This window comes from Nonomuraea sp. NPDC050153 (assembly GCF_044460125.1).
Lineage (GTDB): Bacteria > Actinomycetota > Actinomycetes > Streptosporangiales > Streptosporangiaceae > Nonomuraea.
The window spans coordinates 110577-166714 of sequence record NZ_JBITJQ010000026.1 but is presented as its reverse complement, the minus strand read 5'-3'; the positions used below and the strand labels follow the sequence as shown (position 1 = coordinate 166714).

Here is a 56138-nt window from a genome sequence, read left to right as displayed (position 1 = left end):
CGTTCCGGAGGGAGAGAGCTCTCCCGGCGACTCATCGAACGCATGCCCAGTGCCACGACGACGAGCACGAGGAGCACGACGGCGACCAAGCTCACTACGACCGCGATCATTGCACCACCCTCAAAGCCATGGCCTCCCTTCGGCGCCGGTGAGATCGCGCGGCCATCGACGCGACCTGCCCCCTTTGATCACCAGTGCCTAACGATTGGATCTGATTGTGTCGGACCACTATGAGCGTTGTCACACCCTACGTGAAGAATTGGTACACCCAACTACCTGCTGTGTTCGCTCTCTCACTGGATGTCGACTGCTGTGAGCCGACCCCGGGCGATGGTCTTGTCCGCGATCTCTTTCAGGATGTCGGGGAGCTCGTCACCCTGCTGGACGTCGACCTTGCCGTTCAACGTGTAGACGGTGAATCGGTAGCTGCCCGGGCTTTTGCAAGGGGGCTCGTAGCCCTCCTTGCCGCCGGTCACCTTCGCCTGGCTGGACCCGTCAGGAGGGCTCGCTGCGGCGTTGGGCCCCAGCTCGGTCGTGGTCGCCGGGATGTTGAAGAGCACCCAGTTCACGGCCGAATCGGACGATGTATGGGAGTCGACCACGATCGCGATCGACTTCGCCTCGGACAGTGGCTGGCTCGACCAGCGCAGCGGGGGACTGCCCTCGCCGCCCCGGCAGGAATATTCGGCGGGGAGCGGCTTGCCCTCCCCCAACTCCGGGCTGGAGACGTTGATCTCCGCGATGTCCTTGGCCTGAGATCTGCCGATGAAGCTGCCGCAACCGGCCAACGCGAACGCCACGGTCACCGCCGTCACACTGACGGCGATGCGTCGCAAACGTGTTGCCGCGTTACACAGCCCCATGCCGGATGATGCTACGCGGCTCTCGGCGGTGCGCAGACCGTTTCTCGATGGTCGGTGCTCGGTAAAGGATCCGAAACGGGGGAGAATCGCGGGATCCGCGTAGTGACGTTGGCCACAGGAGTGGCCCGCGTGTCTCCTGGGAGAGCGCAATCGGGCCGGGCCTCGGGACCTGTCCTGGCCTGCTGGTTCGACGCGGCGGGAGAGCGAGCTGGGTCTCGCGCGGGACCCGACAAAACGGACACCGATTTCGGTCACGACAGCGTCGCAAAAACCAGGTGCGCCAGATCGGTCCATAGATGTAGGCATCGGCGGTGATTTGGGGGGTTTCCGCGCCCCGGCCAGGCCGGTGATCCTCACGCTCGGCGGGACGCCGGTTCCGGGGAGTGACCGTCAGCGCGGGGTGGACGGCGGCTGCCACGTCGCGTGAGGCGCTCGCGCGGTGGTGCGGTCATGCGCTGGCCGGGCCTGGCTGGCACGTACGTGGCGCCGCCGATGTGGCCAAGCTCGACAGCCTGCGGCCGGCCGCCACCGAGCATGGCACCGGGGCGAAGGCGCGCGTCGGCAGACACGCCGAGGATCGCGGTCGATCTTTACCGGCTCGCGGGCTGATCGCCTTCCCGTCGCGCGCCCTAAGCTGGGCTTGTGACGTCAACTGGCCCCCTGCGCGATCCGGCGAACCGCGTCTCGCCGAAGGCCGTCCGCCTGTGGCTGCTCGAATCGCTGGTCGCCTTCGTGTTCTTCCTGGGCGGCTCGCTGCTGGTGGCGCGGTGGGTCGGCGGGAGCGGCTGGTCGTGGGTGCCCGGCTGGTTCGCCGACAACTCCTGGTCGCTGCCCGCCGCGGTCGTGCTGCTGACGGCGCCGTTCCTGGTGGCCGAGCCGTTCGTGCGGTACGCCGTGCATCGCTGGGAGCTCTCAGGGGACGTCGTCTATGCGCGGTCGGGGTTCTTGACCAGGGAGTGGGTGTTCGTGCCCGTGAGCCGCATCCAGACGGTGGACAAGGGGCAAGGGTGGATGGAGCGGCTGCTGGGGCTGGCCACGCTCGAGATCCGTACCGCGTCCCACGCCGGGTCCTCGACGATCAAGGGCCTTGACTTCGAGGTGGCGGCCGGGCTGGCCGAGCAGCTCGCGCACCGGGCCGAGGCGCTCAGGGACGACGCGACATGACCGACCCCAGCCATCCGCAGGGCGACCCGCCTCCTCCCGCCGGCCTTCCCTCCCAAGGGGATCCTTCCCCTCAGCCCGGCCCTTCCCCTCAGGGCGGTCCGTCTCCTCAGCCCGGCCTTTCCTCTCAGGGGGATCCGTCCCCTCAGCTCGGCCCTCGCTCTCAGGGCGAACCGCAGCCCCGGGACGGGGCTCCGGGCTGGGGCGCGCACGGGGCGCCGCTCTCGCCCGGGGGCGTGCCGGGCGGTGACGGGAGCGGGCAGGCGCCCGGGCCGTGGAGCGGTCCTCCGGGTCCTCCGGTACGGGTGCCGCTGCGGTTGAGCCCCAAGGTGCTGCTCATCGATCCCGTACGCATGCTGCCCTCCCTTCTCCTGCCCCTGGTCGGCGTGCTGTTCGTGGGCGGGTTCTCGGCCCACTCCTACGGCTGGGCGGCCATGGGCGTGGTGGGCACCGTGGTGTTCGCGATCATCAGGTGGGCCACCTTCTCGTACGAGATCTTCGGCGACCGGCTGGAGACCAAGCGGTCGCTGATCAGCCGGTCCATCCGCACCATCCCGCTGGAGCGGATCCGCGGCGTCGACGTGTCCACGCCGCCCCTGCACCGCCTGCTCGGCCTGGCCGTGCTCAAGATCGACACCGGGGCCAGCGGCGACGACGAGGAGGCCGGGCTCGACGGGGTCACGCTGGAGGAGGCCGAACGGCTCAAGTCCGTGCTGCTGCGCCGCGCGCCCCGGCCGGAGGCGCGGGTGTCCGACGTGGCGGCGCCCCGGGAGCGGGTGATCATCGGGGTGCCGCGGAAGTGGCTGCTGTACGGGCCGCTGTCGGGCGCGTACCTGCTGACCCCCTTCGCCCTCGCGGGCGGCGCCGTGGGCCTGGCGTTCCAGTGGGGCGACGAACTGGGCCTCGACCAGGACACCGCCTGGAGCGCGGGGGAGTGGATCTGGGACCACCCCTACCTGCTGGTGGCCGTGGCGCTGCTGCTCGTGGTGGCGATGCCGTTCGTGGGCGGGCTGATGTACGCGGTCTTCAACTGGGACTTCAAGCTCAAGCACCGCGACGGCTACCTGGTCGCGGAGCGGGGGCTGATCAACCGGCGCAGCGTGTCGCTGGAGTCCGCCCGGGTGCGCGGCTACGAGATCGTGGACGGGCTCGCCGAACGCTGGGCCGGAGTCGTACGGGCCTGGGCCATCGTCACGGGGCTGGGCGACTCCGAGACGCGCGGGCAATTGCTGCCCGACGTGCCCCGGGGCGTGGCGTACCAGGTGACCGCGGAGGCCATCGGCCCCTACCTCGCCGAACTCCGCCGCCACCCGCCCGTGGCGCGCAACCGCCGCCTGTTCCGCGCCGTCTTCCCGTGGGCCGTGCCGGCGGTGGCGGGCGCCGTGGGTATCTGGGCTACGGGGATGATCCTGTGGTGGATCCTGCTGGTGCTGGCGTTGCTGCTGGCCGGGGCCGGGATTCCGCTGGGGCTCGACCGGTACGCGTCACTGGGGCACGGCTATGACGGGGTGCGCGTGGCGGTGCGGTCGGGGTCGCTGCGGCGCTCCCAGGCCGTGATCGAACGCCGGGCCGTGGTGGGGTGGCGGCTGCGGCAGACGTGGTTCCAGCGGCGGGCCGGGGTGCTCACGCTGATCGCCGGGGTCGGGGCGGGCAAGGGAGGCTACTCGGCGATCGACGTGTCGGTGGCCCAGGGGGCGGAGTTCCCCACCGAGGTGACGCCGGAGTGGCTCGCGCCCTTCATCGAGCCCCGCACACCGCCCGCAGCCTGACCACCGCCGCCGGACCGCTGGGACCGGCGGCCGCGCTGAGTCACCGGTCCCTTTCCTCCCGACGGCGGGCGGTCGTGGTTCTTCGCACTGCCCAGGCCGGTCTCCCGGCCTGGGCGGTCAGTCCTGGCGGCGGGCGCCGAACATGATCTCGTCCCAGGTCGGGACCGAGGCCCGGCGGCCCCGCGAACTCTTGCGCGTCTGGCGGGCCGCCGGAGCGGGCGGCGGAGACGGCACCGGGACGGGCGGCTCCTCCTTGGGCGCGTCCTTGCCGGAACGCGCCGCCGGGACCGCGGGGGCGGTCTTGGGCTCCGTGGGCTTGGGCTTGGGAGTGGGCGCCGGCGGCTTGGCCTCCTGAGCCGGCTGCTCAGGCTGTTCAGGCTGCTCGGGCGCGGCCGGCTCGGGCTCCGGCGTCGCGGACTGGGCGTCCTTGGGCTCCGGTGCCGCGGGCTGCGCGGCCTTGGGCTCCGGTGTGGCCGGCTGAGCGGCCTTGGGCTCGGGAGCCGCAGGCTGGGCGGCCTTGGGCTCGGGGGTCGCGAGTTGGGCGCTGCTCGCCGGGCTGGGCGTCGCCTGCTCGGACGCGCGCTGGGGCTTCGACGCCATGATGGCAGGCGTCGGTGCGGCAGCACGGGCGGGCGTCGGTGCGGTGGCGCTCGCGGCCGTCGGCGCGGCGGCCTCGGGGACCTCCTCGGGCTGCGGCTTGGCGTCCGGTACGACCTGGGCCGCCTTCTCCTTGGGCGCGGTCGCCGTCGGCTCGGGCACGGTCGTAGTCGGCGCAGTCGTAGTGGGCGCGGTCGCGGTTGGCGCGTCGGCCACGGCGTCCGCTGCCTTGGATGACGTCTCGGCCTGCGCGGTGTCGGCGGCCTGGGTGCCCGTGGGAGCGGTCGGCGTGGCGTCCCCGTCGGCGGGCGTGTCGCTGGGCGCTCCGGCAGGTGCGGAGGCGGTCCCAGAGACCGGCCCGGTGACCGGCCCGGTGACCGGCGCAGTCGCGGGTGCGGGCGAGGACGCGGGTGCGGGCTCGGCGTCGGTGACCGACGCTGCGACCGCCTCGGTGACCGTGGCCGGCTCCGAGGTGGACGCCGGCTCCGCGACCGCCGTCGGCTCCGCGGAGGCCATGGGCTCTGCGAGTGTCGTCGACTCGCTGGCTGCCGTCGACTCGGTGACCGTGGTCGGCTCCGAGGTGGACGCCGGCTCGGCGATCACCGTCGGCTCCGCGGGTGCCACTGGCTGGGTGGCTGCCGCCGACTCCGAAGCCGCTGTGGGCTCGGTGACGACGGTCGGCTGCGTGGTCGCAGTCGGCTCGGTGGCTGCGACCGGCTTGGTGACCGGCGTTTGCTCGGTGGCCGCGACCGCCTCGGTGGTCGGCGTTTGCTCGGTGGCTGCCACGGGAGCCGCGGGCGTCACGGGTTGCGTGGTCGCCGTCGGCTCCGAGGCCACGACCGGCTCGGGGGCCGTGGTCGGTGCGGAGGCCGGGATCGGGTCGCCGCTCGGCCGGCCAGCCGCTTCGGTGTGGACAGGGGTGCCCTGAGCGGGCTCCGTGGTCGCCTCCGGCGCGGCAGGCGGCTGCGGCGCGACGGGCGTCGCGGCCTCGGGCTGCGCGGGCGACTCCACGGCGGCGGTCGCCGGGGCCTGGGCGACAAGCGAGGCCTCGGCGGCCAACTGGTCCTGGGCAGCGAGCCGGTCGTGGGCGGCAGGCTGGCTCTCGACGGGAGGCCGGTCGTGGACGACGGGCCGGCCCTGAGCAGCTGGCTGGTCGTGGGCGACGGCCTGGTCGTGAGCAGCCGGCTGGTCGTGGGCGACGGGCTGGCCCTGGACAGCGGGCCGGTCCTGGGCGAGCGGCTGGTCCTGGGGGACCGGCTGGCTCTGGGCGGGCGGCTGGTGGTCCTGGGAGGCAGGCCGATCCGGAGCCGCGAGCTGCTCCCCGGGAACGGGCTGACCCGGGGTGGTGGGCTGGCCCTGGGCGACGGGCTGGGCCGGGGCGGTGGGTCGGTCATAGGCGGCGGGCTGGGCCGGGGTGGTGAAGTGGTCCTGCGTGACCTGCTGGGGCTCCGCGATGGGCCGGGGCTGGGTGGAGGGTGTCGCGGACGCGGCCGTCTGGGACGGGGGCGTCTGATACGGGGACGTCTGGGACGGGGCCGGAGTCTGCTCGCGGACGGCCGTGGGGCGCTCCTGGACGGGCGGTTCCTCGGCGGCGAGCGGCGGAGACGTGCGGGAGTCCGCCGGGGTGGCGGGGGCGTAGATGGAGTCCGCGTCGCGCCCGGCAGGACGGCCGGAGCCGAAGTCGGGCAGCCACGGCGAAGACCCGCCGCGGCGGGACGAGGTGTCGCCGGGGCGGGCATAGCCGGTCTCGCGAGCGGGCGGCTCCGAGTGGTAGCGCTCGCCGGGGTCGGGCGCGTCGAAGGACGCCTCTCTGGCGGCGTCAGCCTCACGTGGAGGCGCGCCGCGCTCGAACGGGGGCGCCGCTTCCGGGGCGCGGCCGTACGCCGTCTCCGACGACCTGGGAGGCGGGTTGTAGCCGACGGCGGGCTCCTCGGGCTCGCGCCGGACCACCGAAGGGACGGGGGTCAGCGGCGGCACCGGCTGCAGCTTGGCCACCCGCGGCGTGAACGGGGTCACCGTCGTGTCCTCCACCACGACGGGATCCGGGTCGAAGTCGGCGGACGACAGCCGCATGGCCTCGTCGTCGTGGGGCGTCACGTGCCGCTTGCGCGGGTCGAACAGCCACTCGGCGTGGCGCGTGTGGCCGTTCCACACGTAGCCGAGCTTGACGCGCCACAGCCCGTCGTCGCGCTTGGCGGAGTCCCAGTCGATCTCGTCGGTGGGCACGCCGCGCCTGGTCAGCCGCTCCGCGACGAGGTCACCCAGGGTGGGGCCTGGCGCCGACTCACCGGGCATGCGGACCGCCACCCGTTGCGCCTGCTGGGCGACGTACTCCCGCTCCTGCAGCACCGGACCCTCGAACCAGCGGACACGCTCGACCGGGATCCCGGCGGTCGCCGCGATCTCCTCCGCCGTCTCTCCGGCGCGGATGCGTGCCTGGATCTCCTTGGGGCGCAACGGACTCTCCACTTCGATCTCGTACTGGCCGAGACGGGAGAAGTTGCCGCGGACGGCAGCACGGAGCCGGTCGTCCACGGGAAGCGTGAAGCGCGTACCTCGCCCGGCAGTAGCCAGCACGAGATAGGTGCCGTCCTCACTCACCGCGACGAGTCGGAGCTCCTGCATGCGAGTCCCTTCGTCAGCGTCGCCATTCTTCCCCCGGACCCTTGAGTCTCTCGCGTGTGCCGGTTGCCTGCCAGCACCGTACCCGGCATGTCCGAACATCGCCTTCCTGGGATACTCCCGGGACGGTGTGACGCCGGTCACATTCGTCGAATCCATCCCTCTAGAGCCCGCCGTTATGCATGTGGAGGTTAGAGGCCCCTGACGGATTCTGGCGAATCGAGCCCCGTGCTGTCGTGCACTTCAGCCAAGAGGCCAGAACGGAAGGCGCGGCGCCAGGATGGCGCTCCAGGTATCGGGCGGCCACCCCGGCCAGATACGGGGCGTGATCGGAGAACGCCTGACCGCCGGGCGTGGTCCGGCACGCGCCGGAGGAGGCCGCCCCGACCACGAAGACGCCGGACCGCACCAGCGACCGCGTCGCGATGTCGAGCGCGGGGGAGTCGGACCCGTCGACGGCCAGGTTCGCGACGGACGGGCCGTGGGCGTGCCTGCCGACCCAGTCCAGCCCGGCGAGCAGGTCGGCCAGGGTGCCCGAGCCGCAGCCGAGCACCCGTACCGAGGCGATGCCGGCCTTGGGCGCCACGGCGTGGACGCGCCGGGCGGCCTCGGTGCCGTGGCCGGCGCAGTCGTGCCCGGTGCCGCCGGTGGCGTCGAAGGCGCGCCAGGCCCGGTCGCCGAACTCGGCCCGGCCCGTGTCCAGGCCGCTGTCCACGACGTACACGGTGGCGCCCGCGCCGGTGGCCCAGCGGGAGAGCGGGCGGGGTTTCCCGAGGGCCATGGGACGGATCTCGCGGTCGGGCTCGATCGCGAGCACCCGCGGGTCGGACCGGAGCTCGGCCAGCTCGGCGGCGGTGAGGAAGGTGGCGAACCCGGGCAGCGCGGCGGTGTAGTAGCGCCGCACCCGCCAGCGCACCTCGCCGACGAGATCGCGCGCCGCACCGCGGCTGCGTGCGGTGACGATGAAGGGCCGGGTGGGTTCGGTGGGAGCGGGGCGCAGGGCGAACCCGGAGGCGGGCGTCATGGCGAGAGGAACGGCGGTCGTGGCGGCGGTGGCCACGGCCGCGGCGAGGTAAACGGAGGGCAGGCCGAGTCGTCGGGGCACGAGTTACGAGAATGCCCGCCACGCGGCCCTCGCGGATCCCAGGACACGTTTTCGAGCAAGCTCTTTACCTAACGATGCGTTAGCCGAGCACTCGATCCAGGTACTCGTTGCCGAACAGGCGTCCTGGGTCGAGCCGGTCGCGCAGGGCGGTGAAGTCCGCGAAGCGGGGATAGACCTTGTTCAGGTAGGAAGCGTCCCTGGTGTGTAGCTTGCCCCAGTGCGGCCGCCCGTCCAGCCGCGTCATGATCTCCTCCACGCCCTCGAAGTACGCGGGGTTGGGCGTCGGCCGGTAGATGTGGCAGGCGATGTACGCCGACGACCGCCCGTACGCCGTGGACAGCCACGCGTCGCTGGGCGGCGTGACCCGCACCTCCACCGGGAACGTGATCTTCCAGTCCATCCGCTCGATCAGGTCCCTGGTCTCGCGCAGCGCCTGGCCGAGGCGTTCGCGCGGCACCGCGTACTCCATCTCGAGGAAGCGCACGTCCCGCCGCGCCGTGAAGATCTTGTACGACGTGTCCACCGACTCCGAGTCGCCGAGCGCCGCGGCGCTGACGGCGTTGATCCGCGGGATCAGGTCGGGGAAGCGGCCTCCCAGCGCGCAGGCCGCGCCGAAGACGGTGTTCTCCAGGAAGACGTTGTCCAGCCAGTGCCGGAACGCGCTCGGCGGCCGGGCCGGGCCCGCGCTGCGGTTGTTGGTCTTGACCAGGCAGGCGTCGGTGTGCGGCAGCCAGAAGAAGTCGAGGTGCTCGTTCGCCGAGGTCAGCTCGTCCAGCGAGTCGAGCACCTCGCTGAGTGGCAGCTTGCGCCGCCGGTTGTGCAGCAGGAACGCGGGCTCCACCCGGAACGTCACGGCCGTCAGCACCCCGAGCGCCCCCAGCCCGACCCTGGCCGCGTCGAACAGGTCCTCGCCGGGCCCGGCGGTCGTCACCGAGCCGTCGGCCCGCACCAGCTCCAGCTCGGCGACCTGGTCGGCGAGGCCGCCGCTGTCGCGGCCGGTGCCGTGCGTGCCGGTCTGGATCGCGCCCGCGACGGTCTGCTCGGTGATGTCACCCATGTTCGCCAGGGCCAGGCCGCGCTCGTCGAGCAGCTCGTTCAGCACGCGCAGAGGGGTGCCGGCCAGTACGGTCACGCGGTCGTCGCCCCATGACCTGATCCCGGTGAGCGCGCCGGGGCGCAGCATGATGCCGTCGGTGAGGGCCACCCCGGTGAAGGAGTGGCCCGTGCCGACCATGCGGACCCGCCGCCCCGAGGCGGCGGCGTCCAGCACGGCGCGTACGACGTCATCGACCGAGGCCGGCGTGCGGACCTCGGCAGGGGTGCCGGACTGGTTACGCGCCCAGTTCGCGAACGCCATGAGCACCCCTCCAGAGCGTCATTCGGTTAGACGCGAACGATACTCACTTCTCCCAACCGGCGGGAACCGGGAAGATGTCGCCGGGCTGCAGGTTCTGCCCCTTGACGATGTCGGACACCGTCACGAGGTGGTAGCCCTTCTTCTGGAGCGACTTGACGAGGGCCGGCATCGCGTCCACGGTCTGCTTCACCCAGTCGTGCATCAGGATGATGCCGTTGGGCTGCGCGACCTCCATGGTCTTCTTCTTGATGGCGTCGACGTTCTTGCTGGCCCAGTCCTCGGAGCCGGCGGTCCACAGGATCATCGGCATGCCGAACTCGGTGGCGACGTCGGCGACCTGGAGGTCGGCCAGCCCGTACGGCGGGCGCAGCAGCTTGGGCTCGACGCCCGCCGCCTTCTTGACCGCGTCCTGGGTCTTCTGGATCTCGTTCCTGATGGTGCCGGGCTCGGACTTGGTGAAGTCGGGGTGGCTGTAGCTGTGGTTGCCGACCTCGTGGCCCTCGGCGACCATGCGCTTGACGAAGGCGGGGCGGCTCTTGACGTACTGGCCCTCGAGGAAGAACGTCGCCTTCGCGTCGTACTTCTTCAGCGTGTCGAGCAGCGTTCCCGCGTACTTGCCGGGCCCGTCGTCGAACGTCAGCGCGATGCACTTGACCTGCTCGCAGTCGACGGGCGCCGCCTTCTTGGGTGCCTGAGCGAAGGCGGGTGCCGGTGCCAGAGTGACGCAAACGGCCGCAATAGCTAGAAGTGAATTGATTTGTCGGGACATAGGTAATGCTTCCAATGAGAGGGGTGTTGCGAGGGATGTCCCGACCGTAGCGGATCAACTCTTGGCGGGTGAAGGAGCCTCGGGAAGTCTCAGCAAACCCGAACCTCCGATGCCCACGACCGCGGCGAGGATCGCCGAGCCCCAGGAGAAGACGTACGCGTTGGACGCGCCGAACATCTCGGTGAGCCGCCCGCCGGCCCACGCGCCGACCGCCACGCCGAACCCGATCGAGGTCGAGATCCACGCCATGCCCTCGGTGAGCAGGGACGGCGGCACCAGCCGCTCGGTGAGCGAGAAGCCCGTGATGAGCGTCGGCGAGATGGCGAATCCGGCCAGGAACAGCGCCGCCGCCATGACCCGGGCGTCACCGATGAACATGATCGGTATGAGCCCCACCACGAACAGCGCCAGCGTCCGCACGAACCGCCCGCGCAGCGTGATCCTCCAGTTCTTCGACCCGAACCAGAGCCCCGACACCATCGACCCGCCCGCGAACGCCGCCAGCAGGAACCCGGCGGCGCCCTTCACGCCGTGCTCCTCGGCGAAGGCCACCGTGATCAGGTCGACGGAGCCGAACACGGCGCCCAGCGCCAGGTAGACGCACGCCAGCAGGGCGATGCCGGGGATCAGGATGGGCGTGCCCGTCGCCGACCTGGCCGGCTGCACGGGCGGCTGGGTGCGCCGCTGGGCCGCCAGCGCGAGGCCGCCGAGGAGCATGCAGACCAGGGCCACGACCAGCCCCGCGTACGGGTTCACGGCGGTGGCCAGCACCGTGACCAGCGCGGGCCCGGTGACGAAGATGACCTCGTCCACCACCGACTCGAAGGCGAACGCGGTGTGCAGCTTGGCCGACCCGCCGTGGATGAGCGACCAGCGGGCCCGCACCATCGAGCCCAGTGACAGCGAGGTGCCGCCCACGAGCAGGCCCGAGGCGTACAACGTCCAGTCGGGCAGGCCGAACCCGGCGCACAGCATCAGCGAGACCAGCGCGAGCGCGTTGACGACGGTGAACGGCGGAATCACCCGGCTCTGCCCGAACCTGTCCACGAGGCGGCCCGACATGGGGGCGGCCACGGCGAAGGCCAGGTTGGTCATGGCGGCGACGCCGCCCGCGGTGGCGTACGAGGAGGTGAGCGCGGAGACCAGCAGCACGACCCCGATGCCGAGCATGGACATCGGCATCCGCCCGACGAACCCGGCCAGGACGAACCACTTGACGCCGGGCCCGTCGAACAATCCCCGGTAAGGCCCGACCACGCCGTTTCCCCCTTACTTGAGCCAGCTAACCATGACGCACCGTATGTCCGGATGGCAAGTGATTTAGCGGGCGAGTGGGTTAACGTGTCCCGAGTGTCCGGTCTTCCCTCGTTCCGTGCGGTCATACTCATGGTCGCCGCCGTCCTCGTGGTCACGGCCATGGCCGGCGGCGTCGTCGTGATCCTGGGCGATGACCTGGTCAAAACGGCGAATGAGCCCGTGCGTAGAAAGCCCACGCAGCGGCCGCAGCAACCCTCGCCGCGTCTCGACCGGCTCGTGCCCACGGCCGAGCCGGTCAAGGACTTCGGCCAGGGCGGCCCCGGGGTCACCGCGACGCCGCCGCGCGTGCTGGCCATCGCCGCGGGGTCGGTGCCGAAGAAGACGAGGTTCGCGCTCAGCGGGCTGAAGCACGTGCAGAAGGTGACCGTGGTGGACGCGGGCGCGGTCAAGGTGGCCGGCACCGCCCTGAACCTGCTGGCCGTCGACCCGGCCGGCTTCCGCTCCTGGACGCCGCAGCCCGTCGCCGACCAGCCCGCCGTGTGGAGCGCGCTGGCCAGGGGCGAGCTGGTGGCCGACGCGGGCGCGATGCGCAAGTTCGGGATGATCCTGGGCGCCATGTACCAGGTGGACGGCGGTCCCAGGCTGCGCGTGGCGGCCTCGGCCACGCTCGGGCTCATGGGCGTGGACGGGCTGGTCAGCGCCGACCTGGGCAGGTCGCTGGGGTTCGCGCCGGGGGTCGCGGTGCTGCTGCACGGCAAGGCCGGCAAGATCAGCGAGGCCGGGGTGCGCAAGGTGCTCGGCAAGGGCTCGCAGGTCGTCATGCTGGACGCGGCGCACCGTACGCCGAAGCAGGAGAAGCCGCAGAAGCCGCAGACGACGGTGAACGTGGGCCGCCCGGGCAGCTACCTGGACCTGTACAAGGCCGCGGCCACCCGCTGCCCGGGGCTGTCGTGGACGGTGCTGGCGGCGATCGGGCAGGTGGAGAGCAGCCACGGGCGCAACAACGGCCCGTCCAGCGCGGGCGCGCTCGGGCCGATGCAGTTCATGCCCGCCACCTGGAAGCACTACGGCGTGGACGGCGACGGCGACGGCAAGTCCGACATCTGGAGCCCGTACGACGCGGTGCCCGGCGCCGCCAACTACCTGTGTGCCAACGGCGCGGGCCGGGGCGGCGAGAAGCTGCGCAAGTCGATCTGGTTCTACAACCACTCGTGGGACTACGTGAACAAGGTCATGGGGATCGCCGCGGCGTACGCCCGCACTTACGCCTGAGGACGCCTGCGGGGAGCGGGGCAGCAGGTGAGCGCGCAGGGGACGGGCTCGGGCTCGTCCATGAGCTCGCGCACCATCTGGACGAAGCGCGGATGCGTGCCGGCGGTCGCCGCCCGCTCCAAGGGCAGCCCCAGCTCGGCGGCCACCTGCCGGGCCTCGGTGTCGAGGTCGTAGACGACCTCCATGTGGTCGGAGACGAACCCGATCGGCACCAGCACGACCGAACGGGCGTCCGTCTTGCGCAGGAAGTCGCAGACGTCCGGCTCCAGCCACGGCACCTGCGGCGGGCCGCTGCGCGACTGCCACACCAGGTCCCACGGCTCGGTGCGGCCGAGCGCCTGGTTGACCAGCTCGGCGCTCCTGCGCAGCTGCGCCTCGTACAGGCCGCCCGAGGGGCCCGCGGTCTCGGCCATGGAGACCGGGATGCTGTGGGCGGTGAACACCAGCCTGGCGTCGTCGCGGCCGAGCCGTTCGAGCGCCGCCCGCGTGTGGTCGGCCATCGCGGCCACGAATCCCGGGTGGTCGCCGAAGTGGCGCATCTTGACCAGCTCGGGGCCGTCCTCGACGGAGATCCTGGCGATGTCCTCGTAGTACTGGCGGCAGCTGGAGTAGCCCGCGAACGCCGAGGTCGCGAACACGGCCGCCTTCCTGATCCCGTCGGCCTTCATCCGGCGGACGGTGTCCTCGCCGAACGGGTGCCAGTTGCGGTTGCCCCAGTAGACGGGCCCGCCGGCGATCGGGCGCAGCGCCTCGACCAGGTCGCGGTTCTGCCGGTTGATCGGGCTGACCCCGCCGAAGCCCTGGTAGTGCTCGGCCACCTCCAGCAGCCGCTCGCGCGGCACGCCCCGGCCGCGCACGACGTTCTCCAGGAACGGCAGCACGTCGTCGGGCCCCTCGGGACCGCCGAACGACAGAACCAGCAACGCGTCGTAAGTTCCCACGTGACCACAGTATTGGGGAATGCGGGCGGTCTCTTCTGCGAGGTAGGTTCGGTGGAGTGAGCGCATTCAATGACATACGCGACTACGTGGCCATCCCCCGGGTTCTCTCGCTGAAGCTCTCGCCAGACGGCTCCAGGTTGATCTCCACAGTCCAGTCACTCAACCCCGACGGCAAGTCCTACGGCACCGCGCTCTGGGCGATCCCGGTCGACGGCGAGCCCTACCGGCTGACCCGCTCGGCCAAGGGTGAGTCGGCCGCGGTCTTCACCGCCGCCGGCGACGTGCTGTTCACCTCCGCCCGCCCCGACCCCACCGTCAAGGACTCCTCCGACGAGGTGCCCGCGCTCTGGTTGCTGCCCCGCGCGGGAGGTGAGGCCCGCCAGGTGGCCACCCGCCCCGGCGGCATCGGCGGGATGCGTACGGCCGCCGACGTCGTGGTGTTCGCCGCCGACGTGCTCGACGGCGAGGAGGCCGCGGAGGAGGCCAGGCGCAAGGCCCGCAAGGACGCCGGGATCAGCGCCATCCTGCACGAGGGCTACCCGATCCGCTTCTGGGACCACGACCTCGGTCCGGGCCGCACCAGGTTGTTCGCCGCCAGGCTCGGTGACGACCGCCTGGAGGACGTGCGCGACCTGACCCCCGACGCGGGCGAGGGGCTGCGGGACGCCGCGTTCGAGCTGAGCCCGGACGGCGCCACGGTGATCACGACCTGGCGCACGTACCTGCCGAAGGGCGAGAGCCGCACCGACCTGGTGGCCATCGACGTGGCCTCGGGCGAGCGGCGCACCGTGCTCACCGAGGACGGTTTCGACTTCTCGGGCCCCCTCGCGATCTCGCCCGACGGCTCCAAGGTGGCCTGCGCCCGCGAGCGGTTCACCGGGCTGGAGGTCTCTGCGCGCAGCGAGCTGTGGATCGCCGACGTGGCTACCGGCGAGGGCCGCGCGTACGCGCCCGACCTGTTCCCCGCGGACGCCGAGTGGGCGCCGGACTCCTCGGCCGTCTACATCGTGGCCGACCGCCAGGGCCGCCGCCCGGTCTTCCGCGTCCCCCTGGACGGGGAGAGCACGCGCCTCACCACGGACGACGCCGCGTACGTCGGGCTCAACGCCTCCTCCGACGGCGGCTTCGTCTACGCGCTGCGCAGCGGCATCGGCCTGGCCCCCGGCCCGGCCAGGATCGACGTGGCCACCGGCGAGATCACCGACCTGCCCTCGCCCGGGCCGCGCCCCGAGACGCCCGGCACGCTGACCGAGATCTCCGCCACCGCCGACGACGGCGCCACTGTCCGCGGCTGGCTCGCGCTGCCCGAGGGCGCCTCCGCCGACCAGCCGGCGCCGTTCGTGCTGTGGATCCACGGCGGTCCGGTCGCCTCGTGGAACGACTGGCAGTGGCGCTGGCAGGTGTGGCTCATGACCCAGCGCGGCTACGCCGTGCTCATGCCGGACCCGTGCCTGTCCACCGGCTACGGGCAGGAGATGATCGACCGCGGCTGGGGCAACTGGGGCCCGCGCACCCAGGCCGACCTCGACGCGATCGTCGACGTGGCCCTGGCCAGGGACGACATCGACGGCGAGCGCGTCGGCGCGATGGGCGGCTCGTACGGCGGCTACATGGCCAACTGGCTCGCCGGCCACAGCGACCGCTACAAGGCCATCGTCACCCACGCGTCACTGTGGAACCTCGACCAGTTCGCCGGCACCACCGACGCCTCCATGTACTGGCAGCGCGAGTTCGGCGAGCCCGGCTCCGAGCGCTACCAGCTCCTGTCCCCGCACAACTCCCTGGACAAGATCACCACACCGCTGCTCGTCATCCACGGCGACAAGGACTACCGCGTGCCGATCGGCGAGGGCCTGCGGCTCTGGTGGGACCTGCGGCGCAGCGAGGTCGAGTCGAAGTTCCTGTACTTCCCCGACGAGAACCACTGGATCCTCAAGCCGGGCAACATCGTCGCCTGGTACGAGACCGTGTTCGCGTTCCTCGCCCAGCACGTGCTCGGCGAGGAGTGGAAGCGCCCGGACTCGGTGGCCTGATGAGCGACTTTCTGAGGCTGGCCGAGGACATCGCGCGCGAGGCGGGCGACATGCTGCTCGCCAAGCGGCCCACGATGTCGGAGGAGGTCGAGACCAAGTCCAGCCCCACCGACGTGGTGACCGCGCTGGACAAGGCGTCGGAGGAGCTCATCCGCGAGCGCATCCTCGCCGCCAGGCCCGGCGACAGGATCCTCGGCGAGGAGGGCGGCGAGAAGCCCGGCGAGTCGGACGTGCGCTGGGTCGTCGACCCGATCGACGGCACCGTCAACTTCCTGTACGGCCTGCCGGACTGGGCGGTGTCGATCGCCGTCGAGGTGAACGGGCAGGTCGTGGCCGGGGTCGTCAACCTGCCGGCCCGCGGCGAGCTCTACACCGCCGCGCTCGGCGAGGGCGCCTGGCTCGGCGCGGAGCGGCTGCGCTGCAACGCGGGCGTGCCGCTGGCGCAGGCGCTGGTGGCGACCGGGTTCGGCTACGCGGTGGCCAGGCGCGCGGTCCAGGGCCGGGTGGTCGCGGAGGTGCTGCCCCGGGTGCGGGACATCAGGCGCGGCGGCTCGTGCGCGATCGACCTGTGCTCGCTGGCGGCGGGCCGCGTGGACGCCTACTACGAGCGCGGCATCAACCCGTGGGACTACGGCGCGGCCGGTCTGGTCGCGACCGAGGCGGGAGCCCGGCTCGAAGGGCTGCACGGCAGGCCGGTGAGCCCGGAGTTCGCGCTCTGCGCGGCGCCGGGGCTCTTCGAGGAACTGCACGACCTGCTCGCCGCGCTGGACCCCGAGCGGGACGCCTGAGGCGAGCGGGACGCGCGACGCTGACGGGACGCCTGACGCGAACAGGACGCACGACGCGAACGGCCGGAGCTCCCGCGGGCTCCGGCCGTTCGCGCGTGGTCAGCGGGGCAGTGGGATGCCGTGATCGTCGGCCAGCCTGCGCAGGTCCTCGATCTCGGCGGTGAGCGTGTCAGCGAGGTATTCGTCGCCGACGCTACGGGCCTCCCGAAGGCCCTTATAAGCCTGGTCGAGGCGGTGTTCGATCGTGGTCGTGAACTCGCCCATCTCACCTACTCTCTGGGGTCCATCCATGCTCTTGGGGCGAAGCACGTCCATTGCCGGGTGATGTCCGGGCAATGGGTGTCCCGCAGGCATACCCCGGCTGCTCACACCCCGAAACATGAATTTTGTGCTCCTCCCCCTGACCGGGGGGTCACCCACCCCTGAACATGCCTTACCGTGCGCTTATCGAGGCTGTGGACAGAATGAGTGACCAGAATCGGAGAGAGGTGCATCAGGCGTGCGGGTGCTGGTGGTTGAGGATGAGCGGGTGCTCGCCGACGCGATCGCGACCGGGCTGCGGCGCGAGGCCATGGCGGTCGACGTCGCCTATGACGGGGGCGGCGCCCTTGAGCGGACCTCCTACATCGACTACGACGTGATCGTGCTGGACCGCGACCTGCCGGTCGTCCACGGCGACGAGGTGTGCCGGCGGCTGGTGGAGCAGCGCAGCGCCTCGCGGATCCTGATGCTGACCGCGTCGGGCGACGTGGACGACAAGGTGGAGGGTCTGGGCCTGGGGGCCGACGACTACCTGGCCAAGCCGTTCGTGTTCATCGAGCTGGTGGCCAGGGTGCGCGCGCTGGGCCGCCGCTCCGCGCCGGCCCTGCCGCCCGTCCTGGAGCGCGCCGGCGTCCGGCTGGACCCGGGCAAGCGGCTGGTGGAGCGCGACGGCAAGGAGGTCGTGCTGACCAAGAAGGAGTTCGCGGTCCTGGAGGAGCTGATGCGCGCCGAGGGCGCCGTGGTCAGCCAGGAGGACCTGCTGGACAAGGCGTGGGACGAGAACATCGATCCCTTCACGAACGTGGTCCGCGTGACCATGATGACGCTGCGGAAGAAGCTGGGCGAGCCTCAGGTGATCGAGACTGTGCCCGGGGTTGGGTACAAACTGTGAGTGAACGGCGAGCCATCGAACGCCGCACGTCCGTCAAGGCGGAGGCCCCGTGACGGAGAGGTCCGAGGAGCTCCAGTCGGGGCCGACGCATCCGATGATCAGCCCGCATTCGGCGAGGAAGGCGACGCGTGTGCAGCAGGCGCCACCGCCCAGCGGGCCGCCTGCCTGGGACGGCCCGCCGCCGCCCGCGCAGCCGCAGGTCGCGCGCACGCGGATGGAGCGGATGAGGGAGCTGCCCGCCAAGGTCAGCATCCGGTGGCGGCTGACGCTCACGTACGGCGCGTTCGTCTTCGCGGCGGGCGCCGTGCTGCTGGGGTCGGTCTACGTGATCGTCGGCACGGCGCTCAGCTCGGCGTGGCCCGACGTCGACCTGGGGCTGCCTCCCGCCGCGGATGAGCAGTTCCAGATCGTCTGGGACAAGTTGCAGACGCAGGCGGTCAGGGACGCGCGGGACGCGCTGTTCAGCAACTCCCTCCTTGCCCTGATGGGCGTCGCCATCCTGGCGCTGATGATCGGATACTTCGTGGCCGACCGGGCGCTGCGGCCGGTGGCGCAGATGACGGCGACGGCGCGCAAGCTGTCCGAGAGCACCCTGGCCCACCAGCGCATCGACCTGAAGGGCCCCAACGACGAGCTGAGGGAGCTGGCCGACACGTTCGACGCCATGCTCACCCGGCTCAACGTCGCCTTCGACACCCAGCGCAGATTCGTGGCCAACGCCTCCCACGAATTGCGCACGCCTCTCACGATTAACCGGACCGTCCTGGAGATCGCCCTGTCCGATCCCGAGGCGTCCGAGGATCTCAAAGCGCTCGGCCGTACCCTCCTCGAAGTCAACGCGCGTAACGAGAAGCTCATCGAGGGGCTGCTGTTGCTGGCGAGGAGCGAGCGCGAACTCGCCGTGCGGAAACCGCTCGATGTCCAGGAAGTCGCCCGGACGGCCGTGGAACAGGTGACGGCCTTCGCCGAGGAGCACGGGGTAACCGTGACGGCCGAACTGGTCAGCGCGCCTACCACAGGCGATCCGGTGCTCCTGGAGCGGTCGATCAGCAACCTCCTGGAGAACGCGGTCAAGTACAACATTCCCGAAAACGGAAAAGTCTGGATCCAGACGGGAATGACGGGCGGTGGCTTGGTTGTTCAGGTGGCCAACACAGGGCAGCATGTGCCGGCGTACGAGGTGAACAGCCTGTTCGAGCCCTTCAGGAGACTCAACGCGGACCGCGTGGATTCGGCGAAGGGATCGGGGCTCGGGCTGTCCATCGTTCGTGCGGTGGTTCAGGCGCACGGTGGAAATGTGGCAGCGGTGCCACGAGACGGTGGAGGGCTGGTCGTGACCATTCGGCTTCCAGGACGCTGAGATCGTGTCGCTCCGGCACGTTCATCCGCGCGTTGGTGCCCGTGTTGAGGCGTGGGGGGCGTCTCATTCACGCCGCACATGTGGTTGGATGTGCCGTCGAACACGGTGGTGCATGGCGCCAAGGCTGTGGGTTTCGCCATATTTGGCTAACCATTGCCGACGGCAGCAGGCCCTGACGTGTTGGGAGGTTCGTTGTCCGTTCCCGCGGGGTACCGATGGGAAATCTCCGCGGCGGAACGGGCACAAGATGGGCTTCCTGGACGTTAGAAGACGCGCGATGAGCGCGAGGACATATAGATGAGGGGGATGGAGTAAGCACAATGGCTACCGACTACGACAGCCCACGCAAGACAGACGACGACCTGGGGGAGGACAGCCTCCAGGAGTTGCAGGCGCGGCGTACCGACAAGTCGTCTGGCAGCATCGACATCGACGAGACCGACCTGGCCGAGTCGCTGGAGCTGCCCGGTGCGGACCTGTCGAACGAAGAGCTCTCCCTGCGGGTGATCCCCCGTCAGGCCGACGAGTTCACCTGCTCGCGCTGCTTCCTGGTGCACCACCGTAGCCAGCTGGCCTCCGAGAAGAACGGCCAGCAGGTCTGCCGGGAGTGCGCCGCCTAATCGACTGGAGCGAACGGCTCGGGGTAGGGGAGACCAGACCTTGGGCGATCGCGACCATGAGGACGGAGGCAACGCGTGGCCGTACCTGAGCAGGACAAGCAACCGGACAACGAGGTCGCCGGCCCCGAACGCGAGGTCGGCGAGCTCGTAGGCAAGCTCACAGCGCCGGGCGAGCTGGAGCCGGCCGAGCGGCGCAGGCTGCTCGGCCGACTAGCCCGCGCCCTGTCAGAAGGAGCGAAGAAGCCACGCGTCAAAGGCGCGGGCCGGGGCCGCTGGCTGGCGGACGTCTTTCTCAACATCGCGCCCCGCATCCCGATCAGAGATCTGCACACCCTTTCCGAGCACCATCACGGCCTGACCGGCGAGCAACTCGCCGACGACCTGGTGCGCACCGCCCAGAAGGCCACGATGACGGTCGGCGCCATCGGCGGAGCGCTCGCCGCGGCGGAGTTCGCCGCGCCGCCCCTTCTGCTCTCCGCCCCCGCGCAGCTCGTGGCCGAGACCATCGTCGTCGCCGCCATCGAGGTCAAGCTCCTGGCCGAGCTGCACGAGGTCTACGGCGTACGCGTCGAGGGCTCGGGCACCCAGCGCGCGGTCGCGTTCACGGCCGCATGGGCCAAGCAACGCGGCATCGACCCGCTCACGCCCACGTCCGTCTCGCTGGCGCTCGGCGCGGCCACCAAGACCGCCCTGCGCAACCGCCTCCTCCGGACGCTCGGCCGCCACCTGACCACGCTCGGCCCGTTCCTCACGGGAGCCATCGCGGGCGGCGCGCTCAACCGCATAGCCACGAAGAAGCTCGGCGAGGCCGTACGCAACGACCTGCGCGTCAAGCTGCCCCGCGGGCCCGAGACGCCCCAGGTCGATCCCCAGCGGCGGGAGTCGTTAGACCCGTAGGCCGCTGAAGGTCATCTTGAGCAGCGCGTCGGCCAGGTCGTCCGCCGAGGCCCCGCGCGCCGGTTTGTACCACTCGGTGATCGAGTTCACCGTCCCGAACAGCAGCCGCGTCACCAGCGCCGGATCCACGTCCGGCCGGATGCTGCCCTCCGCCGCCGCCTCCTTGACCAGGTGGCTGATGAACCCGTCGAACTCCCGCCGCCGCTCCAGCGCCGCCTGCTCGGTCCGGCTGTTGCCGCGCACCCGCAGCAGCAGCGTCACGTACGGCAGCCGGTCCACGAGGATGCGCACGCTCTCCCGTACGGCCCACTCCAGGCGCTCGATCGCGGGACCCGAGGCGGCCCGCTCGTCGGCCACCACCCCGAACAGCCCGTCGAGCGCCCGATCCAGCGCCCGCGCCAGCAGCTGCTCCTTGCCCGGCACGTGGTAATAGATGGCCGACTTGGTCACGCCGAGCGCCCTGGCCAGGTCCTCCATGCTCGTCCCGTCGTAGCCGCGCTCGTTGAAGACGCCGACGGCGATGGACAGCACGGACTCCGGGTCGTGTCCGCGCTTGCGCCGGCGGGTGGGAGTTGGAGGGGCCATGTCTTAATTATCCCGCTTGTCGATGACTCGTCGGAGCTTGCCGACCGAACGCTCCAGCGTCTCCGGGTCCACCACCTCGACCTCCACGCTCACGCCGACGGTGTCCTTGACGGCCTGGCGCAGCATCTCCCCGGCCTCGGCGCGGTGGGCGAAGCCGGGACGGGCCTCGACCCTGACCGTCATCACGTCGAGCCGCCGTGGGCGGGTCAGGAGGAGCTGGAAGTGCGGTGACAGACCCTCCGTACGCAGCACCAGCTCCTCGATCTGGGTCGGGAACACGTTCACGCCGCGCAGGACGATCATGTCGTCGGTGCGGCCGGTCACCTTCTCCATGCGCCGGAACGCGGGCCTGGCGGTGCCCGGCAGCAGCCTGGTCAGGTCGCCGGTGCGGTAGCGGACGACCGGCATGGCCTCCTTGGTGAGGCTGGTGAAGACCAGCTCGCCGGCCTGCGCGGGCTCACCCGTGAAGGGGTCGACGATCTCCGGGTAGAAGTGGTCCTCCCAGACGTGCAGGCCGTCCTTGGACTCGACGCACTCGTTCGCGACGCCGGGGCCGATCACCTCCGACAGGCCGTAGATGTCCACGGCGTGCAGGTCGAAGCGGTCCTCGAGCTCCGCGCGCATCCGCTCGGTCCAGGGCTCGGCGCCGAAGATCCCGATCCGCGGCGAGGACGCGCGGGGGTCCAGGCCCTGCCGCTCGAACTCGTCCAGCAGGGCCAGCATGTACGACGGCGTGACCATGACGATGTCGGGCCGGAAGTCGGTGATCAGGCGGACCTGCCGGGCCGTCATGCCGCCGGAGACCGGCACCACCGTGCAGCCCAGCCGCTCGGCCCCGTAATGGGCGCCCAGGCCGCCGGTGAACAGGCCGTACCCGTAGGCCACGTGCACGATGTCGCCGGGCCGGCCGCCGGAGGCGCGGATGGAGCGGGCCATGACCTCCGCCCAGACGTCCAGGTCGCGCCTGGTGTAGCCGACCACGGTGGGCCTGCCCGTGGTGCCGCTGGAGGCGTGGATCCTGGCCACCTGCTCGCGCGGGACGGCGAACATGCCGAACGGGTAGTGGTCGCGCAGGTCCTGCTTGGTGGTGAAGGGGAATTTCGCCAGGTCGCCGAGCTCCTTGCAGTCGCTCGGATGCACGCCCGCTTCGTCAAATTTATGCCGATAAATCGGCACATTTTCGTATGCGTGGGTGAGTGTCCACTGGAGGCGTTCCAGCTGGATCGCCATGAGCTCGTCGCGGGACACCCGCTCGATGGGGTCGAGGTCTTCCGGCGCGGGGGGATCGCCGAGTCTCATCAGCCCTCCACCTGTCTCAGCTCTCTGCTGCGGCCACGGAACTCCGCGACCACCCGGCCGCCGGCCCCGCGCACCGTGACGTCGTAGATGCCGCTGCGGCCGTAGCGGGTGCGCTCGGCGGCCTCGGCCACCAGCACGTCGCCCGCGCGGGCAGGGGAGACGAACGCGATCTCGGCGCCCGCCGCCACCGTCACCGGGCCGTGGCTGTTGCAGGCGCAGGCGAACGCCGTGTCGGCCAGCAGGAACACGTAGCCGCCGTGGCACAGGTCGTGCCCGTTGATCATCTGGCCGGTCACGGCCATGCGGCAGACCGCCCGGCCCTCGCCCAGCTCCGTCAGCTCGATGCCCAGGGCGGCGGAGGCGGTGTCGGCGTCCATCATGCGACGCGCGCTCTCCAACGCAAGTCTCCCTTGTCAACTGACCGAATGTTCGGTAAACACTTCACCGTCCGGACCATCCTGTCAAGAGGGTGAACATCATGTTCGAGCAGCACCGCGAGACTCTGGAGAAGGCGCTTTCCGCCATCGCCGAGCGGGGATACTGGAGTGCCTATCCCGAGTCGCCGAGCCCGCGCGTCTACGGCGAGGGGGCGGCCGAGCGGGGCAAGGAGGCGTTCGAGTCCTACCTCGGCAAGCCGTTCCCCCTCGACCAGCCGGGCACCGGGTCCTGGATCGGCGCCGAGCGCTCCCCGTACGGCATCGACCTCGGCGTCACCTACCCGCAGCCGCTCGTGGACGACCTGATCGCCGCGGCGAAGGCGGCGCTGCCCGCCTGGCGCGACGCCGGGCCCGAGGCCCGCGCGCTGGCCTGCGTCGAGATCGTCGACCGGATCAACCGGCGCAGCTTCGAGCTGGCCAACGCGGTGCAGCACACGACCGGGCAGGCGTTCGTGATGGCCTTCCAGGCGGGCGGGCCGCACGCGCAGGACCGCGCCCTGGAGGCCATCGCGTACGGCTACGCCACCATGACCTCCTCGGCCGCGAGCGCCCGCTGGGAGAAGCCGGCCAAGGGCGAGCCGCTGGTCATGGACAAGCGCTTCACGATCGTGCCCCGGGGCGTCGCGCTGGTGATCGGCTGCAACACGTTCCCGACCTGGAACGCCTACCCGGGGCTGTTCGCCTCGCTCGTCACCGGCAACCCGGTGATCGTCAAGCCCCATCCGCGGGCGGTGCTGCCGCTGGCCATCACCGTGCGGATCGCCCGCGAGGTGCTGGCCGAGGCGGGCTTCGACCCCGGACTGGTCTCGCTCGCGGCGGAGGAGGGGCAGGGGCTGGCCAAGACGCTCGCCACCCACCCCGACATCCGGATCGTCGACTTCACCGGCTCCACGGAGTTCGGCGACTGGCTGGAGCAGAACGCGCGGCAGGCGCTCGTGCACACCGAGAAGGCGGGGGTCAACACGATCGTCGTCGACTCGACCGACTCCTGGCGCGGCATGCTGGGCAACCTGGCCTTCTCGCTGTCGCTCTACAGCGGGCAGATGTGCACGGCGCCACAGAACATCCTCGTGCCCGCAGGCGGGATCGAGACCGACGAGGGGCACAAGAGCTTCGACGAGGTCTGCGCCGGGCTGGCGGGCGCCGTCGGCAAGCTGCTCGGCGACGACGCCCGCGCGGTGGAGCTGACCGGGGCCATCGTCAACCCCGACGTGCTGGCCCGGGTCGAGGCGGCGCCGTCGCTGGGCGAGGTCGTGCTGGAGTCGCGCGCCGTCAAGCACCCGGGCTTCCCGGACGCGGTGGTGCGGACGCCGGCGATCGTGAAGGTCTCGCCGGACGACTCCGGCGTTTACGGGCGGGAGCATTTCGGGCCGATCGCGTTCGTCATCCCGACGGGGTCCACGCAGGAGAGCCTCGACGTGCTGCGCCGTACGATCAAGGCGCGCGGGGCGCTCACGGCCGCCGCCTACTCGACCTCCGCCGAGGTGCTCGACCAGGCCGAGCGCGCCGCCGTCGACGCGGGGGTCAATCTGTCGTGCAACCTGACGGGCGGCGTCTTCGTCAACCAGTCGGCGGCCTTCAGCGACTACCACGGCACGGGCGCCAACCCGGCCGCCACGGCCTCCCTCACGGACCCGGGCTACGTGGCGGGACGCTTCCACATCGTCCAGACCAGACGCCCGGCCTGACCTCGTCCGCCTGCCCGCCGCCCGCGCCCTGCCCGAACGGTGGGCAGGGCCGGGTGAGCGGGAAGGGGTTCTGTCGGTGCTGACCGCGCTGCGGGAGGAGTGGTGATGGCCAAACCGTTCGCCTCGTCGGCCGATCTCGGCGAGAAGAAGCAGTCCATGGAGGTGCTGGCCGAGGGCGTGTACGCGCTCACGGCAGAAGGCGATCCGAATGTGGGCGCCATCGAGGCCGAGGACTTCCTCGTCTGCTTCGAGGCACTCGCCACGCCCGTGGCCGCCCGCGAATGGCTGGCCAGGCTGCGGGAGCACACCGACAAACCGATCAGATACCTGGTGCTGTCGCACTACCACGCCGTCCGGGTGCTGGGCGCGTCGGCGTTCGGCGCGGACGTGATCGTGACGCACGACAAGACCCGCGAGCTGATCGCCGAGCGCGGCGAGCAGGACTGGGCCAGCGAGTACGCCAGGATGCCCCGCCTGTTCAAGGAGCCGGAGTCGATCCCGGGGCTGACGTGGCCGACGGCGACGTTCAGCGACACGTTCACCATCGACCTGGGCGGTGACCGGGGCGACCTGGTGCTGGCCTACTGCGGTCGCGGCCACACCGAGGGCGACCTGGTGGCCTGGCTGCCGAAGCGGCGGATCATGTTCGCGGGCGACCTCGTCGAGTCCCAGGCCGCCCTCTACACCGGCGACGCCTTCCACCGCGACTGGTCCGCCGCGACGCTCGACCAGGTCGCGTCGTTCGGGGCGGAGACGCTGGTCGGCGGCAGGGGGGCGGTGGCGCGCGGCAGGCGGGGCGTCGACGCGGCCATCGCGCAGACGCGCGACTTCCTCACCGTGATGCTGCGCGAGGCCGGCGCGGCGGGCTCGGTCAGGGAGGCGTTCGAGCGCACGCACCGGGCGCTGGAGCCACGGTACGGGTCCTGGCCGATCTTCGAGCACTGCCTGCCGTTCAACGTCTCCAGGCTCTGGGACGAACTGCACGGCGTCGAGCGCCCGCGCATCTGGACCGCCGAGCGCGACCGCGAAGTCTGGGACCAGCTCCAATCATGAACGCCCCGGCCGGCGCGCAGGTCATCGTGGTCGGGGCGGGGCCGGTCGGGCAGAGCGCCGCGCTGCTGCTGGCCCGCTGGGGCATCCAGGTGCTGGTGCTCGACCGGCGGCAGGGGCGCGACTCCACCGGGTCGAAGTCCATCTGCCAGCAGCGCGACGTGCTCGACATCTGGACCGCCGCGGGCGCGGGCAAGATCGCCGAGGAGGGCCTGGCCTGGACCACCGCCCGCACGTACTACCGCGACCGCGAGCTGTTCTCCTGGTCGTTCGAGCGCGAGGGCCCGCTGCCGGCCTGCGTGAACATCTCCCAGACCCGCACCGAGCAGCTCCTGGACGAGGCGATCGAGGCGCAGCCGCTGATCGAGGTGCGCTGGGACCACGAGGTCACCGGCCTCGACCAGGACCCCTCGGGCGTGACGGTCCGCTGCGGCCAGCGGTCGCTGCGCGCGCCTTACGCGCTGGTGTGCGCGGGCGCCCGGGCCCAGCACGTACGGCGGGCGCTCGGCGTCTCGTTCGACGGGGAGACGTTCGACGACCAGTTCCTCATCTGCGACATCAAGGCGGAGCTGCCCGGCTGGGAGAACGAGCGCCGCTTCTACTTCGACCCGCCCTGGAACCCCGGCCGCCAGGTCCTGATCCACCCCTGCCCGGGAGGCGCGTTCCGGATCGACTGGCAGATCGCGCCCGACTTCATCCCAACAGAGGCCGATATTTCGCGAAAAATCAGGCAAATCATCGGTGACCGGCCCTATGAGCTGCTCTGGCAGAGCACGTACCGCTTCCACTCCCGCATCGCCTCCCGCATGCGCGTCGGCCGGGTCCTGCTGGCCGGCGACAGCGCCCACCTGGTGGCCCCGTTCGGCGCCAGGGGGCTCAACTCCGGCGTGCCCGACGCCGAGAACGCGGCCTGGAAGCTGGCCTTCGTGCTCAACGGCTGGGCGGGGGAGGGGCTGCTGGAGTCGTACCACGCCGAGCGGCACGCGGCTGCGCGGGAGAACCTCGAGATCACCGCGGCCACGATGCGCTTCCTGGTCCCCAGGACCATGGAGGAGCGCGTGCGCAGGCGGGCCGTGCTGGAGGGCGGGCTGGTGGCGGAGGTGGACTCCGGCCGGTTCGCGGAGCCGTTCTGGTACGTGGACTCGCCGCTGACCACCCCCGAGCCGACGCGGCCGTTCGGAGGCAGGCCGCCCAAGGGTGCGCTGTGCGCTCCGGCGCCCGGCGTGATCCTCCCGGACGCGCGACTTCCGGGCGGGAGATTGCGGGAGTTTTGTCGTGACGGTTTTCTCGTGTTGTTGGGTGATATGTGCGATTCGCGTTTGTTTGCGCAGGTCTTGGGCAAGGTCATTACGGCGCCACTGGCCGTGCGCGGGTTCGCGGAGATGGACGGGACCGGCTCGCTCGCCGAAAGGCTCGGCGCCGGACCGGATGAGGCATGGCTCATCAGGCCCGACTCCCACATCGCAGCGATCATCCCCCATGCGGGCCCGGACACGGTGGCGGGCGCCGTCCGCCGCGTGCTCGGCAGACAACAGGAGGAAACTGCGTGACTGGCCGTAGCTCGTTTCTGATCGTCGCGAACCGGTTGCCGGTGGATCGGACGATCGAGCCTGACGGAACGGCCTCGTGGCGCAGGAGCCCTGGCGGGCTCGTGACCGCGATCGCACCGGTGATGAAGCGCCGGCACGGAGCATGGCTCGGCTGGCACGGAGCCTCCGACGAGAAGCTGGAGCCGTTCGAGCAGGACGGCATGAACCTCATCCCGATCCCCCTGTCGGCCGGTGAGGTGGAGCTGTACTACGAGGGCTTCTCCAACGCCACGCTCTGGCCGCTCTACCACGACGTGGTGGCGCCGCCGGTGTTCGACCGGGCGATGTGGGACACCTACCGCGCGGTCAACGAGCGCTTCGCCAACGCCGCCGCCGACGCCGCCGAGAAGGGCGCGGTGGTGTGGGTGCAGGACTACCAGCTCCAGCTCGTCCCGGCCATGCTGCGCAGGCTCAGGCCGGACCTGCGGATCGGGTTCTTCCTGCACATCCCGTTCCCGCCGACCGAGCTGTTCTGGCGGCTGCCGTGGCGCAAGGACCTCGTCGAAGGACTGCTCGGGGCCGACCTGGTGGGCTTCCAGTTGCCCGGCGGGGCCTCGAACTTCCGCCGGCTGTGCCGGAGGCTGCTCGGGCTGCCGTACAAGGGGAACGAGATCTTCCTCGACGACCGGGTCGTGACCACGCAGGCGTTCCCCATCTCGGTGGATTTCGGGCAGCTCGACACGCTGGTGCGCGACCCGCAGATCATGGCGCGGGCCAAGGAGGTCAGGGCGGAGCTGGGCGATCCCGAGCACGTGCTGCTCGGCGTCGACCGGCTCGACTACACCAAGGGCATCGGGCAGCGGCTGGAGGCGTTCGGCGAGCTGCTCAAGGACGGGAAGCTGAAGGCCAACGAGGCCGTGTTCGTGCAGATCGCCACGCCCAGCAGGGAACGGGTGGAGGAGTACAAACGGCTGCGCGACGACATCGAGCTGCAGGTCGGGCGGATCAACGGCGAGCACGCGCAGCTCGGCTACCAGCCGGTCCAGTATTTCCACCAGTCGTACGACCACGCGGAGCTGGCCGCCCTCTACCTCGCCGCCGACGTCATGGTCGTGACCCCGCTGCGCGACGGGATGAACCTGGTCGCCAAGGAGTACGTCTCCTGCCACCACGACCTGCACGGCGCGCTGGTGCTCAGCGAGTTCGCCGGGGCGGCCGACGAGCTGCGCCAGGCCTACCTGGTCAACCCCTACGACGTGGAGGACGTCAAGCGGCAGATGCTGGCCGCGATGCGGGCCACGCCGCACGAGCTGGCCCGGCGAATGCGTACGATGCGCCGCCGGGTCGCCACCTACGACGTGGACCGCTGGGCCAACGAGTTTCTCACTGCTCTGGAGTCACCTGCTTCACAGACTTCCACGCGTCGTAGCGCTTCTTGGCGGTCCGGTTGACCACGATCTGCGCCACGGACATGCCGACGCCCATGAGCACGGCGTAGCCGATGGCCTCACCCAGGCTGACCTCGGGCGAGTCCGTGTCGACCGGCGGCTCCTTCCCGGTCGCCTTCACCCAGACGAACCCGAGGATCTTCCTCGCCGCCCAGGCGGTCGTCAGACCCACCAGGCCTCCGATGACGCGCCAGGCGATATCGGGCTTGTCCTCCGCCATGCCGATCTCCCTTCCCCTCTGTAACGAACACTAGTCTGTACCGCTTGCCGCGCCTGCGAAGCCGTACCATATGGAGGCATGACTCAACAGCGACTACGCCATGCCGCCATGCCGGAAAAGCCGACCCTCGACGGCTTGGAGCAGGTATGGGTAGCTCGCTGGGAGGACGAGGGCACCTACCGTTTCGACCGGTCCGCGTCGCGCGAGCAGGTCTACTCCATCGACACGCCACCGCCGACCGTGTCCGGGTCGCTGCACGTGGGTCATGTCTTCTCCTTCACCCACACCGACATCATGGCCCGCTACCAGCGGATGATCGGCAAGTCGGTGTTCTACCCGATCGGCTGGGACGACAACGGCCTGCCCACCGAGCGCCGGGTGCAGAACGTCTACGGCGTGCGCTGCGACCCGTCGCTGCCCTACGACCCCGGCTTCGTGCCGCCGGACAAGCCCGGCAAGCGTGAGATCTCCATCTCGCGGCGCAACTTCGTGGAGCTGTGCCACCAGCTGACCGCCCTCGACGAGCAGGCGTTCGAGGAGGTCTGGCGGCGGGTCGGCCTGTCGGTCGACTGGTCGCTGCTCTACACCACGATCAGCGACGAGGCGCGGGCGGTCTCGCAGCGGGCGTTCCTGCGCAACCTGCTGCGCGGGGAGGCCTACCTTGCCGAGGCGCCGACGCTGTGGGACGTCACCTTCCGCACCGCCGTCGCCCAGGCCGAGCTGGAGGACCGCGAGTGGCCGGGCGCGTTCCACAAGATCTCGTTCTACGGCGAGAAGGGCCCGGTCTTCATCGAGACGACCAGGCCCGAGCTGATCCCGGCGTGCGTGGCGCTGGTCGCCCACCCCGACGACGAGCGCTACCAGCCGCTGTTCGGCACGTCGGTGCTGACGCCGCTGTTCGGGGTGGAGGTGCCGGTGCTGGCCCACCGGCTGGCCGAGCCCGACAAGGGCACCGGCATCGCGATGATCTGCACGTTCGGCGACATCACCGACGTCACCTGGTGGCGCGAGCTGCACCTGCCGACCCGGCCGGTCATCGGCTGGGACGGGCGGCTGCTGCCCGAGCCGCCGGAGGGCGTGGAGGCGGAGCCGTACAAGGAGCTGGCCGGCAAGACCGTCCACAGCGCCCGCGAGCGGATCGTGGAGCTGCTGCGCGAGTCCGGCGACCTGGAGGGCGAGCCCAGGCCCGTCTCGCGCACGGTCAAGTTCTACGAGAAGGGCGACCGGCCGCTGGAGATCGTCACCACCCGCCAGTGGTACATCCGCAACGGCGGGCGTGACGAGGAGCTGCGCGCGCGGCTCCTGGCGCGCGGGGGCGAGCTGGCCTGGCACCCGCCGCACATGCGCGTGCGCTACGACAACTGGGTCGAGGGGCTCACCAGCGACTGGCTGATCTCCCGCCAGCGCTTCTTCGGCGTGCCGTTCCCGGTGTGGTATCCGGTCGACGAGTCGGGGCAGTTCGTCCACGACGCGCCGATCGTGCCCCCGGAGGACATGCTGCCGGTCGACCCGTCCTCCGACGTGCCGCCCGGCTACACCGAGGACCAGCGTGGCGTGCCCGGCGGGTTCATGGCCGACCCCGACGTCATGGACACCTGGGCCACCTCGTCGCTGACGCCGCAGATCGCGGGCCGCTGGCAGAGCGACGACGACCTGTTCGAGCGGGTCTTCCCGGCCGACCTGCGGCCGCAGGCCCACGAGATCATCCGCACCTGGCTGTTCTCGACCGTGGTCAGGTCGCACTACGAGTTCGGCCGGCTGCCGTGGAGCGACGTCGCGATCTCGGGCTGGATCCTCGACCCCGACCGCAAGAAGATGTCCAAGTCCAAGGGCAACGTGGTCACCCCGCTCGACCTGCTCAAGCAGCACGGCTCCGACGCGGTGCGCTACTGGGCGGCCAACGGCCGCTACGGCGTGGACACCGCGTTCGACGCCGGGCAGCTCAAGATCGGGCGACGGCTCGCGATCAAGATCCTCAACGCGTCCAAGTTCGTCCTCGGCCTGGCCGAGAGCGACGGAGAGATCACCGAGCCGCTCGACCTGTCGATGCTCGCGGCCCTGTCCGACGTCGTGCGCGAGGCCGGCCAGGCGTTCGACTCCTACGACCACACCAGGGCGCTGGAGGTCGTGGAGCGCTTCTTCTGGGCGTTCTGCGACGACTACCTGGAGCTGGTCAAGGCCAGGGCCTACGAGTCCGGCCCGGCCGCCGCCTCCGCCCACGCGGCGCTGCGGCAGGCGCTCGACGTGCTGCTGCGGCTGTTCGCGCCGTTCCTGCCCTTCGTGACCGAAGAGGTGTGGTCGTGGTGGCAGGAGGGGTCGGTGCACCGGGCCCCGTGGCCCGTTCTCTCGCACGGGATCGGCGACCCGGCCGTGCTGGCCGTGGCCTCCGAGGTGCTCGGTCAGGTGCGCAAGGCCAAGTCCGAGGCCAAGCTGTCGATGCGGGCCGAGGTCTCCAGGTTGACCGTTTGGGCGCCCGAAGTCGGGCTTGTCCGCCAGGCCCAGGACGACCTTTGCGCCGCAGGCACGGTGGAGGAGTTCGTCTTGGAGTATGGTGACGAGCTGAAAGTCGAGGTCCACCTGGGCTGACGTCCGGATGGCAGGACGCCGGGCGCCCCTTCGCGGGGTGCCCGGCGTCCGCGCGTTCAGGGGTCTCGGGTGACGTCGCGGTGCAGGGCCAGGAAGATCGAGTACGCCTCCCCGTCCGGCTGCGGCTGCCGCTCGCGAAACTCCTCGAACAGCTCCTCCAGCCGCCGGCGCAGCTCCGCGTGCCCCTCCGGGGTGAGCCTGAGCCCCAGCCTGACGAGGTCGGCCTCCTCGATGTCGATGAGCCTGCTCTCCGCCAGGAACGCGTCGAGCATCGCCGCGCTGCCCCCCGTCACGCCGCTCTCGCGGACGTCCATCTCCCAGGACTTGCCGGTGGCCCGGTAGGGGATCTCCGTGGAGCCGCGCGGCCCCGGACGGCTGGGCCCGGCGGCCAGGAAGCCGGTCTCCACGAGCTTGCGCACGTGGTGGAGCGTGGTGGCCGGGTTCGCGTCGAGGCGGCCGGCGATCTCCTTGTTGGTGAGCGCCTGGTCGAGACAGAGCCGCAGGATGCGCAGCCGTACGGCCGAGGCCAGCGCGCGGGCCTCGGCCTCGGTGGCGGGGCGGCGTTGGATGCCCATGGACGATGACTCTATAACCGGTTGATATTTCTCAATCGGTCAGGGATCCTCGGACAAGTGAGCCTGATACGCGAGCACGATTTCCGCCGGCTGTTCCTCGCCGACACCGCCAGCCAGGCGGGCAGCCAGCTCCTGGTGCTGGCCCTGCCGCTGGTGGCCGTGTCGGCGCTGCGGGCCTCCGAGTTCGAGGTGGGCCTGCTGGGCGCGTGCCAGACGCTGGCGTTCGTGGCGATCGGGCTCCCCGCCGGCGCCCTCGTCGACCGGCTGCGCAAGCGCGCGGTCATGGTGGTCAGTGATGGGGCGAGGGCGCTGGCGCTGGCCTCCGTGCCGGTGGCGTGGTGGCTGGACGTGCTGACGATCTACCAGCTGTACGCGGTGGCGCTCGTGCTGGGCGTGTTCACCGTGTTCTTCGACGTCGCGTACCAGAGCTACCTGCCCCATCTGGTCCCGCGCGAGCGGCTCGTCGAGGGCAACTCCACGCTGGAGATCGTGCGTACGGTGGCGCAGGTCGGCGGGCCGAGCGCGGGCGGCTACCTGATCCAGCTCCTGACCGCGCCGTTCGCGCTGGCCGCCACGGTGGCCGGGTTCGCCTGGTCGGCGCTGTGCCTGGCGGCGATCCGCAGGCGCGAGCCCCGCCAGGAGGCCCCTCGGGCCCACCTGAGCAAGGAGATCGCCGAAGGCGTGCGCTTCGTGCTCGGGCACCGGCTGCTTCGCCGCATCGCGGGCTGCACCGCCACCGCGAACCTCTTCGCCGCCGTGGCCCAGCCGATGGTCCTGCTGCTCCTGGCCAGGGAGCTCGGCCTGGACGCGGGCGCCATCGGGCTGCTCATGGCCTCCGGCGGCCTCGGCGGGGTCGTCGGCGCGCTGGTCAACGCCCGGGTCGTCAGGTGGCTCGGGCAGGGCCCGGCGATGTGGCTGGGCATCGCCGTGCCCGCGCCGCTGACGTTCGTGGTGCCGTGGATGGAGGCCGACTGGCGGCTGGGGTTGTTCGTGGCCTACGAGTTCTGCGTCGGGGCGGGGGTGGTGGTCTACAACGTCACGCAGCTCAGCTTCCGCCAGACCATCACGCCCGAGCCGATGCTCGGGCGGATGAACGCCACCATGCGCTTCCTCGTCTGGGGGACGCTGCCGCTGGGCGGCCTGATCGGCGGCGTGCTGGGCGAGGCGATCGGCGTCAGGAACACGCTCCTGGTGGCCGCGGCCGGGGCCTGCCTGGCGTTCCTGCCGCTGGTCACCTCGCCCCTGCGCTCGATGCGGGAACTGTCCGCTGCCGGTCACCCGGACGCGCGTCCGTGAGGGCGTCGGCACGGCTGGACAAGGGCTGACGGCGGCACGCTCTCATTCCTCGTACCGGCCCGATCCTCGGCTCGTACGCCGCACCGGCGGTTATCCGCGCGCATTCGCGGCCCGGACATGCCAGTCTTGAACACGTGTTGCCCGACCGCCCAACCAAGCTCGTGCCGCCCGTGCTGGCCAAGATGGCCGCGTGGTGCGCGTGCCTGATCCTCGTCGGCGTGGTCGTCTACTTCTTCGCCCTCGTCATCGCCCGGCTCACGTTCGTGGCGCTGCCCGTGGCGATCGCGCTCCTGCTGACCGCGCTGCTGTTCCCGCTGACCAACAGCCTGCGCCAGGCGGGCATGCGGCCCATCTACGCCACCTGGATCACCATGCTGGTGGCCCTGGCCGTGCTGACCGGCACCGGGTGGCTGGTGGGGGCGCGGGCCAGCGACGAGTTCCCCAACCTCGTCCAGCAGGTGCAGGCGACGGCGAGATCGGTGCAGGACTGGCTGATCACCGGCCCGCTGCATCTCAAAGAGGCGCAGATCACGGGCTACGTCGACGAGATCGCCACCATGGTCAACCAGCAGCGCGCGGCCATCACCGGCACCGTGCTGTCGGCAGGTGCGGTCGCCTTCGAGGTGCTCGCGTCCATCGTGCTGCTGCTGTTCGTGACGTTCTTCCTGCTCAAGGACGGCGACCGGATCTGGGCGTGGATCCTGCGGGGGTTCGGCAACGTCGCGCCGCGGGTGGACCGCGCCGGGCGGGCCGCCTGGGCCACGCTCTCCCACTACGTGCAGGGCACCGTGGCCGTGGCCGCGGTGCACGGGCTGATCATGGGCATCGTGCTGGCGGGAATGGGCGTGCCGCTGTGGGCGCCGCTGGCCGTGCTGATCTTCTTCGCCAGCTTCATCCCGATCGTGGGCATCTTCTTCGCCGGCACGGTCGCCACCCTCGTCACGCTGGGCACCAAGGAGCTCGTCTACGCGCTGATCTTCCTCGGGATCCTCATCGTCGAGCAGCAGTTGGAGAACCACGTGCTCCAGCCGCTGATCGTGGGCCGGGCCCTGAACTTCCACCCGCTGGCGATCATCCTGGTGCTGGCCATCGGCGGCATCCTGGCCGGCATCGCGGGGGCCGCCGTCGCCGTGCCGGTGGCCGCGGTGATCTACCGGGCGCTGCCCGAGCTCCGACAGCAAAGACCCGCGCTGCCACCGCCCGGCCACGGTTCCGGCGACGGTTCCGGCGACGGTTCCGGCGACGGCGAGGGCCCCGCAGGGGACTCCGGGGGAGAACCCGGCGAGGTTCCCCGCGGCGAGGGCGCCGGTCACCGCGAGGACGAGCCAGGCCCGCGCGTCGAGGGCTCCGGCGGCGGTGAGCCTGGCCCCGATGGCGAGGGCTCCGGCGGAGAGCCGGGCCCCGGTGTCCAGGGCGAGAACGGCCGGCGGATCGACACCGAGTAACCTCGTCAGCCGTGACTCCTGTCTCTTCCTCGTTCCCACGGGCACGACACTCCACTTGCGTGCCGGGTGCGACGGCATCGCGGGCGGGAAGGCGTACCTTGAGGCTGAGGGGCGAAAACGGCGCCCCAGACGGTCCGGTCGCCGTCCGCGCGGCAGCGCTGTTCGCCGAGGTGGGCATGGGACACTTCGCCAAGCACGCCACCGTACAGAACACCAGGACTACGAGGTGAACCCTTGAGCAACGTAGAGGTCCTCATCCAGCGGCTCGACGCCGGGCTGCCGATGCCGTCCTACGCCCATGCGGGAGACGCGGGCGCAGACCTCTACGCGGCCGAGGACGTCGAGCTGCTGCCCGGCGAGCGGGCCGTCGTCGGGACGGGCGTCGCGATCGCCCTGCCCGACGGCTACGCCGCGTTCGTCCACCCGCGGTCCGGGCTGGCGGCCAAGCACGGCGTCACGCTGGTCAACGCGCCGGGCACGGTCGACGCCGGCTACCGCGGCGAGATCAGGGTGACGCTGATCAACACCGACGCCAAGGAGCCGTTCCGCCTCCAGCGGGGCGACCGGGTCGCCCAGCTCGTGGTCCAGCAGGTCGAACGCGCGGCCTTCTACGAGGTGGAGCGACTGCCCGGTTCGGTGCGCGGCGCCAACGGATTCGGATCGACAGGACGATGATCAATGGGCCGCGCTGACGGCCCCGCGAGCGAGGAGAGTGAGGAACGTGTTCCGACGTCGTCGTCGTGAGCAGCCGGAACAGGTGGCCGAGCAGGAGCCTGCCGCCCCCACGCGAGATTCCGGCCCGTGGGACGCCGACGAGCCCCACCCGGAGACCGACAGGATCGACCTGGGCGGCCTGCGGCTGCCGCACAATCCTGACTTCGACGTGCGGCTGGCCTCCGTCGGAGACCAGCACGTCGGTGTCGTGGTGCTCCACGAGGAGAGCTCACTGCAGCTTCAGGCCCTGGCCGCACCGCGGAGCTCGGGCCTGTGGGACGAGGTCAAGACCAAGATCCTGGCTCAGGCGAAGCAACTGGAGGAGCGGGAGGGCCCGTTCGGCAGCGAGCTTCGGGGCGAGATGAAGGTCGACGACACCTCCCGCCCCGCCCGGTATCTCGGGATCGACGGGCCCCGCTGGTTCCTGCTCGCGGTGATCTCCGGCAAGGCGGCGCTCGACGAGAGCGTCGCGGCGGCGTACATCGACTTCGTCAAGGACGTCGTGGTGGTGCGCGGCAGCGAGCCGATGGCCCGCGAGGAGCCCATCCCGCTGCGCCGCCCCAACGAACAGCCGGGCGAGAAGGCCGAGGAGCGGCCCGGGCTCAACCCGTTCAAACGAGGACCTGAAATAAGCGAGATTCGCTGAGGGCTGACATCGGGCCGACATCACATAGGCTGATTCATCATGAGTACGGCAGAGCCTCCGAAACGCGGGGGATTGCGCGGGTTCTTCAGTCGGCTGGCCTCACCCCAGTCCGAGATCGAGGCCCAGGAACTGCGAGAAGACGCCGACGAGGTCGGCGCGACCCCCATCGTCTCGTGTGGCGGCCGCCGACGCTTCTGCGTGGCGGGTACGCTACGTACGGTGACACTGCGTCCGAGGGGCGGGGCTCCCGCTCTGGAGGCCGAGCTCTACGACGGGTCCGACGTGATCGACCTGGTCTGGCTCGGCCGCCGCAAGATCGCCGGCATCGAGCCCGGCCGCACGGTCAAGGCCGAGGGCCTGGTCAGCATGCAGGACGGGCGCAAGGTGATGTTCAATCCGCGTTACGAGCTGCGCCCAGGGAGTTGACACGTGAGTGCTGAGGCGGACGAGGTCGCCCACGACACCGTTGAAGCGGCAGTGCGAGCCCAGCTCGCCAAGGCCTTCGGCGGGGTCCGCGGCATCATCGAGGCGGCGATCCCGACGGTCGCGTTCACGCTGTGCTGGGTCACCACCGAAGAGCTGAAGCTGTCGCTCATCGTCAGCGTCTCGATCGCGGTGGTGCTCCTGCTGGTCAGGATCGTGCAGCGGTCCACGCCGCAGTTCGTGATCAACAGCTTGATCGGCATCGCGATCGGCGCGTTCTTCGCCAGTCGCAGCGGTGACGCGAAGGACTACTTCCTGCCCGGCATCCTGTGGAACGCCGGCTACATGGTGGCGATGCTGCTGTCGATCGTCACCCGGTGGCCGGTGGTGGGCTTCCTGATCGGTTCGGTCACGGGCGACCCGACCGCCTGGCACAAGGACCCGGGCGTCGTGAAGCTGTGCACGCGGCTGACCTGGCTGCTCCTGCTGCCGTGCGCGGTCCGGGTGGCCGTGCAGGGGCCGGTCTACTGGTTCGGGGGCGGCAACGAGGCGGTCGCCGCCCTCGGCTTCGCCAAGATCGTCATGGGCTGGCCGCTCCAGGTGGCCGCCCTCGGAGCCATGCTCTGGGTCCTCGGCCGCGGCCGTACTCCGATCAAGCCTCCGGTGGCTCCGGCCTGACCCGCCCGGCTCGGCCGCCATGCGGCCGAGCCGCCGGGAATCTCCGGTAAAGATCTCCGGATCATTTCCTTGAAGAGATGATCCACGCGCGCGGGTACGAAGGCTGGCGGACGATCACTTCGCGCCATATCGGGGGCCATCATGTACACACGCGCCATCACCGCCCTGGCCACGACCGCCGCCGCCTTGTTCCTGGCGTCCGGGCCGGCGGTCGCCGACGACGACTGGAGCGGTCCGGAGGACCCGCTGTGCCAACGGCACATCGAGAGCCTGGAGTTCGGCTTCATCGTGCTGCCCTTCAGGATCAAGGCGCGCTGTATCGACACGGACGATCAGCGCGGCACCCGGGTGACCATCGACTGAGGGCCCGCTCCTGGAAGACCTCTCGCACCCGGTGGCGAGGGGTCTTTCGCCGTTGTCCGGCTCGCGGCACCGGCATCGGCCGGCAGCCCGTCACTCGGTGATCGCCCGTGAGCTCCAGAAACCGGGACCCCACCAGCTCGGACCGGTGATGCGGTGGCAACAGGCGTCGACCTCGCACGGCGCGGCGTTCATGACGGCGACCGAGCCGTCCTCCGCGGTGAACACCTCCGCCCACACCGCCCTGCCGCCCAGGGCGTCGTCGTGTACGCCCCAGCGGATCGCCGTCGCGCCGACTATCTGCAGGCCTCGCCCCGAGCAGCTCGTATCGCCGGCCTCGCGCAACTGGGGAACGGTGGACGCCCCCTGGTCGATCACGTCAATGCGCGCGATGGCGTCGCCCACCTCGCGAACGGCGACCGTGATCAGCCCGCCTGCCTGTCCGGAGACGGTGTGCAGGACGGCATTTCCGACCAGTTCGGTGACGACGAGCAGCGCACCGTCGACGCACCGGTGGCCCGCTGCCTGCAGGACGTCCCCGACGCAGTGGCGGGCCATGGACACCGACCGTCGCTTTCCGGGGAGCACCAGCTCGGCCAGGAACTCTTCGTCCATCGCGTCCCTCCCGCCAGACCCGCGGTGTAGATCGGCGCCGCCACTTCGAAGCATCACTCTTCGTATCTGAAGAGTGACGCAAGATAGCGGCTGCTGCAACTGAAACTGCAAATTTGCATCCGGGCTCTCTCTGGTTACTCCTGGTGCAGATGTGGACGAGGTGCGTAACACTGGAAAGTCATGCAGTGAAGGGGGTTCGACTATGGCTGGCGGGCGCGGTCCTACTCTCCGCCGACGCAGACTCGCGGGAGAGCTTCGCATTCTGCGCGAGCGCTCCGGACTCACCGGGGAGCAGGCGGGAGAGCGGCTCGGCTGGTCCATCAGCAAGGTCAGCCGCATCGAGACGGCGCAGGTCGGGGTGCGAGCCGGCGACCTCGCGGCGCTCTGTGATCTCTACGGGGTGTCGGGCGTCAGACGTGAGTCGCTGCACGAGCTCGCGCGCACCGCCACGCGGCGCGGTTGGTGGGAGACGTACGACTCGATCTCGACCGACTACGCGAACTACATCAGCCTCGAATCCGAGGCCGCCAGCATCAGGTGCTTCTCGCAAACCCTGATCCACGGCCTGCTGCAAACAGAGGACTACGCGCGTGCGGTCATCCGGGCGGCGCTCATGCCGTTCACGCCCGCTTCCGAGATCGATCGCCGCGTGGAGATCCGCATGACCCGACAGAAGATCCTTTATCGCGATAAATCGCTCAATATTTGGATGATCCTGGATGAAGCGTCGCTCAATCGCCTGATAGGCGGGTCCGACGTGATGAAGGCCCAGTGCGAGTCCTTGCTTCGGCTGTCGGAGCTGCCCAACGTCACGATCCAGATCCTTGCCTGTTCCGTCGGAGCCCATCCCGGGGCCAACACCCCGTTCTCGATCCTTTCGTTCCGTGAGGTGTACGACCCTGACGTGGTCTACATCGAGACCATGACGAGTAATCTGTGGATCGAGGACGACAGTGAGGTCCACTCCTATAGCCTCGCCTTTGACCAAGTGCGCGCGATGGCGCACAGCCCAGACGACTCGGCGGCGTTGATCTCGGTATTGGTTGGACGGCTGTAGATGGGAGAGGACCAGCAAGCGATGCACACGAGTCTGATCGACCCCGCCACCCTCACCTGGCGCAAGAGCCGGCGCAGTGACGGAGGCAATGGCTGCGTGGAGGTGGCGGTCGCCGACACCGCACCGACCGACAGCCCCCACAAGGCCAACCGAGGACGCCTGGTGCTCTTTCGCGACAGCGAGAGCCCGGCGGGGCCTGTTCTGGCTTTCACCCGCCCCGAGCTCGAAGCGTTCTTCGGAGGGATCAAGGACGGGGAGTTCGACGATCTGATCCAGCCGCTCTGACGATCTCTCGGATCGGGCTCGCGAACCCGTGGTCCTGGCGCTGCCACATAGGGACCTGACCAGGCGAAACCCGGGTGACGGGAGCCGTTGCCCCAGGTTGCGGGATGTGGCGATCGTCACCGGCCCGGGAAGCGGAACGGCCGGCCCTGCCCAGGAACGCGACCGGCGCTCGCCGGGACCCTGAGCAGGGCCGCCGTCATTCGTCGCCGACGTGGCGTTCCGTCACAGCATTGCGGGGGCGGAGGCCCTGGGAGGCGGGCCCGAGTGCTCACATCGCGCCAAGCACCTCCCAGGAGAGGACCTAGTGCTGGGAGAGGAGGTGGGCGAGCTCCTGCTCCACCTCCTGGTTCGCGACGAACAGCAGCTCGTCGCCCGCCTCCAGCGGATCGTCGGCCGTCGGCACCAGGACCCGGCCCTCCCTGAGGATCGCCACCAGCGCGGAGTCCACCGGCCACGGCACCGAGCCGGCCCGCTGGCCCACGACCGGGGCGTCCTCGGCCAGGGTGAGCTCCACGAGGTTGGCCTGGCCCTGGCGGAAGGTCATCAGGCGGACGAGGTCGCCGACGCTGACCGCCTCCTCCACCAGCGCGCTGAGCAGGCGCGGGGTCGAGACGGCCACGTCGACGCCCCAGGACTCGTTGAAGAGCCACTCGTTGTTGGGGTGGTTGATGCGGGCCACCACGCGCGGCACGCCGTACTCGGTCTTGGCCAGCAGCGACACCACCAGGTTGACCTTGTCGTCGCCGGAGGAGGCGACCACGACGTGGCAGTTGTTGAGCCCGGCCTCGTCGAGGGAGGCGATCTCGCAGGCGTCGGCGAGGAGCCATTCGGCGCGCGGCACGCTGTCGATCTTGATGGCTCGGGGGTCCACGTCGATGAGCAGGACCTCGTGGCCGTTCTCCAGGAGCTCGGCCGCGATGGAGCGGCCCACGGCGCCCGCTCCGGCGATGGCGACGCGCATCACTCGTCCTCTTCCGGTGCCGCGGCGAGCACCTTGTTGATCCGGTCCATGTCGTTCTCCGCGGCGATGACGTGGAGCACGTCGCCTTCCTGCACCACGGTGTCGTCCGTGATGGTCAGGGCCTCGCCCATGCGGTTGATGAAGGCCACGCGCGTCTTGACGCGGTGCTCCAGGCCGACGACGCGGATGCCGATCCACTCGGGGTTGGCGGTGACCTCGGCCAGGATGACCGTGCCCGTGGGGTCGCGCCAGAGCGGCTCGGCGCCCTCGGGGAGGATGCGGCGTAGGATCTGGTCGGCCGTCCACCGTACGGTCGCCACCGTGGGGATGCCGAGCCGCTGGTAGACCTCGGCACGGCGGGGGTCGTAGATGCGGGCCACCACGTTGTCCACGCCGAACGTCTCGCGGGCCACCCGGGCGGAGATGATGTTGGAGTTGTCGCCGCTGGAGACCGCGACGTACGCGGCGGCGGACTCGATGCCGGCCTCGGTGAGCACGTCGCGATCGAAGCCCACGCCCGTCACCCGCCGCCCTCGGAACCCGGCGCGAAGCCGCCTGAACGCCTGCGGATCGCGGTCGATGATGGCGACGGAATGGCCGCTGTCCTCGAGGATATGAGCGAGAGTCGAACCGACCCGGCCACACCCCATGATCACTATATGCATTTCCCCCCGCACTTTCGCGGTCGGCCCATTGCTGGACACCAGTATGGCCCGAAGGGGGAGCGCCTCGTTTAAGCCCTCGGCATGCGGCTAGCATCTCGTTACGTGGCGAAGGTATCGGATCTTGTCAAACGCTTGCTCGTGGGGCGCGCCCTGCGTAGCGGGCAGCTTCACGAGCAACTCCTCCCAAAACGGATAGCACTGCCGGTTTTCGCGAGCGACGCGCTCTCTTCCGTGGCGTACGCGCCCCAAGAGATTCTGGTCATCCTATCGTTGGCCGGCGTCTCCTTCTACGCCTACAGTCCCTGGGTCGCGATAGCCGTCGTGGTCGTGATGCTCACCGTCGTGGCGTCGTACCGGCAGAACGTGCACGCCTATCCGAGCGGCGGGGGCGACTACGAGGTCGCGACCACGAACCTCGGCAAGAACGCCGGGCTCACCGTCGCCAGCGCGCTCATGGTCGACTACGTGCTGACCGTGGCGGTGTCCGTCGCCAACGGCGTCGACTACGTCGGCGCCACGATCCCGTTCGTGGGCCAGCACAAGCCCGCCATCGCCATCGCCATCGTCATCCTGCTCACGGTGATCAACCTGCGCGGCATCCGCGAGTCCGGCGCCGCCTTCGCCGTCCCCACGTACGCGTTCATGGTCGCCGTCCTGGCCCTGATCGCCTGGGGCGGGTTCCGGCTGCTGGTGCTGGGTGAGCCGCTCCAGGCGCCGAGCGCCCAGTTCACCATCGAGGCCGAGCAGACCAACCTGACCACGTTCGCCGCCGCGTTCCTGATCCTGCGCGCGTTCTCCTCCGGCTGCGCCGCCCTGACGGGCGTCGAGGCCATCAGCAACGGCGTGCCCGCGTTCAGAAAGCCCAAGAGCAAGAACGCCGCCACCACGCTGCTGATGATGGGCCTGGTCGCGATCACCATGTTCGGCGGCATCATCGCGCTCGGCCTCGCGTCCGGCGTGAAGATCGCCGAGCCGTCCGTGGTCGCCACCGACCTGCACCTGCCCAACGGGCAGCCCGTCGGCCCCGGCTACTACCAGCAGCCGATCATCTCCCAGGTGGCCGACGCGGTGTTCGGCGGCGGGTCGCTGCCGTTCGTGGTGATCTCGGCGGTGACCGCCCTGATCCTCTTCCTGGCCGCCAACACGGCCTTCAACGGCTTCCCGGTGCTCGGCTCCATCCTGGCGCAGGACCGCTACCTGCCCCGCCAACTGCACACCCGCGGCGACCGGCTGGCCTTCTCCAACGGCATCATCATCCTCGCGCTCGGCGCGTGCCTGCTGCTGTGGGGGTTCCAGGCCGACGTCAGCCGCCTGCTGAACCTCTACATCGTCGGCGTCTTCGTCTCCTTCACGCTCAGCCAGACCGGCATGGTCATCCACTGGACCCGCCACCTGAAGACCGAGACCGACCCCAAGGTGCGCCACCAGATGCACCGCTCCCGCGTGATCAACTTCTTCGGCGGGATCATGACGGGGCTCGTGCTGGTGGTCGTGCTGCTGACGAAGTTCCTGGTGGGGGCGTGGATCGTGTGCATCGCGATGCCGATCCTGTTCCTCATGATGAAGGGCATCAGGCGCCACTACGACAAGGTGGCCGCCGAGCTGGAGATCAGCGAGGACTACGAGCCGGCCATGCTGCCCGCGCGCAACCACGCGATCGTGCTCGTCTCCAAGCTGCACAAGCCGACCATGCGCGCGCTGGCCTACGCCCGCGCCACCAGGCCGTCCACGCTGGAGGCGGTCACGGTGGGCGTCGAGGGCGAGGACGCGCGCAGGCTGCAGGAGGAGTGGGAGCGGCGGGGCATCCCCGTGCCGCTCAAGATGCTGGACTCGCCGTACCGCGAGATCACGCAGCCCATCCTCGACTACGTCAAGACCCTGCGGCGGCGCTCGCCCCGTGACGTGGTGACCGTGTTCATCCCCGAGTACGTGGTCGGCCACTGGTGGGAGCACGCGCTGCACAACCAGAGCGCGCTCAGGCTGAAGGCGCGGCTGCTGTTCAAGCCGGGGGTCATGGTGACGAGCGTGCCCTGGCAACTGCACTCCTCCGACCGGCTCAAGGGCAGGCCGGAGCCGTTCGCGCCGGGCTCGGTGCGCCGTCCCTGGGACCAGTCCGTCAAGGATGAGGAGCAGGCTCGGGCATAGGGTGTCCCTGTGGAACAGGCATCTCTCGAGCTGACGGTAGGTCCGGTCGCGCATGGCGGCTGGTGTGTGGCGCGCCACGAAGGGCGCGTGGTGTTCGTACGGCATGCCTTGCCAGGCGAGCGGGTCATCGCCGACGTCACCGAGGAGACCGCCCGGTTCCTGCGGGCCGACGCCGTGGAGATCCTGGAGCCCTCGCCCGACCGCGTCGTCCCGCCATGCCCGTACGCGGGCCCCGGGCGGTGCGGCGGGTGCGACTGGCAGCACGCGACCCTTGAGGCGCAGCGGCGGCTCAAGGCGCAGGTCGTGGCCGAGCAGCTGAAGCGGCTCGCGGGCCTGTCGCGCGAGGTCGTGGTGGAGGAGGTGCCGGGCGCCAAGGACGGGCTCGGCTGGCGCACCCGCGTCCAGTTCGCCGCCCGGCCCAGTGGTGAGCTGGGCTTCCGCCGGCACCGTTCGCACGACATCGAGGTCGTGGACGCCTGCCTGATCGCCCATCCGGAGGTGGAGGCGGTCGGGGCGGAGCAGCGCTCCTGGCCGGGCGCGGCCGGCGTCGAGGTCATCGCGTCCTCGGCCGGAGACAGGGCCGTGGTCGTCTCGCCGAGGCCGCGCCGCAGCGTCACCGTTCCCGAGCTCGACGCGCCCGCCTCGGTCCTCCTCGACCAGGGCAAGGGCCACACGGTGCCGCGCCGCGGCTCGGGCGTGCTGCACGAGCAGGTCGGCGACCGGGGCTTCCGGGTGGCGGGCAGCGGCTTCTGGCAGGTGCACCCGGGCGCCGCGGAGACGCTGCTGGACGCGGTGCTGGCCTACGCGGCGCCGGAGCCGGGGGAGTGGGCGCTCGACCTCTACTGCGGGGTCGGGCTGTTCGCGGCCGGGCTGGCGGAGGCCGTGGGGCCCGAGGGGGCGGTGTTCGGGCTGGAGTCGGAGGCGGCCGCCGTCCGTGACGCCCGTGCCAACCTCCGGGATCTGCCGCAGGCCCGGGTGGAGCGCGGGCGGGTCGAGGAGGCGCTGGACCGCTTCCAGATCGAACGCACGGACCTCGTGGTGGTCGACCCGCCCCGTTCCGGGCTGGGGCGCGAGGTCGTGGAGCGGATCGCCTCCCTGGAGGCTCAGCGGATCGTGTACGTCTCCTGCGACCCGGCCACGCTGGCGCGGGACCTGGCCTGGCTGGCGGAGCTCGGTTACCCGCTCTCGGACCTGCGGGCCTTCGACGCCTTCCCGATGACCCACCACGTGGAGTGCGTGGCGCTGCTGGTCAGGGCGTGAATTGTGGCTCTGACCAGCAGTGGGACAACTGAATGAGTCTCAGGGTGTCTCCTGGATTCTCAAGATCATGACGCATGCGTAGCGCACGATCATGAAAGCGCCTCGCCGCCCAATAGGGGCGGCGGGGCGTCGTGCGTCCGGCGCTCAGTCGGGCGGCTCCGGGCCGATGAAGCTCCCGAGATTCGGCCGGGTATAGATCAAGCCGTCGTCCCTCAAGCCCTTGATCACTTTGCGCACGGTGACCTTGGCGATCACGAATTCATCCTTGATTCCGCTCTCGGTGATCTTGCGGCCGGGCGGCCACTCCCCAGACTCGATGCGCCTCCGGATGACCGGACAACCTGCCCCCACCTCGACCGTCGTCTGCGACCTTAGCTCTCGCTGCGGCAGTCGGACCCCTCCTGCTACCCCCGGGCGGGCTCCGCGCCGGCGCTGTCGCCGACAGGCCCGTTGTAGATCAACTTATTCGACTCGGCGGGCACGATCATGTCCGCAATCTCGATCGTCCTCTCGCTGGCGAAGTAGGCGCGCTCGACCACCAGCACGATCGACTGCTGTCCCACGCCGAGCGACTCCACGTGGCTGGCCGTCCGCGCCCAGACCTCTTCATCCCACGCGTCCACCAGCACGCCGATCACCGCCATGCGGTGCGTGACGCCGAGCCCGGCGTACGCGCCGCTCGCGTCGTACTCCATCACTTCATCCCACGCGTCTTACCCCGTCCACATCCCTACTCTCAGGAGCCACACATGCGTCTTCCCTTACGCGCCGTTGCCGCCCTCGCCGCGCTCGCTGGAGCGTTCCTCACCTCAGCGCCGGCCACCGCCAACGCCCAAACAACGGCATCCACCACCACCTACAGCGGGGAGGGCGACGACGTGGTCAGCATTCCCGTCGCCTCGACACCGAGCATCGTGAAGGCCACCCACCAGGGCGAGTCCAACTTCATCGTGTGGGCGCTCGCCACGAGCGGCAAGCAGGTGGACCTGGTCGCCAACGAGGTGGGCGACTACAAGGGGACGGTGGCGTTCAACGTCTCCGGAGCCCACAAGGTCCGCTCCTTCAGCGTCACCGCGGACGGCTCCTGGACGCTACAGGTCCTGCCAATCACGAAGGCCCGCTATTGGGCGATCAACGCCAAGGGAACAGGTCCAGACGTGCTGCGCCTCACCGCGCCGAGCAAGGGCCTGCGGCGACTGACGCTCCGGTACAGCGGCGACTCGAACTTCATCGTCTGGGCTCTCGACAACCGCGGCCGGACCCGAAATCTGCTCGTCAACAAGATCGGCGCATACAAGGGACGGGTCGCACTTCCAGCCGGCACCCGCTATGCCACGATCCAGGCGGACGGGGCATGGAGCATCGCCCGCCAATAGCCCCACACCCTCAAAGAACGGTCCCCGCTCCTCCGCTTGGAGGAGACGGGGGCCGTTCTGCGTCCAGGGCGGGGCCGCGGGTCACGAAGGGTCCGCGGGGTAGCGGTAGCGCAGATTCCACTGGTAGGTCGGCATGACGTAGGTGGTGACCTTGACGGCCTGGTCGCTCGCGGTCCACCCGATATGGAAGATCTCGTACACCCACTGATCTGGGATCATGCGAAGGAAGCGAGCTTCGTCAGGAGTGGGTGGCCGGATGCTGATGTTCTCCTCAAGCTCGACCTGCGCGTACCCGAGTTCGGCCAGGCGGCTGCTGATCCCGCCGACTCCTGAGTCGAGTTCGGCTATCGGTGTTCCATCGGCGATGGAGCGCGGGATGTAGCTGATGGCGATCTGGATGGGGACGTCTTCGGCCTTCATGCGTCGCGCGCGGATGATGACGCTGTCGGTGTCGTCGTCGACGCCCAGGACGTCGGCCACATCCGGTGGAGGATGGCCGGGGCCGACCGTGTTGGCGGAGTTCAACTCGTAGCCGAGTCGGGCGAGTTCGCTGGCCAGGGAGCCTCGAACGCCCCCGCGTTCCCGGTGGGCGCGGCTGTGCCGTACGGCGGCGTCCCGCAGCAGGGGCGGCAGCTTGTGCACGTAGGTCCCGACGCCCATGTGCACGTAGACCAGTCCTTCGCCTTTCAAGATTCGCAAGGCTTTGTTCACGGTGGCCCTGTTCACGTGGAGCTCTTCGGCAAGCTGATCTTCGTTGGGGAGCAAAGAGCCGCGGGGGTAGACGCCCTCATGGATGGCCTGGCGGATGGTGTCCGCCACATCGCGATAGCTGCTTCCTGGTGTGATCACAACCTCACCATAGCGGAAGTATGTACTACATACTCATTGACCGCGCCTGCCTGAGAGTCTATGAAGTACGTAGTACATAATACCCTGACCAGCATGAACGACTGACAGTCGGGCCTGCTGGAAGCCGACGGCTCGGAGGTACGAGCCGACACAGCCGCCCCAACTCGGGCGGACCCCAACCCCCTGTCGGAGGACGACGTGCCTACCGATCTACCCATGCCTCGATTCGCAGGCGGCAGCGCCGACTTCGCTCACCGCGGCGGCCAGTTGCGCGTCTCGCTCACCCCGCGCTGCCAGTTGGGCTGCTGGTTTTGCCACAACGAAGGCGAAATCCCACCCAGAATCACCCACCACGACCGCACCATTCAGCCCCGCCGCCGGTCACTGGACGCCAACGATTTCCTGTCCGCGATCAACACGATGACCGCCGCCGGGATCAGCCGCGTCTTCTTCACAGGCGGTGAACCGCTGCTGTCCCCGCTCGCCCGTCCGATCCTTCAGGGCCTGCCCCAGCACCAGATGAGCGACTACACCACCACGCTGATCAGCAACGGGCTCACCCTCACCAAGGACCTCGACTGGCTGGCGGCCACCGCACTGGACCGGATCAAGGTCTCGCTGCACTACTTCTCCGACGCCTCCATCGCCACGATCGCGGAGGGCAAACCCGGCGACATCGCCAAGATCAAGGCCGGGATCGAAGCCGCCATCGACGCCATCCCGATCGTCGAGCTGAACCTGCTGCTGCAAGAGCAGAACGCCCACGAGGTGATGGACATCATCGCCTACGCCCGTGAACTCGGAACGGGCCTGCAGATCATCGAGCTCGTCGACACCGACCACAACCAGCTGAGCGCCAAGGTCCCTTCCCGCGACATCACCGCGTACCTGCGCACCATCGCTGTCAGCGGGGAAGTCGTCACTTCCGGCACCGGGCAGGGCCGCAGGGTCTTCACCGTTGCCGGCCGGCGGGGCTCGATGACTATCGAGGTGATCGACGCCTCGCTCGGTCGGCACCACGTCGGCCAGTGCGCCACCTGCCCGCAGCAGGACCGCTGCATTGAGGGCTTCTGGGCGCTGCGCCTGGACTCGGCCGGCGAGCTCAGCCCGTGCCTGCTCCGCCCCGATCTCCGCCTGGACGTCACCCCGTACGCGCAAGACCCGGCCGGCCTGCTGGCGGCCGTTTCCACCCACCTGGACGCCTTCACCGAAGGGACGCTGAAATGACCATCGCCGCCCCCCGCCCCAGCATCGGCAACCAGCTGCCCGCCGCCTACCAGCCGGCCGAGACGCCACGATCGGGCGTCTTCGTGGTCCTGGAAGGGATCAGCGGCTCCGGCAAGTCCACCCTGGCCCGGCACCTCGCCGAGCGCTTGGACTGCCGCGCCTTCCACACGGTGCCCGCCCCGGTGTCGGACCTGCAGCCGTACATCAACGCCCACGCCCGCGCCTTCCCGCAGCTGGCGTTCTACTTGTCCGGGGCGCTGCACGCCGCCGACCTCGCCCGCCAGGCGCTGGAGACCGGGCACGCGGTCGCCGACCGCTACATCAACTCCGTCATCGCCAACCACTCCGCCGTGCACGGCCTGGACAACGCCACCGTCGCGGCGACCATCGCACCCTTCGTGGGCTACCTGGCCCAGCCGGACCTGACGGTCTACCTGCACACCGACCTGGACGAGCTGACCGCGCGGATGACCGCCAAGCCCGACCAGACGGCTTCCGACCGCGACCTGATCGCCGACCGCGCCCGGCTGCGACGGCTGCAGGAGCGCTACGACCAGATCGCCGACAGCGACCCCACCGCGTACCACCTGCACAACGACGGTCGCACCCCGGATCAGCTCGCCGTCCACCTCGCCGACATGGTCCACGCGATGGCCGGCGTCCAGAAGCCTCGCACCGACACCTAGAAAGTCGTCCTGGCAAACAGTCCCGTGCTCCCCGTGTGGCCGCGTAGCGTGACACCCACGACGCATCGCCCACTGCGGGGAGCACGGCCATGTCCACACCATCCGAACCGTTTCGGCCCCACGTCGGCGTCCACCTGATCCTCATCGAGGCAGGCAAGGTCCTGCTGTTGCTGCGAGCCAACACCGGCTTCGCCGATGGCTCCTGGTCGATACCCGGCGGCTGCCTCGACGCCGGCGAAACCCTGCCTGAGGGCGCAGCGCGTGAGGCCCGCGAAGAGCTCGGCATCGCCATCGACCCCGCAGATCTCGCATTCGCGGGCATGTGCCATCACGCCGATCCAGACGGCCAGGCCCGCATCGGCGTGTTCTTCGCAGCCAGCCGTTGGGCTGGGGAGCCGTTCAACGCCGAGCCCGGCAAATGCGACAAGATCGACTGGTTCGACCTTGGCGACCTGCCCGACGACGTTGTCACCTACATCCGTACTGGCATCGACGCGTACCGCCATGACCAGGCATTCAGCCTCGACGGCTGGCAGGCACAGCACGTAGCCTGACGCTCCGCGGTGTCTGTATCGGGGTACTTTCCGGAGGCGTAGACACGACGAAAGCCCCGCCCCGCCTCACGAAGAGGCAGAGCGGGGCTTCCCTCACTACGGAGCTGTCATTCAGCCTGCATCGACGTCGGAGGCTGCTGCCGTGGCTGGCGCCGATCGCGATGACGAGACGGGAACCCGGCCGACTGGCTGCGTGGGCGGATCCTCCTTCGCGGGTCGCTGACGCAGTACGGGAAGTGGAAGGAGTATCCGAAGAACGGTTCGTCGCGGCGTGAGGTGCCGGTGCCGAGGCATGTGCTCGATCTGCTGGCCCCGCTTTTTGAAGGTCGAAATGCAGCGGGGGTTCGTGGCCCGGCGGCGATTGCCGAAGACGGGGGAGCGGCCGACGTTGTCGACTTCTGGGGAGTGATTGTGAGGCGTTGACCTGGGGCGACGTGGATTCGATGTGCTCCCGATGACCCACCACGTGGAGTGCGTGGCGCTGCTGGTCAAGCAGTGATCCGTCGCCCCGGCCCGCCTCGCGGGTGAGCCGGGGCCCCTCCTCCGCCCGCGGCGCCGGATGCGCGCCGCGGGCTTTCTCGTCCGCGCGGCGAACCCGTCCGCCCTCTGGCACCGTCTGCCCGCTGGGCCCCTTCTGCCCTCTGAACCCCCAAGCGATCCCCTGCGTATCTCCAGGTGGCTTCCACGGGGGCCATGGGCGCGCAAAGCCCGGCGAAGCCGGGGTTTCGGGCCCGCAGCAAAGAGGGCACTGACGCCTCAGGTGGCACTCTGGTTTACCCGAGTTGCGAGATTTATGTCGCAATTTAGTGACAAGTCGGTCTCGTTCCCGACAGAATGCCTTGCCATCCAGCGTCTATGGCAACTGGAGGGAATCCCCTATGCGTAGACCCATTGGGGTACTTGCCGGGCTTCTTGGCCTGGCGACGCTTTGCGCGCCGATCAGTGCGGCCGAGGCCGCCGCGCAGAGCTCGGCTGTGGCGGCGGCCTCGTGTCGCGTGAAGGTGGCCAAGCCCAGCCTCACCAACGCATTGAAGATCAAGTCATTCGCCACCCGTCGCAACTGCGACGACCCCGCACTACTGCGTATCCGCATCAAGCGCGCCGTCCCCGGCCCCGACCCCGTGGTCAAGAGCGGGGCCTCCAAGAACGGCCGCGTCACCCTGACACTCACCTGCAAACCGGGTACCTACTACGCGGTCGCCACCGACTACCGCGGCGGCACCTCCAAGTCCCGGGCCGTCCGGCTGACCTGCGACCCCGCCAGTACGCCGACGCCCTCTCCCAGCCCCACCGGCACGTCGACCCCGACCCCGACCCCGACCCAAACCGCGCCGCCCCCGTCGTCCGGCGGGTCGGTCGGCACGGCCGAGGAGAACGAGGTCCTCAGGCTGACCAACGCCGAGCGGGCCAAGGGCGGCTGCCAGCCGCTCAAGCACGACCCGCAGCTCCGCGCCGCCGCGTTCGGCCACTCCGACGACATGGCGAAGCAGGGCTACTTCGACCACACCTCCAAGGACGGCCGCAGCTTCATGGACCGCATCCGGGGAGCCGGCTTCAGCGGAGGCAACGCCTTCGCCGAGAACATCGCCTTCGGCCAGCCCTCCGCGGCCTCCGTGGTCGAGGGCTGGATGAACAGCGCGGGCCACCGGGCCAACATCATGAACTGCCGGTACAACCTGATCGGCGTCGGCGTGGCCAAGAACTCCCAGGGCCGGATCTACTGGACCCAGGACTTCGCGGCCAAGTAGGAGCGCAGCCGTCCCATCTCGTCGGCGATGGTGGCCAGGGTCCAGTGGGCGTTCAACCCGCTCGGGTTGGGCAGCACCCAGACCCTGGCCCCACCGACGAGCTCCTCCTGGGGGCCGATGCGGGCCTTGGGCCGGGCGAAGGCCGTGCGGTACGCCGAGATCCCCAGCACCGCCAGGACCGTCGGCGCCGCGGCCGCCACCTTCGCGGCCAGGGCCAGGCCGCCCTCGGCCAGTTCCTCCTTGGTCAGCTCCGACGCCTTGGCGCTCGGGCGGGCGACGATGTTCGTGATGCCCAGGCCGTACGAGGGCAGCAGGTGCTGCTCGGCGGGGGCCAGCAGGCGCGGGGTGAAGCCGGACAGGTGCAGCGCGGGCCAGAAGCGGTTGCCGGGGCGGGCGAAGTGGTGTCCGGTGGCCTCGGACATGAGGCCGGGATTGATGCCGCAGAACAGCACGTCGAGCGAGGGGGCCAGGACGTCGTCGATCACGTGCCGGAGACTAGCCCATCTCCTCCAGCCTGCGGCCCTTGGTCTCCCGCACCCGCCTGGCGACGAACAGGAACGACAGCACCGCGAAGAACGCGTAGACGGCGTAGGTGGCCGGCAGGTTCCAGGCCGCCATCGCCGGGAACGTCACCGTGATCGCCCAGTTCGCCAGCCACTGGGCCCCGGCGGAGACACCCAGGGCGGCCGCGCGGATGCGGTTCGGGAACATCTCCCCCAGCAGCACCCAGACCACCACACCCCAGGACAGGGCGAAGAACAGCACGAACACGTTGGCCGCCACGAGCGCGATCAGCCCCTGCGGGTCAGGCAGCGTGACCGTCTGTCCCACCGTCCTGGCCGCGCTGAACGCCCACGCCGCCGTGGCCAGCGAGACCGCCATGCCCGCGGAGCCGATTAGGAGCAGCGGCCGGCGCCCGATCCTGTCCACCAGCGAGATCGCGATGAACGTGCCCACGATGTTGATGATCGAGCTGGAGAAGCTGATCAGCAGTGAGGCGCTCTGGTCGATGCCGACCGACTGCCACAGCACGGACGAGTAGTAGAAGATCACGTTGATGCCGACGAACTGCTGGAAGACCGACAGCCCGATCCCGATCCAGACGATCGGCAACAGCCCGAGCGCGGGCCCGCGCAGGTCCTTCAGGCCCGGCACGCGCTGGGTGCGCAGCACGTGCTGGATCTCCGCGATGTGGGCCTCGATGTCCACGTCCTCGGGCTCGATCTCGGACAGCACCTCGCGGGCCCTCCTGGTGCGCCCCGCCATGATGAGGTAGCGCGGCGACTCGGGGATGATCAGCGCGAACATCAGGTAGAGCACGGCAGGCACGACGCAGGCGCCCAGCATCCACTGCCACGCCTGCAGCCCCCAGAGAGGGTTGTTCACGTTGCCGCCGGCCGCCTCGGCGATCAGGTAGTTGACGAGCTGCGAGACCGCGATGCCGAGCACGATCGCCAGCTGCTGGAACGAGCCCAGCCGGCCCCGGTAGGCGGGCGGGGCCACCTCGGCGATGTACGCGGGCCCGATCACCGACGCCATGCCGATCGCGAAGCCCGCGATCACGCGCCAGAACGCGAGGTCCCAGATGGCGAACGGCAACATCTGCCCGACCGAGCTGACCGCGAACAGCAGCGCCGCCACCTGCATCGTCCGCGTACGCCCCAGCCGGTCGGCCAGCCCGCCGCCCGCCCACGCCCCCACGGCCGACCCGAGCAGCGCGATGGCCACCACGAACCCGATCTCGACCGGCCCCACCTGGAAGTACTTCCGGATGCCGACGACGGCGCCGTTGATGACGGCGCTGTCGTAGCCGAACAGGAACCCCCCGATGGCGGCGGCCGCCGCGATGAAGACGACGTGGCCGAGGTGCTCATGGTGCGCGCGCTTGGTTGCCATGCAGGTCCTTCCCCGTGGTGGGGGACATACCCGCAGGTCATGGCGTTAGTCAGAGCCGCGGGTCCACGGGCTCCGACTCCAGGGCGAGCACCGCGAAGACCGGCTCGTGCACGCGCCAGGCCGCCTCGCCCTCCGCCAGCCGCGACAGCGCCTCCAGCCCCAGCGCGTACTCGCGCAGCGCCATCGAGCGCTTCTTGCCCAGGAAGCGCCGGCGCAGCACGTCGAGCGACTCGGTGTAGTCGGGGCCGTAGATGATGCGCAGGTATTCGCGCCCGCGCACCTTCACCCCCGGCTGCACCCGCCCGGGCGCGTACGCGGCGGGCTTGACCACCATGCCCTCGCCGCCCGCCGCCGTCAGGGACTCCCACCACTCGGTCGCCGAAGCCCTCGACCCGGGCGAGTCGAGCGTGACGAAGACGTGCCGGGTGCGGGTGACCAGCGGCGAGTCGAGCAGCGCCAGCGTGGACAGGTGCCAGGCGTGCGGCTCCAGCGCCGTGGCCCGCCCCTCGCAGGCCAGGATCTGGAACGGCGCCAGCCGGATGCCCTCCAGACCGTCGACCGGCCAGCAGTAACGGGCATAGGCGTCGCGGAACAGGGCAGCGTTGTCCGAGCGGCGCCGGGTGCGGGTCAGCAGTCCGCCCACATCCAGTCCCCGCCCGGCCGCCGCCTCCAGGGCCGCGACCGCCTCTGGCAGCGCGGCGCGGGCGGCCGCGCCGACGGAGGCGTACTGCGACCTGATCAGCTCGCCCGCCTTCGCCGACCAGGGCAGCAGCTCGCAGTCGAGCACCACCCAGTCGGAGCCCAGCTCCGCCCAGAGCGGCTCGCACGCCTCGCGCAGCCGCGTCACCAGCGGCGCCGTGTCGTCGAAGAACGGCCGCCCGGTGCGCGTGTAGACGGCGCCCGTGCCGCCGTCCGTCACGCCGAACCTCTCCGCCGCCACCTCGGGCGTCCTGGCCAGCACGGCCACGGCCCGCGAGCCCATGTGCTTCTCCTCGCACACGACCTCGCGCACCCCGGCGGCGGCGAACTCCTCGAACGCCTCGTGCGGGTGCTCAAGGTAGCCGTCGAGACCGGACGTCTCCGGCGGCGCCATGGTGGGCGGCAGGTAGACCAGCCAGCGCGGGTCCACCGCGAACCGGCTCATGACCTCCAGGGCCGCGGCCGCGTTCTCCTCCAGGACCTTGACCCTGGTGCCGAACCTGGTCTCGACGTGCCGGGTGCCGGTCACGTCGTTGATGTCCAGCATGCCGGGGTCGCGGGCCGAGCCCGCGCCGAGGGGCTTGCTCGGCTCGTACCAGACCTTCTCCGCCGGGACCTGGACGATCTGCCGCTCCGGGTAGCGCAGCGCGGTCAGGTGGCCGCCGAAGACGCAGCCGGTGTCGAGGCAGATCGTGTTGTTCACCCACTCGGGGCGGACCGTGGGGGTGTGGCCGTAGACGACCATCGCCCGGCCCCGGTATTCGTCGGCCCACGGGTAGCGGACGGGCAGGCCGTACTCGTCGGTCTCGCCGGTCGTGTCGCCGTACAGGGCGAACGCGCGCACCCGGCCCGAGGCGCGGCCGTGGTAGGCCTCCTTCAGGCCCGCGTGCGCGACCACGAGCCGGCCGCCGTCGAGCCGGTAGTGGCTGAGCAGGCCGTCCATGAACGTCCTGGCCCGCTCCACGAACTCCGGCTCCTGCTCCGCGAGCTGGTCGAGCGACTCCCGCAGGCCGTGCGCGACCGTGACCTTGCGGCCGTTGAGCGCGCGCACCAGCTTCTGCTCGTGGTTGCCGGCCACGCAGACGGCGGTGCCGGCCTCGACCATGTCCATCACCAGGCGCAGCACGCCGGGGGTGTCGGGCCCGCGGTCGACCAGGTCGCCGACGAACACCGCCGTGCGCCCCTCCGGGTGCGTGAGCCCCTCCCAGCCGAGCCGGCGCAGCAGCGCCTCCAGCTCCGAGCGGCAGCCGTGGACGTCGCCGATGATGTCGAAGGGCCCGGTCAGCTCGGTCTTGTCGGACCAGGCCTTCTCGTACGTGACCACCGCGCCGTCGATCTCGTCGAGGCCGCGCAGCACGTGGACCCGCCTGAACCCGTCGTTGGAGATCCTGCTCAGCGAGCGCCGCAGCTCCTTGCGCTGGCGGATCACCACGCCGGGGCCGAAGTCGCGGTCGGGCCGGGCGGCGTTGCGCTCGATGGCCACCTCCTCGGGCGCGTCGAGCACGATCGCGTCGCACAGCACGTCGTACTTCCTGGCCAGGTCGATGAGGTTCTTGCGGGCCCCGTACTGGACGTTGGTGGCGTCGACCACGGTGAGCAGGCCCCTGGCCAGCCGCACGCCGACGATGTGGTGCAGCAGGTCGAACGCCGCGGGCGTGGCCGACTGGTCGTTCTCGTCGTCGGAGACCAGGCCCCGGCAGAAGTCGGAGGAGATGACCTGCGTGGGCTTGAAGTGCTTCCCGGCGAACGTCGACTTGCCGCTGCCCGAGACGCCGACGAGCACCACCAGCGAGAGCTCAGGAACGCTGATCACGGGTGAACACTCCCATCTGGGTCGGCGGGCCCACCTCGGGGTCGTCGTCGCCGACAGGTTCGAAGGCGACCTGGTAGCCGTACTCGCCGGCGACCCTGGTGGCCCAGGCGGCGAACTCGGCGCGGGTCCACTCGAAGCGGTGGTCGGGGTGGCGCAGGCCGGTCAGGAACTCGTAGCGGACGTTGTGCTCGACGTTGGGGGTGGTGACGAGCACGTGGCCGGGCCTGGCGCGGCCGAACACGACGCGTTCGAGCGCGGTCAGGCGCGGCGGGTCGACGTGCTCGATCACCTCCATGAGCACCGCGGCGTCGTAGCCGGACAGCCGCCTGTCGGTGTAGGTGAGCGCGCCCTGGAACAGGGTGAGCCTGGCGCGCTTGCTGTCGGGCATGCGGTCCAGGCGCAGCTTGCGGGCGGCGATGGTGAGCGCCATCGACGAGACGTCCATGCCGCCGACCCTGGCGAACCTGGGCCGGGCCAGCAGCGCGCCGACCAGCTCGCCCTGGCCGCAGCCCAGGTCGATCACGCTGACCGCGCCGAGCTCCTCCAGCTTGGCCAGCACCGCCTCGCGCCGCCGGAGGTTCAGCGGCTTGGCCTTGGGGGCCTCCTCCGGGGAGGCCTTTTCGGCGGGGGCGTCGTTCTCCGCGGGGGCGTCGCCCTGGGCCGCGGCCTCGGCGGCGGCCGCCTCGTCGGCCGCGGTCTCCCCGGCGGGCGCGTCCTCCTCGACCGCGGGCTCCAGCTCCTCCTCGGTCTCGTCGCCCA

54 protein-coding genes (2 of these 54 cut by a window edge) are annotated in these 56138 nt (G+C 70.4%); 30 read left to right on the top strand and 24 right to left on the bottom strand.

Annotation, left to right across the window (positions count from 1 at the left end; genetic code table 11):
* Positions 1-110: the 5' portion of a hypothetical protein gene (locus ACIBQ1_RS43485; protein ID WP_397286572.1), read on the bottom strand. 1306 nt of this gene lie to the left of the window's left edge; 110 of the gene's 1416 nt are visible here — the first part of the coding sequence; the start codon lies at positions 108-110; its stop codon lies off the left edge, out of view.
* Positions 111-293: 183 nt separating this feature from the next.
* A complete protein-coding gene (locus ACIBQ1_RS43480; RefSeq protein ID WP_397286570.1) occupies positions 294-815 on the bottom strand; it encodes a YbhB/YbcL family Raf kinase inhibitor-like protein in 522 nt (173 codons plus the stop codon).
* A gap of 690 nt (positions 816-1505) precedes the next feature.
* On the opposite strand from ACIBQ1_RS43480, the gene ACIBQ1_RS43475 reads away from it, so the two are divergent.
* Positions 1506-2027, top strand: coding sequence for a PH domain-containing protein (locus ACIBQ1_RS43475; protein WP_397286568.1), 522 nt, complete (start codon positions 1506-1508; stop codon positions 2025-2027).
* Positions 2028-2329: 302 nt separating this feature from the next.
* On the top strand, positions 2330-3793 hold the full coding sequence (locus tag ACIBQ1_RS43470; protein ID WP_397286566.1) for a PH domain-containing protein: 1464 nt from the start codon (positions 2330-2332) through the stop codon (positions 3791-3793).
* 117 nt (positions 3794-3910) lie between these two features.
* On the opposite strand, the gene sepH is transcribed toward ACIBQ1_RS43470, so the two are convergent.
* The 5 genes from sepH to ACIBQ1_RS43445 form a co-directional block, all read right to left on the bottom strand.
* Entirely contained in the window at positions 3911-7015 is a 3105-nt protein-coding gene (gene sepH, locus ACIBQ1_RS43465) for a septation protein SepH (RefSeq protein WP_397286564.1), read from the bottom strand.
* A 160-nt stretch (positions 7016-7175) separates the two neighbouring features.
* On the bottom strand, positions 7176-8117 hold the full coding sequence (locus tag ACIBQ1_RS43460; RefSeq protein ID WP_397286562.1) for a S8 family serine peptidase: 942 nt from the start codon (positions 8115-8117) through the stop codon (positions 7176-7178).
* Between the two features lie 79 nt (positions 8118-8196).
* On the bottom strand, positions 8197-9474 hold the full coding sequence (locus ACIBQ1_RS43455; protein ID WP_397286560.1) for a D-arabinono-1,4-lactone oxidase: 1278 nt from the start codon (positions 9472-9474) through the stop codon (positions 8197-8199).
* Between the two features lie 43 nt (positions 9475-9517).
* The gene (locus ACIBQ1_RS43450; RefSeq protein WP_397286558.1) at positions 9518-10243 is read right to left on the bottom strand and encodes a polysaccharide deacetylase family protein; all 726 of its coding nucleotides are present in this window, start codon (positions 10241-10243) and stop codon (positions 9518-9520) included.
* A gap of 54 nt (positions 10244-10297) precedes the next feature.
* Positions 10298-11500 carry an MFS transporter gene (locus ACIBQ1_RS43445; protein WP_397286556.1) on the bottom strand — a complete coding sequence of 401 codons (1203 nt, stop codon included), beginning with the start codon at positions 11498-11500 and terminating at the stop codon, positions 10298-10300.
* Between the two features lie 93 nt (positions 11501-11593).
* Between ACIBQ1_RS43445 and ACIBQ1_RS43440 the strand changes: the two genes are divergently transcribed.
* On the top strand, positions 11594-12772 hold the full coding sequence (locus ACIBQ1_RS43440; protein ID WP_397286554.1) for a lytic murein transglycosylase: 1179 nt from the start codon (positions 11594-11596) through the stop codon (positions 12770-12772).
* On the opposite strand, the gene ACIBQ1_RS43435 is transcribed toward ACIBQ1_RS43440, so the two are convergent.
* Entirely contained in the window at positions 12763-13713 is a 951-nt protein-coding gene (locus ACIBQ1_RS43435; RefSeq protein WP_397286552.1) for a ferrochelatase, read from the bottom strand. The two genes, ACIBQ1_RS43440 and ACIBQ1_RS43435, sit on opposite strands and share 10 nt — an antisense overlap.
* Positions 13714-13769: 56 nt before the next feature.
* Here ACIBQ1_RS43435 and ACIBQ1_RS43430 point away from each other — a divergent pair, with 56 nt between their 5' ends.
* Complete coding sequence (locus ACIBQ1_RS43430) at positions 13770-15746, top strand: prolyl oligopeptidase family serine peptidase (protein WP_397286550.1); 1977 nt, start codon at positions 13770-13772, stop codon at positions 15744-15746.
* Entirely contained in the window at positions 15746-16534 is a 789-nt protein-coding gene (locus ACIBQ1_RS43425; protein ID WP_397286548.1) for an inositol monophosphatase family protein, read from the top strand. The genes ACIBQ1_RS43430 and ACIBQ1_RS43425 overlap by 1 nt, the downstream gene beginning before the upstream one ends.
* A 99-nt stretch (positions 16535-16633) precedes the next feature.
* Here ACIBQ1_RS43425 and ACIBQ1_RS43420 read toward each other — a convergent pair whose 3' ends face one another.
* A complete protein-coding gene (locus ACIBQ1_RS43420; protein WP_165959788.1) occupies positions 16634-16798 on the bottom strand; it encodes a hypothetical protein in 165 nt (54 codons plus the stop codon).
* A 235-nt stretch (positions 16799-17033) separates the two neighbouring features.
* Between ACIBQ1_RS43420 and ACIBQ1_RS43415 the strand changes: the two genes are divergently transcribed.
* From ACIBQ1_RS43415 to ACIBQ1_RS43400, 4 genes are all read left to right on the top strand, one after another.
* Positions 17034-17687: a response regulator transcription factor gene (locus ACIBQ1_RS43415; RefSeq protein ID WP_397286546.1), complete on the top strand. Its 654-nt coding sequence runs from the start codon at positions 17034-17036 to the stop codon at positions 17685-17687.
* Between the two features lie 94 nt (positions 17688-17781).
* On the top strand, positions 17782-19047 hold the full coding sequence (locus ACIBQ1_RS43410; RefSeq protein WP_397286600.1) for a sensor histidine kinase: 1266 nt from the start codon (positions 17782-17784) through the stop codon (positions 19045-19047).
* 320 nt (positions 19048-19367) lie between these two features.
* Positions 19368-19667, top strand: coding sequence for a DUF4193 domain-containing protein (locus tag ACIBQ1_RS43405; protein ID WP_020542847.1), 300 nt, complete (start codon positions 19368-19370; stop codon positions 19665-19667).
* A 75-nt stretch (positions 19668-19742) separates the two neighbouring features.
* Positions 19743-20564: a hypothetical protein gene (locus ACIBQ1_RS43400; protein ID WP_397286544.1), complete on the top strand. Its 822-nt coding sequence runs from the start codon at positions 19743-19745 to the stop codon at positions 20562-20564.
* Here the strand turns inward: ACIBQ1_RS43400 and ACIBQ1_RS43395 are convergent.
* Genes ACIBQ1_RS43395 through paaI form a run of 3 tightly spaced genes read right to left on the bottom strand, consistent with a single transcriptional unit; the run spans position 20553 to position 22828 of the window.
* Positions 20553-21149: a TetR/AcrR family transcriptional regulator gene (locus ACIBQ1_RS43395; protein ID WP_397286542.1), complete on the bottom strand. Its 597-nt coding sequence runs from the start codon at positions 21147-21149 to the stop codon at positions 20553-20555. The two genes, ACIBQ1_RS43400 and ACIBQ1_RS43395, sit on opposite strands and share 12 nt — an antisense overlap.
* Before the next feature lie 3 nt (positions 21150-21152).
* Positions 21153-22448, bottom strand: a complete 1296-nt coding sequence (gene paaK / locus ACIBQ1_RS43390) for a phenylacetate--CoA ligase PaaK (protein WP_397286540.1) — start codon at positions 22446-22448, stop codon at positions 21153-21155.
* Positions 22448-22828 carry a hydroxyphenylacetyl-CoA thioesterase PaaI gene (gene paaI, locus ACIBQ1_RS43385; protein WP_397286599.1) on the bottom strand — a complete coding sequence of 127 codons (381 nt, stop codon included), beginning with the start codon at positions 22826-22828 and terminating at the stop codon, positions 22448-22450. Before paaI ends, paaK begins: the two co-directional genes overlap by 1 nt.
* 98 nt (positions 22829-22926) lie before the next feature.
* Between paaI and paaN the strand changes: the two genes are divergently transcribed.
* From paaN to ACIBQ1_RS43365, 4 genes are all read left to right on the top strand, one after another.
* Complete coding sequence (paaN, locus tag ACIBQ1_RS43380; RefSeq protein ID WP_397286538.1) at positions 22927-24573, top strand: phenylacetic acid degradation protein PaaN; 1647 nt, start codon at positions 22927-22929, stop codon at positions 24571-24573.
* Positions 24574-24678: 105 nt separating this feature from the next.
* Positions 24679-25626 carry an MBL fold metallo-hydrolase gene (locus ACIBQ1_RS43375; RefSeq protein WP_397286536.1) on the top strand — a complete coding sequence of 316 codons (948 nt, stop codon included), beginning with the start codon at positions 24679-24681 and terminating at the stop codon, positions 25624-25626.
* Positions 25623-27173, top strand: a complete 1551-nt coding sequence (locus tag ACIBQ1_RS43370; RefSeq protein ID WP_397286534.1) for an FAD-dependent monooxygenase — start codon at positions 25623-25625, stop codon at positions 27171-27173. The genes ACIBQ1_RS43375 and ACIBQ1_RS43370 overlap by 4 nt, the downstream gene beginning before the upstream one ends.
* The gene (locus tag ACIBQ1_RS43365) at positions 27170-28603 is read left to right on the top strand and encodes a trehalose-6-phosphate synthase (protein ID WP_397286532.1); all 1434 of its coding nucleotides are present in this window, start codon (positions 27170-27172) and stop codon (positions 28601-28603) included. Before ACIBQ1_RS43370 ends, ACIBQ1_RS43365 begins: the two co-directional genes overlap by 4 nt.
* On the opposite strand, the gene ACIBQ1_RS43360 is transcribed toward ACIBQ1_RS43365, so the two are convergent.
* Positions 28536-28820: a DUF4235 domain-containing protein gene (locus tag ACIBQ1_RS43360; protein WP_397286531.1), complete on the bottom strand. Its 285-nt coding sequence runs from the start codon at positions 28818-28820 to the stop codon at positions 28536-28538. The genes ACIBQ1_RS43365 and ACIBQ1_RS43360 overlap by 68 nt on opposite strands.
* Positions 28821-28898: 78 nt before the next feature.
* On the opposite strand from ACIBQ1_RS43360, the gene valS reads away from it, so the two are divergent.
* Positions 28899-31406, top strand: a complete 2508-nt coding sequence (gene valS, locus ACIBQ1_RS43355) for a valine--tRNA ligase (protein WP_397286530.1) — start codon at positions 28899-28901, stop codon at positions 31404-31406.
* A 56-nt stretch (positions 31407-31462) separates the two neighbouring features.
* Here the strand turns inward: valS and ACIBQ1_RS43350 are convergent, their stop codons facing one another.
* Entirely contained in the window at positions 31463-31981 is a 519-nt protein-coding gene (locus ACIBQ1_RS43350) for an ArsR/SmtB family transcription factor (protein ID WP_397286529.1), read from the bottom strand.
* Positions 31982-32038: 57 nt separating this feature from the next.
* On the opposite strand from ACIBQ1_RS43350, the gene ACIBQ1_RS43345 reads away from it, so the two are divergent.
* The 7 genes from ACIBQ1_RS43345 (at position 32039) to ACIBQ1_RS43315 (ending at position 37546) form a co-directional block, all read left to right on the top strand.
* Positions 32039-33277, top strand: coding sequence for an MFS transporter (locus ACIBQ1_RS43345; protein ID WP_397286527.1), 1239 nt, complete (start codon positions 32039-32041; stop codon positions 33275-33277).
* A 134-nt stretch (positions 33278-33411) separates the two neighbouring features.
* Positions 33412-34722 carry an AI-2E family transporter gene (locus ACIBQ1_RS43340; RefSeq protein WP_397286525.1) on the top strand — a complete coding sequence of 437 codons (1311 nt, stop codon included), beginning with the start codon at positions 33412-33414 and terminating at the stop codon, positions 34720-34722.
* A 234-nt stretch (positions 34723-34956) separates the two neighbouring features.
* The gene (gene dut, locus ACIBQ1_RS43335; RefSeq protein ID WP_397286523.1) at positions 34957-35397 is read left to right on the top strand and encodes a dUTP diphosphatase; all 441 of its coding nucleotides are present in this window, start codon (positions 34957-34959) and stop codon (positions 35395-35397) included.
* A 46-nt stretch (positions 35398-35443) separates the two neighbouring features.
* Positions 35444-36082, top strand: a complete 639-nt coding sequence (locus ACIBQ1_RS43330) for a DUF3710 domain-containing protein (RefSeq protein ID WP_397286521.1) — start codon at positions 35444-35446, stop codon at positions 36080-36082.
* 39 nt (positions 36083-36121) lie between these two features.
* Complete coding sequence (locus tag ACIBQ1_RS43325; RefSeq protein ID WP_090929309.1) at positions 36122-36508, top strand: OB-fold nucleic acid binding domain-containing protein; 387 nt, start codon at positions 36122-36124, stop codon at positions 36506-36508.
* A 3-nt stretch (positions 36509-36511) separates the two neighbouring features.
* Positions 36512-37183: a DUF3159 domain-containing protein gene (locus tag ACIBQ1_RS43320; RefSeq protein ID WP_397286519.1), complete on the top strand. Its 672-nt coding sequence runs from the start codon at positions 36512-36514 to the stop codon at positions 37181-37183.
* A 141-nt stretch (positions 37184-37324) separates the two neighbouring features.
* Positions 37325-37546: a hypothetical protein gene (locus ACIBQ1_RS43315; protein ID WP_397286517.1), complete on the top strand. Its 222-nt coding sequence runs from the start codon at positions 37325-37327 to the stop codon at positions 37544-37546.
* A 90-nt stretch (positions 37547-37636) separates the two neighbouring features.
* On the opposite strand, the gene ACIBQ1_RS43310 is transcribed toward ACIBQ1_RS43315, so the two are convergent.
* Positions 37637-38158 (bottom strand): ATP-binding protein, encoded by a 522-nt coding sequence (locus ACIBQ1_RS43310; RefSeq protein WP_397286515.1) that lies wholly within the window; start codon positions 38156-38158, stop codon positions 37637-37639.
* 202 nt (positions 38159-38360) lie between these two features.
* Here ACIBQ1_RS43310 and ACIBQ1_RS43305 point away from each other — a divergent pair, with 202 nt between their 5' ends.
* Both ACIBQ1_RS43305 and ACIBQ1_RS43300 read left to right on the top strand, forming a co-directional pair.
* Positions 38361-39215, top strand: coding sequence for a helix-turn-helix domain-containing protein (locus ACIBQ1_RS43305; protein ID WP_397286513.1), 855 nt, complete (start codon positions 38361-38363; stop codon positions 39213-39215).
* The gene (locus ACIBQ1_RS43300; protein ID WP_397286511.1) at positions 39216-39500 is read left to right on the top strand and encodes a DUF397 domain-containing protein; all 285 of its coding nucleotides are present in this window, start codon (positions 39216-39218) and stop codon (positions 39498-39500) included.
* 301 nt (positions 39501-39801) lie between these two features.
* Here ACIBQ1_RS43300 and ACIBQ1_RS43295 read toward each other — a convergent pair whose 3' ends face one another.
* Positions 39802-40461 (bottom strand): TrkA family potassium uptake protein, encoded by a 660-nt coding sequence (locus ACIBQ1_RS43295; RefSeq protein WP_350722859.1) that lies wholly within the window; start codon positions 40459-40461, stop codon positions 39802-39804.
* Positions 40461-41126, bottom strand: coding sequence for a potassium channel family protein (locus tag ACIBQ1_RS43290; RefSeq protein ID WP_397286509.1), 666 nt, complete (start codon positions 41124-41126; stop codon positions 40461-40463). The genes ACIBQ1_RS43295 and ACIBQ1_RS43290 overlap by 1 nt, the downstream gene beginning before the upstream one ends.
* Before the next feature lie 81 nt (positions 41127-41207).
* Between ACIBQ1_RS43290 and ACIBQ1_RS43285 the strand changes: the two genes are divergently transcribed.
* Entirely contained in the window at positions 41208-43271 is a 2064-nt protein-coding gene (locus ACIBQ1_RS43285; RefSeq protein ID WP_397286507.1) for an APC family permease, read from the top strand.
* Positions 43272-43280: 9 nt separating this feature from the next.
* Entirely contained in the window at positions 43281-44531 is a 1251-nt protein-coding gene (locus ACIBQ1_RS43280; protein ID WP_397286505.1) for a class I SAM-dependent RNA methyltransferase, read from the top strand.
* Positions 44532-44675: 144 nt separating this feature from the next.
* Here ACIBQ1_RS43280 and ACIBQ1_RS43275 read toward each other — a convergent pair whose 3' ends face one another.
* Both ACIBQ1_RS43275 and ACIBQ1_RS43270 read right to left on the bottom strand, forming a co-directional pair.
* A complete protein-coding gene (locus tag ACIBQ1_RS43275) occupies positions 44676-44882 on the bottom strand; it encodes a GntR family transcriptional regulator (RefSeq protein ID WP_397286503.1) in 207 nt (68 codons plus the stop codon).
* A gap of 53 nt (positions 44883-44935) precedes the next feature.
* Positions 44936-45226 (bottom strand): hypothetical protein, encoded by a 291-nt coding sequence (locus tag ACIBQ1_RS43270; protein WP_397286501.1) that lies wholly within the window; start codon positions 45224-45226, stop codon positions 44936-44938.
* A gap of 54 nt (positions 45227-45280) precedes the next feature.
* Here ACIBQ1_RS43270 and ACIBQ1_RS43265 point away from each other — a divergent pair, with 54 nt between their 5' ends.
* Positions 45281-45907 carry a hypothetical protein gene (locus ACIBQ1_RS43265; RefSeq protein ID WP_397286499.1) on the top strand — a complete coding sequence of 209 codons (627 nt, stop codon included), beginning with the start codon at positions 45281-45283 and terminating at the stop codon, positions 45905-45907.
* A gap of 81 nt (positions 45908-45988) precedes the next feature.
* On the opposite strand, the gene ACIBQ1_RS43260 is transcribed toward ACIBQ1_RS43265, so the two are convergent.
* Entirely contained in the window at positions 45989-46726 is a 738-nt protein-coding gene (locus tag ACIBQ1_RS43260) for a GntR family transcriptional regulator (RefSeq protein ID WP_397286598.1), read from the bottom strand.
* Between the two features lie 246 nt (positions 46727-46972).
* Between ACIBQ1_RS43260 and ACIBQ1_RS43255 the strand changes: the two genes are divergently transcribed.
* The 4 genes from ACIBQ1_RS43255 to ACIBQ1_RS43240 all read left to right on the top strand — a co-directional run bounded on the left by ACIBQ1_RS43255 (position 46973) and on the right by ACIBQ1_RS43240 (position 50971).
* Entirely contained in the window at positions 46973-47983 is a 1011-nt protein-coding gene (locus ACIBQ1_RS43255) for a radical SAM protein (RefSeq protein ID WP_397286497.1), read from the top strand.
* On the top strand, positions 47980-48669 hold the full coding sequence (locus ACIBQ1_RS43250) for a dTMP kinase (RefSeq protein WP_397286495.1): 690 nt from the start codon (positions 47980-47982) through the stop codon (positions 48667-48669). Before ACIBQ1_RS43255 ends, ACIBQ1_RS43250 begins: the two co-directional genes overlap by 4 nt.
* Positions 48670-48758: 89 nt before the next feature.
* Positions 48759-49223, top strand: coding sequence for an NUDIX domain-containing protein (locus ACIBQ1_RS43245; RefSeq protein ID WP_397286493.1), 465 nt, complete (start codon positions 48759-48761; stop codon positions 49221-49223).
* 878 nt (positions 49224-50101) lie between these two features.
* Positions 50102-50971 carry a CAP domain-containing protein gene (locus ACIBQ1_RS43240; protein WP_397286491.1) on the top strand — a complete coding sequence of 290 codons (870 nt, stop codon included), beginning with the start codon at positions 50102-50104 and terminating at the stop codon, positions 50969-50971.
* Here the strand turns inward: ACIBQ1_RS43240 and mug are convergent.
* The 4 genes in view from mug to ACIBQ1_RS43220 are tightly spaced (at most 49 nt apart) and all read right to left on the bottom strand, a layout consistent with a single transcriptional unit that may run on beyond the window.
* Positions 50941-51456, bottom strand: a complete 516-nt coding sequence (gene mug / locus ACIBQ1_RS43235; RefSeq protein WP_397286489.1) for a G/U mismatch-specific DNA glycosylase — start codon at positions 51454-51456, stop codon at positions 50941-50943. The genes ACIBQ1_RS43240 and mug overlap by 31 nt on opposite strands.
* A 10-nt stretch (positions 51457-51466) precedes the next feature.
* Positions 51467-52867 carry a sugar porter family MFS transporter gene (locus ACIBQ1_RS43230; protein ID WP_397286487.1) on the bottom strand — a complete coding sequence of 467 codons (1401 nt, stop codon included), beginning with the start codon at positions 52865-52867 and terminating at the stop codon, positions 51467-51469.
* A gap of 49 nt (positions 52868-52916) precedes the next feature.
* Positions 52917-55379 (bottom strand): polynucleotide kinase-phosphatase, encoded by a 2463-nt coding sequence (locus ACIBQ1_RS43225; protein ID WP_397286485.1) that lies wholly within the window; start codon positions 55377-55379, stop codon positions 52917-52919.
* Positions 55363-56138, bottom strand: the 3' portion of a protein-coding gene (locus ACIBQ1_RS43220; RefSeq protein ID WP_397286482.1) for a 3' terminal RNA ribose 2'-O-methyltransferase Hen1. It continues 730 nt past the right edge of the window; only the last 776 of its 1506 coding nucleotides appear in the window; its start codon lies off the right edge, out of view; its stop codon occupies positions 55363-55365. Before ACIBQ1_RS43220 ends, ACIBQ1_RS43225 begins: the two co-directional genes overlap by 17 nt.

Coding starts and splice junctions, on each gene's coding strand:
- sepH (WP_397286564.1), bottom strand. CDS start 7,015: ATGCAGGAGCTCCGACTCGTCGCGGTGAGTGAGGACGGCACCTATCTC.
- ACIBQ1_RS43455 (WP_397286560.1), bottom strand. CDS start 9,474: ATGGCGTTCGCGAACTGGGCGCGTAACCAGTCCGGCACCCCTGCCGAG.
- ACIBQ1_RS43450 (WP_397286558.1), bottom strand. CDS start 10,243: ATGTCCCGACAAATCAATTCACTTCTAGCTATTGCGGCCGTTTGCGTC.
- ACIBQ1_RS43425 (WP_397286548.1), top strand. CDS start 15,746: ATGAGCGACTTTCTGAGGCTGGCCGAGGACATCGCGCGCGAGGCGGGC.
- ACIBQ1_RS43420 (WP_165959788.1), bottom strand. CDS start 16,798: ATGGGCGAGTTCACGACCACGATCGAACACCGCCTCGACCAGGCTTAT.
- ACIBQ1_RS43410 (WP_397286600.1), top strand. CDS start 17,782: ATGATCAGCCCGCATTCGGCGAGGAAGGCGACGCGTGTGCAGCAGGCG.
- ACIBQ1_RS43405 (WP_020542847.1), top strand. CDS start 19,368: ATGGCTACCGACTACGACAGCCCACGCAAGACAGACGACGACCTGGGG.
- ACIBQ1_RS43395 (WP_397286542.1), bottom strand. CDS start 21,149: ATGGCCCCTCCAACTCCCACCCGCCGGCGCAAGCGCGGACACGACCCG.
- paaK (WP_397286540.1), bottom strand. CDS start 22,448: ATGAGACTCGGCGATCCCCCCGCGCCGGAAGACCTCGACCCCATCGAG.
- paaI (WP_397286599.1), bottom strand. CDS start 22,828: ATGATGGACGCCGACACCGCCTCCGCCGCCCTGGGCATCGAGCTGACG.
- paaN (WP_397286538.1), top strand. CDS start 22,927: ATGTTCGAGCAGCACCGCGAGACTCTGGAGAAGGCGCTTTCCGCCATC.
- ACIBQ1_RS43375 (WP_397286536.1), top strand. CDS start 24,679: ATGGCCAAACCGTTCGCCTCGTCGGCCGATCTCGGCGAGAAGAAGCAG.
- ACIBQ1_RS43370 (WP_397286534.1), top strand. CDS start 25,623: ATGAACGCCCCGGCCGGCGCGCAGGTCATCGTGGTCGGGGCGGGGCCG.
- ACIBQ1_RS43360 (WP_397286531.1), bottom strand. CDS start 28,820: ATGGCGGAGGACAAGCCCGATATCGCCTGGCGCGTCATCGGAGGCCTG.
- valS (WP_397286530.1), top strand. CDS start 28,899: ATGACTCAACAGCGACTACGCCATGCCGCCATGCCGGAAAAGCCGACC.
- ACIBQ1_RS43350 (WP_397286529.1), bottom strand. CDS start 31,981: ATGGGCATCCAACGCCGCCCCGCCACCGAGGCCGAGGCCCGCGCGCTG.
- ACIBQ1_RS43325 (WP_090929309.1), top strand. CDS start 36,122: ATGAGTACGGCAGAGCCTCCGAAACGCGGGGGATTGCGCGGGTTCTTC.
- ACIBQ1_RS43315 (WP_397286517.1), top strand. CDS start 37,325: ATGTACACACGCGCCATCACCGCCCTGGCCACGACCGCCGCCGCCTTG.
- ACIBQ1_RS43310 (WP_397286515.1), bottom strand. CDS start 38,158: ATGGACGAAGAGTTCCTGGCCGAGCTGGTGCTCCCCGGAAAGCGACGG.
- ACIBQ1_RS43305 (WP_397286513.1), top strand. CDS start 38,361: ATGGCTGGCGGGCGCGGTCCTACTCTCCGCCGACGCAGACTCGCGGGA.
- ACIBQ1_RS43300 (WP_397286511.1), top strand. CDS start 39,216: ATGGGAGAGGACCAGCAAGCGATGCACACGAGTCTGATCGACCCCGCC.
- ACIBQ1_RS43295 (WP_350722859.1), bottom strand. CDS start 40,461: ATGCGCGTCGCCATCGCCGGAGCGGGCGCCGTGGGCCGCTCCATCGCG.
- ACIBQ1_RS43290 (WP_397286509.1), bottom strand. CDS start 41,126: ATGCATATAGTGATCATGGGGTGTGGCCGGGTCGGTTCGACTCTCGCT.
- ACIBQ1_RS43285 (WP_397286507.1), top strand. CDS start 41,208: ATGCGGCTAGCATCTCGTTACGTGGCGAAGGTATCGGATCTTGTCAAA.
- ACIBQ1_RS43270 (WP_397286501.1), bottom strand. CDS start 45,226: ATGGAGTACGACGCGAGCGGCGCGTACGCCGGGCTCGGCGTCACGCAC.
- ACIBQ1_RS43265 (WP_397286499.1), top strand. CDS start 45,281: ATGCGTCTTCCCTTACGCGCCGTTGCCGCCCTCGCCGCGCTCGCTGGA.
- ACIBQ1_RS43255 (WP_397286497.1), top strand. CDS start 46,973: ATGCCTCGATTCGCAGGCGGCAGCGCCGACTTCGCTCACCGCGGCGGC.
- ACIBQ1_RS43250 (WP_397286495.1), top strand. CDS start 47,980: ATGACCATCGCCGCCCCCCGCCCCAGCATCGGCAACCAGCTGCCCGCC.
- ACIBQ1_RS43245 (WP_397286493.1), top strand. CDS start 48,759: ATGTCCACACCATCCGAACCGTTTCGGCCCCACGTCGGCGTCCACCTG.
- ACIBQ1_RS43240 (WP_397286491.1), top strand. CDS start 50,102: ATGCGTAGACCCATTGGGGTACTTGCCGGGCTTCTTGGCCTGGCGACG.
- ACIBQ1_RS43230 (WP_397286487.1), bottom strand. CDS start 52,867: ATGGCAACCAAGCGCGCGCACCATGAGCACCTCGGCCACGTCGTCTTC.